This is a genomic window from Lawsonibacter sp. JLR.KK007 (genome assembly GCF_036941135.1).
Lineage (GTDB): Bacteria > Bacillota > Clostridia > Oscillospirales > Oscillospiraceae > Lawsonibacter.
Map to the genome: position 1 here is coordinate 1 of NZ_JAYWSY010000002.1, position 53227 is coordinate 53227.

Below are 53227 nucleotides of genomic sequence, written 5' to 3' on the forward strand. Positions count from 1 at the left end.
TTTTTTTGAGAGGCCGCCCGCTGTCCCCATGCGGATGTAATGGGCGCGGGTTACTACGTTTTTTTTTGCGTGTTGAGCTCCGCAAGGCCGAGGTCCACCTCGTCGGCGTCTGCCTCAATCTCCCGGCCATAGCCGAGGGTCAGGGCGGATGGGATCGCAACCTTGAGGGCGGCGATCTCACTCGGAGCCATTGTCGCCGCGATTGTCTCGGCGTCCGTCATAGGTTCCGGGTCATACCCGAGGCCGCGCCGGACGAGCTCTCCTTGTTCTGCCAGGATTGCGGCGGCCTTGCAAGCGGCGGAAAATCCCTCCCGTGTGTCGCCCTTGATAGCTTCGATCATTTCGCCGGACCCGCCGAAAACTTCTTGAATTTGAAACATAGCCTCCACGGTAAAGGCGAGGTATCGCACCCGGCCCGCAAGGTTGATTTTTACGCTTTTCATAGCGCCCTCCTGTAAATTCTTGTAGGGAGGCGGGTTGTCCCGCCTCCCTGTGTGTTACTCCGTCAGGGTATAGTGAGCCTCCAGCACGTCGGAGGCGGCGAATCCCTCAGCGGTGGCGATCGCCTTAATCGTGGTCTCCTCCGTAATCTCAATGGGGGAGGAATAGGCGGGGGAGGTCTCGGTCGGGTCGGAGCCGTCTGTGGTATAGCGGATCACGGCGTCCGGCGTGGTGGTGGCGAGGGCAACGGTCGCGCCGCTGGCGACCGCACCCGCCGCGGGCGTGGCCGTGGGCGTGGCGGCCCGTTTCTTCCCCTTGAGCTGTTTCTTGATCCAGTCGATCGCCTCGGGCTCCGTCTTAAACTCCTCCGTAAACCTCCAGTCGCCCGTCTCACAAGCGAACACTGTAAAAGTCGTGTTGTTGGTCCCGAATGTGATACTGTCGGTTTTGGTCTGCGCGGTGTCGTTTCCGAGGGCGGCCTTGACGAGGGGATAGAAATAGCCCTTGTAAAGGACCTTTTTCCGCCTCATAAGTTTCTTGAAGTACGCAAGGCCGCCCGCCGGGGGATCGTCCCCGACATTGTAGCGGACCATTTTCCCCTCTACGGTGCAACCGTACACGACGCCCGCGACGGGGTCCTCCATGTCGTCGGTCTCCATAGCGATAGAGCCGGAGGAAAACTCCTCCACGCTCTCGGCGAGGCCGTCGTCGGCAAAGAGCTTGCCGGAGGCGAGGTTTACGGTGAGGTCCGCCTTGACGAGGCGGCCCACCCGGACGGGGTCCTGGTCCTTATAGACCGGGAGCTTGCCCTCCGGCTCCTCCGCCACGGGGTTAAAATAGGGATATTTCGCCCCAAAACTTGCCATAGTAAAACCTCCTAAAATTTATAGGTTTCTGCTGTCGAGAAATTGGTTATAGACCCGCTCTCCGGCGTCTATCGCCTCTTTCTCTTTCTTCTTGTTCGCGGCGTCGATCGCGGGGCGGGCGGCTATGTGCCGCCCCGGGGCCCCGTATTCGTTGATAAAAGCGATCTCGGCGTTTCTTGTGGACCTCCCGCCGCGCTTGCGGGTCCCCTGGGGGTAGATGGTGAGGGAGCGCCCGTCCCGATCCTTTTTGACCTTCCCCTTTTTGACTGACTTCGAGGAAATCCCCAAAGAGTGCGGCCCTGTCCACTGTTTTTCAATCTCCGCCCGCTGGGCCGGGAGAATAACGCCCGCCTCGGCCTCAAGAATCCCCTCAACCACGCTATCCGGTAGGCGAGCCAGGGCGGCGAAATCGTCGGAGAGGGCGTCGAGCCCATTCACGGTGAGGCGTCCCATTCTCTTTCATTCCTCCTCTAAGCCCTCGACGGTTTCACACTCAAAAACATGGTGCTGACCGTCTTTATCCGAGGCGTTGGTATAGGCCGGATAGGTGAAGCCCGCCGAGGCGAGGGCTTTCTTAACGGCCCGCCGCTTTGCGGTAATGTCATAGCCGAGAGGGGCGTATAGATGGACCTGGACGGAGACCCGCTCCTGTTCCGGCTCGTCGTCCCCGTAATTGATCGGGGTTGTGTGGTAATTGAACGTGATGTAAACCGCTTTCTTGCCCTCGTAGGCGTCCGCCTCTGCGGGCGCTATAGGCTCCAGGACGGCCCGCAAGGTTTCATTGATACTCACCCCTCCCCCTCCTTGTCCGGCCCCTCCTGGGCCGTTTCTGGCGGCTCCTGGGCCTCTTTACAGTTTAGCTCGTAGGTCTCGCCGCTTTCGGTGTAGGCCCTCACGACCTCATAGAGGCGGCCCTCGTACTCCACGAGGGTCTCCTCCTGGTAGTCCGCGCCCCGCACCTCCAGGACGAGGGCGATCTTGTCCCCGGCCTGTTTTGCCGTGTAAAACTCGGAGCGCGTGGCGGTCTTTTTGTTGGCGAATACCTCCCGCCGCGTCTTGACCGTTTCCTTGTAGCCGTTCGGTTTTACCCTTTTTTCCTCTCGAATGAGGGCGGCCTCGTCTCTCCAGTACACGGCTACACCTCCCCGCCGACGTAGTCCGAGGACATAGCGAGGGAGACCTTGAGGCGTTCATAGACGGCCCGGAATTTTTCCGCGTCCTCATTGTCGAGGCCAAACTCCGCCTTGATATAGTTCATAACCGCCCGCTTAATGAGTGGGTCCTCCTCGTCCTGGGCCCGCTCGGGGAGGACTCCGCCGAGGGCGAGGTCCTCCCGGGCGGCGCGGATCAGGTCCACGATCTCCCCGTCAAACGCTGTCGACTTCGTTCGTACAGCCTGCCTCCCCGCGGCGAGATACTCCTCCGAGACGTCCGCCGCGGGTTCCCGGGCGGCGGGGCTCCGGCCCGTGCTCTCGCTCATGCTCCGCCTCCTTACGCCCCGGCGCTGGCCTTTTTCTTGATACGGAGGAATCCGTTTTCGGTGATAACATTCCCGCCGATCATAGCCTCGCCCATGACGGCGAGGAGGCCCTCCGCGAACTTATAGTCGCGGGAGACTTCCACGGTGTAGGGCCCGAACAAGTCGAGCTGATAGGCCAGGGGTTTCCCGTATGCCATGCAATAGGAGCCCGCCGCCGAGGTGGTCTTGGAGAGGGCGGGGAGCTCGTCCACAATGCAGAATTTCACCGCGAGGCCGCCGTCCTTGATCGTGCCCGTGGTGGTGCTGTTCTCGGAAAACTCAATTTCGTAAACGGCCTTTTTCTCGCTGGTCCCGCGAATGTCGCCGAACGCGATCAGGTCGTCCTTGTTGAGGAGAAGAACACCGCCGCCCTCGACATTGTTCGCGCCGCCATACTTGAGGGCAATCGTGCGGAGGGTTTTCTCGTCGATCTTGCCGATCTCCACGTCGGAGCCCGCCTCAATGGCCGCGGCTTTGAGAATACCCGTCGGCTCGGGAATGGTGGCCGCGGGGTCCCCGGTGACAATGAGGCCCCCGGTTTTCTTGCGGAGGGCGGTCAAAGCGCCCTCGGAGACCCGCCCCTGGTAGTTGAGGGGGGTCGTGCGCTGGATGTTCCGAGAGACATAGGACAGAGTGGAGATCAAAACGGGGGTAATCTTGGCGATACGGAGGACGGGGTCCGTGGTCGCGGGGGCGGTTCCGTCGTCCTTCTTGGTGGCCGCCGTCTGGCCGCCGCTTACCTCATAGGCCACGGAATCCTCGCCCATACCGTTAGCGTCCACGACGCGGACCATGTCCACGATCCCGGAGACGATATTCTGGCCGGGGTTAATCCCGGAGACGCGGGTCGGCTGGGCAATATTCCCGCTGGTGAGGGTGAGGGAGCGGCAAAGGGCGTCGGTGGTGATCTCCATACGCCCGCCCTCGGCGAAACGCTGGGCGCGGGCCTCCACGTCCTGGAGGGGAATCCCCTGGAGGTCGGCGAGGTAGGCGGCGCGGCTCTCCACGCCCACGGGGAGGCCGCCCCGGGCCTCGCCGCCCCCGGCGATCGGGTTCACGGGGCCGGGGGTAGGATCGCCGGAGCCCCGGTCGCCGTGGCCGCCCTGCTGGCCGTTCCGGCCCTCCAGGCCCGCCCCGCCATTGAGGCGGCGGGTCGCGGCCTCCCGGCGGTCGAGGTCCCGCTCCTCGGCGTCCAGGGCGTCGAGCTCCTTCTCCATGGCGTCCATATCGACGGCCCCCTCCCCGGCCAAAAGCGCCCGAATCTCGGCGCGGCGGGCGGCGATCTCTTTACGTCTTTTCTCAAACATAGTTTTTATTCCTCCTGTTTCTGTGTGGTGTGTGGATAGGTACGGGTCCGCGCTAAAAGCCTCCGCCGCCTCGCGGCTTGCTCCAAAGCCTTGACCTCCTTCGAGTGCTCCACCTCAAAGAAGGATCGGGCGGAGAGGTCCGTTTCCTCATAGGCGGGAATATCCACCGCCGAAACGTCGTATAGCTTGCGGAATTTAGTTATTCTCCGGGTGTGGGTGGCGGCGTCATACTCCGCCTCCTGCACCGCAAAGGAAAAACTCATTTTGTCGATATAGCCGCCGTCGATCTCCTCGTAAAGGTCCCGGCCCGCTACTGTGCCGGAGAGGTCCGCCTCTATGTCCAGGCCCCGGTCCGTGATGTTGAGGGTGAGGGTCTTGTTGCGGAGGCGGGCGACCACCTTCCCGCCGTGATTGTAGTTCATAATCACGTCGGAGAGGTCGCACCCGTCCAGCGCGTGGCGGTCGATCACTTCGTAATACTTGACGCCGTCGCACTCAAAGAGGACGGTCGGGGTATCGAACACGATCGCCGTCCCCCGCACCTTGTAGGCGTCCGACTCCCCCTCCCGGGGGACGAGGGAAAAGCCCTGCAATGCGCGATACTCGCGCCCCTTCTTAATGGGCATTTTAAGCGCCCTCCTTTCCGTCTTTCGGCTCTGTGGGTTCCTGCCCCTCCTCGGGCTCCGGCGTGTCCTGTGGGCCGCCGGAGGGCGGCTCCTGGGGCTCTTTCGGCGTCTCCTCCGCCTTTTGCCCTGTTGTCCCCATTTGGTACTTGTCCGCGATCTCGGCGTTTACCATGTTCAACGTCTGGACCCGGCGCTTTCCCTCGTCGCCGCCGATGGGCGGGAATCCGAAAATATCCAGCACTTGATCCAGCTCCAGGGCCCCGATCTGTGCCAAAAACTGCGCGGCCTCGACCCGCTTGTCCAGGGTCTCAAACTGAATACGATCCATTTCACAAAGGACCTCATTCCCGAAACCCTGTTCCCGCTCCGTAAAAATGGCATCGGTGAGGCCCTGGGCGAGTTGCATATAGAACGGGACGAGCTGGCCCTGATAAAAGGCGTCCATTTCCTCCGGCGTGGCCTTGTTCTGGACGATCGCCTCATTCATCCCGAAATAGTCGTAAATCTCCCGCCGGACAAATTCGAGTTGCCCGGTGGGGATCGGCGTCTCCTTCTGCTGGATGGGGGTATATTTGTGTTTGCTGTCCGTGATAATCACGCCGGAGCCGTTGGCCTCCATGCTGAAATTATCCCGGACAAAGGCGTCCCGCCGAGCCGCGAGGTCCTCTTGCTTTGTGACGGTCGGGGCCTCCAGAATCCCCCGGATCACGGAGACGAGTTTCGCAAATTTGCTCATTCCCTGGTTAAAGGCGTCCGCGGTCTCCAGGGCGGGGAGGAGGGGGCGGTTATCGTCCCCGAAAATATCATTGTCCAGGTAGTGACGGCGGAGGTGGACGAGGTGCTCATAGGGGACCGTGTAGACGTTCCCCGTCGCAAAGGTGAGGCGGGCATACATACCGCCCATATCCTCCACGAGGTCCACCCGGGAGGCGTTGATCGGATAGAGGGCGGTCAGCTTGCCGCCGTCGAACATGGGGAGGATAAAGGCGTTATTATACACAACGAATTGAGCGGCCACGCGGTAATAAAAGGCGTAGGCGGTCATATACGGATTAGGCCGGACCCGGAGAATCCGCTCTAAGCTGTCAGAAACGGTCTCCCGCCGCCCTCCGGCGCGGCGGATGTGCCGGGGCTGTATCTTTGCCGCGTTCCTGGCCCATGCGTCCACGGCGGCGCGGACGGTTCCAATGTCCCACGCCCGCCCATTAAATGGCGTAAAGCTGGAGTCATAGGACGAGAGGAGCCGAAACGCCGGGAGGTTGCTCCCGCTCGTTGGCCGTTTACCGAATACGGACTCAAAAAGTCCGCGAATATTCAAAAATCCCATTGTTTCACCCCACGGCATACATAAAGTCCTCGAAATATTTCACATACATAACCCACGCATTGAGAAGGGAGACCGCGCCGTCGATCCGCCGCTTGTCCGTGATTTTCACGGGCTGGATGTTGTTCAATCCCGATTTTTTAACGGCGGTATTTGTCAGACACCAAACAAGGATCGGGTTCCCGTTATAGTTGACCTGTTTCGCCTCCAGGGCGGCCCCCATTTCCCGCATTGGCTGGCTCCAGGTGTAGGGGCCCTGTGCGACGGCCTCCATGTCAAAGCCGTTCGACTTCATTTCGTCCACCCAATACCCGGCGAGGGCCCGGTCATAGCCGACCTTGATCGCGTCGATCTTCCACTCGTCCCGCATTTGGCAAAACCACGCCGTCACGTCGGAATAGTTGACGCGGTTCCCCGGGCAGATGGTGAGGAGGCCGCGGTCCGCCCATTTCCGATATGGGGCCTCGTTTGTGTTCTTGTCCTCCAGGTGCTCCACCCGTTTTTCCGGGAGGAAATATTGCTGTAGAACGTAGACGATCGGGTCCCCGGCTTTGCGTATGAGAAGGGTCGCACAAGTGAGGTCCGTTGTTGCAGAGAGATCGCACCCGCCGAGGGCGTAGGTGTTATAAACGTCCTGGAGCTCAAAGCGGAGTTCGCTTTGTATCGCCTCAAAGGATAGCCAGACGGCGGCGGATACCTCGCGGATGTTGAAATCCTTACAGAGGACGCCGGGGAGGTCCTCCGGCTTGATCTTTGCCCTCTGGACAAAGGCCGCGAGGGTCTTGTATTGCTTGATGGTCCCGAGGCCCGGGTTTGCCTTTTGCCACTTCGTCGGATCGGTCCACTCGTCCCGGCTGTCCAGCTCGTAGAGGATCGGGAGGAAAGTCGGGTCCTCCTCGACGCCGTCCGCGATCTTACAAGCGAGCTCATACATTTCGTCGAACACGCTCTCCCGGACCATGCCCGCCGTGGTAATCATAACGACAAGGGGCTGGCGGCGGCTGGAGGTGGATTGCTTCATAACCTCGTAGAGGTTCCGGTCCTTGATTGCGTGGAGTTCGTCAATAATGACGGCGTGGGCGTTGAGGCCGTCCAGGGTGTTAGAATCCGAGGCGAGGGCCTCGAAAATGGAGGCCGTGGCCGCAAAATAGAGGTCGTTCCGCCGCTTCTTGAGAACGGCCCGGAGCTCCGGCGATTGCTTGACCATGTTGATAGCCTCGGTGAGGACCTTTTTCGCCTGGTCCTTTTTCGTGGCTACGCTGTAAATCTCCGCCGCGCCCTCATAGTCTGCGATCAGCATATACAAGGCGATCGCGGCGAGGAGGGTCGACTTGCCATTTTTCCGGCCCACGAGGAACATAGTCTCCCGGTAACGCCGGAATCCGGTCTCCTTCTCCAGGAATCCGAAAAGAGCTTGAATATATGCCTTTTGGAAAAGCTCCAGCACGAGCGGGGCCCCGATCACGCCCTGGGATTGCTTGCAAAACCGCTCGGCGAATATAATCGGGCGCTCCCCGATCTCCTCGTCGAAATAATACGGGGAATCCGGGTCCGGCTCCTGTATCTCCCGGGCGAGGCGCTTGTAAACGGCCCGGACGCGGCGGCTTGTGACAACCTTCCCGCTCTCGATTGCCTCCCAATAGGCAAGGATATAATTCATTTTCTACCCGCCCCCGGGGGCTTAGTTGCGAAATTCATAAGCTCCTCCCCGGCCTGTTTTTGGGTCTTTTCCGGGAGGAGGTCGAGGAGGCTTTTCGAGAGGGCAGTAAACGACTTGATCGTGGTATTGTAGCTTTTGAGGGCCGGATTTTCGCGCCGGAGCTTTTGGGTTCCCTGGACAAAATCCTCGATCAGTTCGCCGTTGTTGATCTCCTCCACAAGGCGCTCCAGGGTGACAGTTGTCACGGCCAGTTGATAGATCAAACCGTCGGCAAACTGTTTCTTTTCGGCGGGCAATTCTCGGAAAAGTTTAGCGATTTTTCGCTTTTTTACCTCCGTTTTTTCAGCGGTTGAGAGGCTTTCATAGGAAGTTTTTGGTTTTGCCATAAGATGTATAAACCTCCTCTCCGGCGGGCTGTACCCCCCCCCTTATGTGTGCGCCCGGGGGGTTATAGACGGGGATGGGACGCGGTTCGGAAAAGCCCACCCCCGGGGGTCCGAGGTGGGGGGGAGGCATGAGCGCCGAGGACTCGCCGCGGCTGTTCGCTTTTCTTTTCCCGCTCGACCGCCGCCGAGGCGCTGGCCCCGCGTGGCCGGACGGATGGGCGGCCCGGGGTCGGGATGGGTGGGCGTTTTCTGCTGGGCTTGCTTTCACCTGTGGTTTATTTTCCCTTGCGTTGTGATCCGCTTTTGCTATGACAGTAACTCACGCTTGACAACATTTCCCTCGTCGTCGAACGTGAGCCCGCTGTCTGTTGCCAGCTCCCCGGCGTGGGCGAGGGCGTGGCACTCTCGGCAAAGCAATTCGAGATTGTCCTCGCTGAGCGCAATTTCTGGATTGCTGATATTCTCCGGCGTGAGGTGCTCCTTGTGGTGAACGATCTCCCCGAGGGCCCCGCACCTTACGCATAGGCCCGCGTCCCGGTTGAATACATAGGCCCGAGCCCGCCGCCACTCTTTCGAGAGATAGAACGCTTTCGCAAAGTCCCGCACCGCCGCCGCCCTCCCGTCTTTGCCTGGAGCCGAGGGACCGGGCCCCATGCCCCGGCGCGTGGTCCCGCTCCAGGCGGCTATATGTCCACAAGGTAATTAAACCACGGCCACGGCCCCCGGTGTCCCCGTTCGGGGACGCTCCGAAAATTTATTTTTCCCGGCCACAAAGGCGGTCAAGGGAGACCTCGAAAAAGTCGGCCAGCGCCTCGGCGTCTGTGAGGGTGGGGACACGCTCCCCCCGCTCGTACCTGGAGAGGGCGCTTTTGCTTATTCCGCATAGCTCGGCCAGGACCCGGCGGCTTATCCGGCGGCGTTCCCGGAGCTTGCGGAGCTGGTTCGGAAATTCACTCTTTGCCACGGGGTCCACCTCCTCCACTGTTGCGATCAGTTACCCCCCCCCCGCCGAGGGGCGTCCTGGGGCGATCATACGGTTTTGCCTCCGTGTCTGTACTCCCGCCCGAGGTTGTATTTGTGCTTTGCCATAACCACGGCGTCCACGTCCACTCCGAGGGCGGCCATGAGGTCCAGAGTGCGGAGGAGGACGTCGGCCAGCTCGACGGCGATCCCCTCCGGCTTGCAAGGACCGTCCGCGCCCTCCGCCCCTGGTTGGCCCGCTCTGTCGCATATGGCGTAATACTGACAATCCTCCTCAGCGAGGGCGCACGTCCCATAAACGAGCGGGGCCCCGTTCCGGTATTCCTCCAGGGCCTCGGAGAGTTCGGCATGGATCAGACAAAGCGCCTCGGGGAGCGCGGGCGGCTTGTCCCACCATCCATGAGCGACGGCGTTGTCGTGGACCTCTTTCGCTAACTGGTTGATGTTCATTTTTTGCGATCTCCTTCCTGCTGTGGTTTGGGTTCAAAACTTTACACATTTACAAGGCTTTCGAGGCGGGTTTATTCCCGCTTCTTTTTGGGCCGCTTTCTCGGCGGCGGTTTGAGGACATACTTATAATAAAGGTATCCGTATTTCGTCGCCGTGGCCTCTACGAAAATATAGCCTTTCGGCGGCCTGGGCGGCTTGTCCTCTGTGTAGTTTCGCTTGACGGTGGTCGGTTCCTCATAGTCCGGCTTTTGGAGGGTTTTCCGGGAGCCCTTCCACCTGTGGCCGCCGACCTCCGGCGTCCAGTGATTAAATAAGTAGTTGGCGAGGCCCGTATAGTCCCGCCCCCGGTCTACGCCGTCGTAATAGTTATGTTCCCGGAGGTTTTCGATCCGTAGGACGGAGCCCGAGGTCCATTGTCGGCGGATCAGGTCCTCCGGTATGCCCTCACTTATCATGTGGAAGTGTATCCGGTGAGTGTTTTTGCCCCGGCCCATGTAAAGCATGATTTTAGCGCCTGGGGCGTGGTATATGAGGCGATTATAGAAATTATCCCGGACCCGCCTCGCCTCCTGGAAGGTGTGGACCTCGTGCTCGTCGTCCATGGTTAAGGTGCTATATTTAGATGTAGGCCCGAAATTGTTATTTACGATCCGGGCGTGTTTTCGGCGGGAAATTCCGAGCTTGTGGGCGGCCCGCTCCTCCTCTGTTTTGAAACGGGGCCGCGGCTCCGCCTTGTCCAGGTTTTTTATTCTGTCCGGGACATTGAAAACCACTTGCTCGCATACGGCCCCCGAAAAAATTCGCCTTTTGACTCTTTGCATATCAAAAAACCGCCTTTTCTTTTGGCCTGTGGCTCTTGCCTTTTTAGCCCGGAGGTGGTAATATAATAGTGGTATAGCAATCAGCCCTCCGGGCGGTTGCGCCCCGGACGCTCTCGTCAAGCGTCCGGGGCTCTTTTTTATGCTCTGGAAATGTAGGCTTTCGCCGTGCGGTCCTTCCCCTGGGCGAGGTCGACGCCGATCACATAGCCCCGGGCCCGCTCGGTCGGCGTGGCTCTGGCCGTCTCCGCGGTTTCCGGGCGGCGGTCCATGCACTCGCACCGCTCGCCGTGGTCCAGGTGGTCCCCGCACCTGGGACAAATTTTATAATTCCTCCCCATGTTTTCCCGCTCCTTTCCTGGTCTCGCTCCGCGGTTCCGGGGCGTCGAGATCATAAAATAAAATTTTGTATCCTTCCGGGACGCACGAGCGATCCATAGCCGTTTGTAAAAATAGGCTTATTTCCCTCCACCGTGCGGAGTATATCCTTTTTCTGCTGTCGTCTGCGAGGATCAGTTGGTCGTATTTGTATGCACAAATTCCCGAGCCCGCCGTCCCTGGAGTTATTGCCGTGATCCGCGTCCCGTCCTTTAGGGTCAAAAGCCCCATTTTCAATAAATCGGTTCTTATTTCCTCCTGATTGTCTCTTGCAAACCGTTGAAACGCCGCCTTTGTCTGTTGGGTGTCGTATCCCATGAACGCGATCTCAAGCCTTTTTATCGTTTCCTTCACTGTCTGCCCCTCCATAGCTCCCGGAGCTCCACAATCCAGTCCTCGGCGATCCGTTTCCCGGTGTAGTAGATAAAAGGAATTACGAGGAGGAGGTATTCCCCGCCGTGGGCAGTATAGCCTCGCTCTATCAGGGCGGCCCGCTGTCCCCACGCAAAGGCGGCGGCGGTTGCCAGGAGGACGGCGACCAGCTCGACCGCCGCCGCGGCCCGGTTCTTTCCCTTTTTCACGGCTCCGCCTCCTCCGGCACATACCGCCGTAACCACATTTTCCGGCATTTTTTACAAGCTATTTCCGGTCTGCGGAGAATTTCTCCGCTTTCGATCCCTGTCTCGTAATAGTCCGTATCCTGGGTGTATCTCTTGCAAAGAGAGGCGTTGTCAATGAAACAATGGTATTTTGCCGTTTTTGGTATGTAGGCGTTTGCACTTGCGCCCGTTTCGCTCATTACTGGAAGTTGCCAAACCGGGAGATCGTTCACGTCTCCACCTCCCCGAGACCTAACCGCTCTTTCAATCGGTCAAGTTTTGCGGCCTTATATGTCCTAACCATAGCGCGGCAATTATGGAGGGCAATCATTTGCTCCAGCATAATTTGAACGTCTGCGATCTCCTCCGCAATACTCCCGCGGTTGTCTTTCCCCCTGGCATTTTTGCAAAGTTCTTTTTGTAGTTCTGCCATTTCCTCAAATACCATGAGGGTTTGAGCGTCTGCGCCCCATTTTCGAGGGCGGCTCTATAAATGTCCGCTTCTCTCATTTCTCCGCTACCTCCCCGAGCCTTTCAAAGGTGCAAGCGCAGGCGATCTGCGTCCAGGGAGTGCGCCACAATTTCGCGGCGGCGATCATAGCCTCATAGCGGGAGGCCCCGAGGACCTCGACCGTCTCAAAGCCGGAGCCGGGAGGAGGGGAGACCCTCCAGCGATAGACCCGGCGGCTCACGGTTCCACCTCCGCCGCGGGCTCATACTCCCCGCCCAAAACGCCGACCTCCACGCCGCCGACCTTGATAAATAGGATCGGCCCATACTGCCCCGGCGCTTGCCGGACAACCTCGTACACGCCGCCCACCTCCGGGCGGTTTTCTGGATCGGTCGGGAGCTTCTTTGTAATCTTGATTTTCAAGCGGTTCCCTCCTATCTCCGCCGCGGGTCGTAGTCCTCAAAACGCGGGCACGACCGGAAAATAAACCGATTATTTACCCACCTCTGGAGGAGCTTTATCTCCCGCGGAGCGGTTTCTTTTTCGTACACCATGACATAGGGGTCATATCCGAGATCGCGGAGAAAATAGACCCTCTCTAAATCCTGCTCCTGTGTTGAGTTGAAATTTACAAGGACATAGACGCCGAGTTTTGAATAGTTGAGATCGCACTTTTTACGGAATTTTTCAAAATACGGCCTCAAATTCTGCTCCGGGTTGTCCCACGCGAAATGAATCCGTTTTATTTTTATAGCTGTTACGAGGTCCTCGACGCCCTCGATCAAGCGAATATCGAGCCCTTGGGTGAAGTCCACCCACGCGCCGGAGGCGGCGAGCTCTTGGAGAAGCCGTTCCCGATCCTTACACGCTAAAATGTTAGGGTCGAGGAGCTTAATTTCCCGTTGTCCGTTCCAAAACTCGGAGAGATCGGCGATTTGCCGGGAGGTTGTCCCCTCCTTTTTTCCCACAATGCAGAATCTGCATTGACGGGGACAGCCGCGGGTCAGGAATCCATAAGCCCGCCCCGCCGTGGCCTCTGGATATAGGCCATAGTCCGGGAATATGTGCTCGATCTCCTCCGGTAGGGGCGGGCCGCCGTCTGGATAGAAATAGCCCGTCCCGCCCCGCTCGATCTCGCCGGCGTATATGACGGAGTCCACGTCCGCCGAGCCTGGGAAAACCTTACTCATATAGACCTTGTCGTAATGGTTCATAGGAAACCACAGCTCGACCTTGTCGCCCTTCGCCTTGTGGTATGCGGATATTTTCATAAGCGGGAGGGACGGCCAGTTGTGGCCGTCCACGTCGATTAAGCCAATTCTCACGGCGGCGTCTCCCTCGCCGCCTCCGGCGGCGGCATATCCCCCGGAAGTAACTGGAGGGCGAGAAGGCCGCCTTTTGTTTCTCCGACTTCCCGGAATCCGGCGAGCTTGTAGGTGTACCCCCATGTCTTGAGGCCGTGGACCATTGTCGGGCGCACTTTTCGGCGGTCGATAAAGGTCACGAGGCCGAGGTCTGGCGGCTCTCCGAAATAAGCCCGCGTCGCGGCTACTGCGTCCCGGATCATTTCGGAGGCCACGCCTGCGCCCTCATTCCTAAAGGCCGAGCATACCCACGCGCCCGCCCATGCGTGGCGCACATATTGAGCGAATGGGTAGGACGTTACCCAAAATGCCCTCCCGGTCTCCGTCTCCGTGTAAAGCACAAGGGCGCGGCCCGGTGGCACAAATTGAGGTGTCCCCGGCTTTTGCCTGTTATAGTGTCGGTCCGCCACTTCCCGGGCCCGCGGGTCTGCTTTATAGCTCAATTCCCAAATCACGGCGTCGCTCCCTTCTCAAATACCCCGGCCTCAATTAACCTGGATACGATCCGCTTTATCATTACGGGCGGGACGGACATAGCGCAAACATAGAGGGCCCGGTAATAGGTATTTCTGATAAAGTCGAAATCCTCCGGGAATGTCTGTATATGGATCAGGTCCTCAATGCTTACCCGTGTTTTCTCCTCTCCCCGGTATTGGTCCGTCCTCGCTGTGAGCGTTGGCGGTATATCGTCCTCCCATACGATCCGGGTCGTAAAGCAACGCTCCCGCTCCCCGATCCGCTTATATACGGCGGCGAGGTCTTTGTCCTCCGGTGTCGCCTTTTGCAAGGCCCGAAACGACATACTTTCCCGTCCTACCGCTCCGCCCTCTCCCGACTTGATCTCCCGAAAACGCACCGGCTCATAATAAAATGACATATCGAGATCGACCGGATCGACGCCGAGGTCGTTCCGTATTCCCACGAAAAAACTCTATGTCTCGTTTGTGGGACTCCCATGTTTTCACCCTTGAGGAGCCAATGGTGGACCTTGTACCCCGCTTTCTTGAGGCGCTTGTAAATCTCCTGGACATACCCCCACGCCTCGCCCATAATCAGCCCCTCGACGTTTTCCAGGATCACGCACCGCGGGCGGAGCTTTTCTACCGTCTCAATGAATACAAACGGGAGATCGTCGAGGGTCTGTTCCTTTTGTCCTTCCCGGAATTTTTTCGCTTTCCCCCATGTTTCCGCCCTTTTCCCGGCGACGGAGAATGTGGTACACGGCGGGGAGCCGTCCAGAATGTCCAGCTCAAAAAGCTCCCCGGGAATCTCCTCGGCCGGGAGCCGGTTAAACTCCCGTATGTCCATGAGGTAGTTGTATTTTGGGGCGTGGTTCCTCACATAGACCTCATTCATACGGGGATCAATTTCCACACACCCGAGAACGTCGCACCCGGCGAGCTTGTAGCCCATAGTCGACCCGCCGCCACAAGCGAAACACGAAAATACTTTTAACCCGTTCTTTTCCCTCGGATAGTCTGAAAATCTCCATTTCCAATCCGTCGATTTTTCCGGCTTGAATTGCTCCCCTCCCGGCGTCAAATCAAATATAGAGAGGTTTTCCATGAGATCACTCTCCGGCCTCAAGATCGCAAGAGCGGGTTTCGCTCCTGGATACCTTGATTTTGCCCTTGCTGGTAATGGAGAATTTCGCTTTACACTGGCCCCGGATATTGAGGGACGCCGAGGAAATCGGCCCCCGGGCGATCAGCTCGACCACACGCTCCAGGAGTTCGATCGCGCCGTCCCCGGCGATCGGCTTAAAGCCGAGGTCCTCGGCCCTCTCCCCGAAAAGGCGGTTTACACGGTCCCGGGCGTCCTCGATCTGTTCCGCCGTGCGGCGGGCCGTCCGGGCGCTCGGGCAGGAGCAAACCTCCGTCGCCGTCTCGTCCGCCGCCGCCTGGGACGGATGGGGGCCCACCTCCTGGAGTTGGCCGCAATACTTACACGCCCCCGTCGTGACGGCAAAGGCGACGCCGACCTCCGGCTTTCGGTTCTCCACGGCCTCCGGGCAATCACAAACGCGGGTCGCGGCGGCGTTGGCCGTCCGCTGTGTGGGATAACCGCCGCCCTTTGCGCCCTCCAGGGTAACGCCCCACTCTCGCCCGCAATAGTTACACTTGCCAAAGGTGAAGGAGCCGACCTCCTCGTCCTCCTGGGCGTCAAGCGTGGTTTGTTCGCTTTCCCCGGCGGGCGGCTCCTCCCCGGTCGGACCACCCTCCGCCGCAGTGAGCCCCTCCAGGTATGCGGAGAGGTCCCGCTCCTCCTGGATTAGCCGCGCCTCCTCAATATCGTAATTGTTTGATACCTTCGTTTCGGCGTCGAAATTAGCGATCTCGCCGCGGCGGGAGCGGATCGCCGCGAGCTTTTCCCGGGCGCGGTCTGCTGTGGTAGGTGCCGGGGCTCCGGCGTCCTCCAGGGCGTGGCGGAGTTCCGCCTCCTCTCTTGCAAGCTCCGCCTGTTCGGCGTCCAGGGTGGCGTCCTCCTCCTGGAGGGCGGCGCGGTCGTTCGGGTCCACCTTGTCCCGGCCCTCGAAATTGAGATAGGCCAGCTCCCGGCGGCGGTTGTCAATCCTGATTAACCGATCTTGCACTTCGGCGAGGCGGGCCCGGTCCTGGTTGATCGCGGCGATCATGCGCTCGTGATCCTCCGGGCTCATGTCCCCGGCGTATGTAAAATAGCTGGAGCCCTCCTCCGGGCTGGGCGCGTCGGAGTAGGGGAGCGCCCCGGCCTCTCCGGCCTCCGCCGCGGCCTTTGTGACGGCCTCCAGCGTGATAGACCAAACGGCGACATTTTCGTTATAGATGGGCTCGACCTTGCTCACAACGGCAAAGCGGCGGGCCGCCGACTCCGGCATGGATACGGGGGAGGCCCACTTATAGGCGGTCTGTCCCTCCGCAACGGTGGAATCCGCCGCGAGGATCACGCGGTCCGAGGGCTCCCCGTTCGCCGGGTTCTTGAGGCGGGCCCACGGCTCCCGGAGGAAAACAATGTCCCCGGCGTTGACGGGCGTCGTAAAGGTGGCCCCGCCGTCGTGTGCGTAGATCACGCCCTCCCGGATCAGGTTCCAGCGCCCGGGGGCCGCCTCCTCCATTTTTGCCCCCTCAACATAGGCGGCGGGCGCGGGCTTGATCGGTTTCGTGATGGTGAGGCCGCCGAGCTTTTCAAACTCCCGGGCGTCCTGGGCTGTCATTACAAGAGCTTTCATGGTATAGCAATCTCCTTTCGTTTATATCCACATTAGGGGATCTGGAAAATCCCGCCTCATTCCTTCCGTCCCGACCACGGGGAGGAGGGAATCTTTCATAAATACGGGGACACCCGTCTCGTCGCAATAGGAAACAATCTCCTCCACCCATTCCCGCCGAGGGCGGCGGGCGCTTGCTCCCGGCCCGGTCTCCGCTCCTATGATGGCCCAATCTATCCACGGGACCGCACATTTTACCGGGCGGAGCCGAGGGTCCGCCGAGCCGAGGAGCGGCTCAAAGCTGATAAACCGCTTTCCGTAGAGCGGGAGGTCTGCGATCTTGTGGAGGTCCCGATAGCTCGTCACGGTGACGCCGTACCATATATTTTTGAGGTCCCCGTAGATGTGCCGCCATATCGGGAATAAATTCATGTACGCCTCCGGGCGTTTGGATAACAATAAATACTCATGCTGTGGATTTTTCTCGATCGCGTCCAAGACGGCGGCGGCCCATGTCTGCCTCCAGTCCGCCGGGTCGCTCATAGAGGTGAGGAACACTTTCGCGGGCTTTTTGCTTTTCAGTTGCTCCAGGCGCTCCGGGAAAAACTGCGGCTCCGAAAAATCCGGTACATAGTGAAAACGGGCGTTGATCCTCCGGGCGTAGCAGTACGGGCAACCATAGGAGCACCCGACAACCGGGTTTAAGGTCTTGTCGCACCACTCAATTTTTGTTTGGTTCACCTCTCCGCCTCCTTCCCGCCGATGGTGATAACCAGGACCGGGGCCGGGTCGTCGCTCGGCCATACCTCCGGCCATTCGTCCAGGTCCAGGGCGATGCGCTCGACCATGTTGTCCCCGCATACCTCCACGCAACGGGTAGAGCGGAGCTCCTGGGCTGTTCCTCCGGCCACGCCCTCGCACTCATGCGGGCCCATGCGGTGGACTATAAAGACGCGGTCCCCGTCCTGGAGGACGGCAAGGAGGGCGGCCAGGGTCACGCGATCCCGCCGAGTTTCGGCCATTTCTGGACCGCCTCCTCTCTCAAAGCCTCCGCCGCCGCGGCCCCGAAAAGCTCGAAAACCGTCCGTGAGGTGTTCGCCGCCGAGTGCTCCGCCCGGATATGTTCCGGCGATCCCTCGGGATAGAGGGCGAGGTCCGCCGCCGCGAGGAGGAAATAGCCCCGGAGGGTGGTCAAAATGTTGTTGTCGGTATTCTTCACGGTATAGCAATCTCCTTTTCTTTAGTTTACCGGGGCCCGCTCGCCCCGGCGCTTGATGTTCCTCTCAAAGGTCCGCTGTGCGACCTCGGCGCTATACACCCGCCGACCATACTCGTCTACGGCCCCGGTGTATCCGTTGGGGAGTTCTCTGTAAATCGTCGCCGTGTGATAGCCGATCCTCTCGGCAATCTTTGCCGCCGGGGCTCCTCCGTTGTGGAGCTTCTCAATTTCTGCCCGCTCAGTCGGCCCGAGATAGCGGAGCTTTCGGCCCATGTTCCCCGTCCTCCTTTCCCAAAAGCATAAAAAAATTGAAGTGCGTCGAGCTCTTTCGAGCTTTCGCACTTCAATGGTAAATCAACACCGGGCGAAAAAAGTGAAAAAATATCCTTGACACCCGTCCGATTCAATGCTATAATCCACTTTGCACAAAAAAGCAGGTACGGTTCCCCCGTCCTCACCCCAGGCCAGAGCCAAAGGGTCAACATGGAATAACACCGCCGGAGCATCCGGTGCTGTTTTGTTGTGATGTGGGGGCCATATCGGCAGCCCACATTTTATTTTGTTTGGAGGTGCTTCCCATCGCTAACACAGGTCATCAAACCAATGAAGATATCCGGGATAAAGAAGTACGCCTGATCTCTGAATCCGGCGAGCAGCTGGGCATCATGTCCTCTCAGGAGGCCCTGCGCCTGGCCGAGGAGCGGAGTTTAGATCTGGTGAAAATTTCCCCGAATGCCGTCCCTCCGGTATGCAAGCTCATGGACTACGGCAAGTACCGGTTCGAGCAGACCAAGCGCGAGAAGGAAGCCCGCAAGAATCAGCGGGTGGTGGAGATCAAGGAGATCCGCATGTCTCCCGGCATCGATGTAAACGACTTCAATGTGAAGCTGCGTAATGCTCAGAAATTCCTGGCAGAGGGAAACCGGTGCAAGGTCACCGTCCGCTTCCGCGGGCGGGAGATGGCCCACACCAACATCGGCCAGGAGCTGCTGCTCAAGTTTGCGGAGGAGTGCGGCGAGATCGCCGCAATGGACAAGTCCCCCAAGCTGGAGGGACGGCATATGTCCATTTTCCTCTCCCCCAAGCCTGCCAAGGACAAAAAGTAAGTAAAGGAGTTCAAACTGTTATGGCGAAGAAGATCAAGATCAAGACGCACAGCGGCGCCAAAAAGCGTTTCTCTCTCACCGGCACCGGCAAGGTCAAGCGGGCTATGACCAAGAAGCGTCACCTGCTCAACGGCCACGGCAAGACCACCAAGCTGAAGCGGGCCCTGCGCGGCACCACCATCGCTGACAAGACCAACGAGGCCGCTGTCAAGCGCATGATCCTGTACAAGTAAGACAGAGGGAGGGAACGAAGAATGGCAAGAGTGAAGGGCGCGATGATGACGCGCAAGAGAAGAAATAAGATTCTGAAGATGGCCAAGGGCTACTGGGGTTCCAAGTCCAAGCACTTCAAGATGGCCAACCAGGCCGTGATGAAATCCGGCGTATACGCCTACACCGGCCGCAAGCTGAAGAAGCGCGACTTCCGCCAGCTGTGGATCACCCGCATCAACGCCGGCTGCAAGATGAACGGCATGAATTACTCCACCTTCATGAACGGCCTGAAGAAGGCCGGCATCATCATCAACCGGAAAATGCTGGCTGAGATGGCCGTCAACGACAAGGCCGCTTTTACCCAGCTCACCGACACCGCCAAAAAGGCCCTGGCTTGATTTGTTGTTCAGAGCGTCCCCAACTGGGGGCGCTCTTTTGTATTCCTCCCTTAACTTTCAGGAAAATCTTCCGATAATGAATACAGAACGTTCTAAAAACATTCGACTGGAGGAATCTTATGATTGAGACGCCCATTCGCTTGTTGTCCATGACCTCGACCAGAAGCACTCCTGCCGGACAGACCGTGACCGTCAAAGCGGACGCGCCAGCGCCAAAGACCGATGTGATCGACCTGTCCAAGCCGCCCACGCCGGAGCAGGCGGAACGGCTGCGCAGCGCCGGTATTCTGGGTTATGGCAGCGTCTCTGTGCAGAAAGCTGTCACCAGCACCAAGCTGTCAAGCAATGCCAGTGTAACCACGGTGGCCGGGAACTATCAGCACACATTTTTTGATGTGGTCCACGAGGCCACCTATACCACTTCCTACACTGGACTTGGAGTGTTTTCCGGCAGCTCCTATGCCCGCGCCAGCATCACCACGAAGGCGGTTTACAGCTGGACGGACGGCAGCCAGCTGAAAACCGAGCTGCAGCAGGCCGCATACAGCCTCCATATGAGCGGGGCGCCCGACTGGTATATTCCGGCCCACAAGAATACGGACGGGTCCCTTGCTCTGGCCCAGTTCGGCCCCTGCACCACGACCGCGATCCGCGGATACCACTCCGCCCTCACCATCTCCCAGTCCGGCGGCGGACAAACGCAGGTCTCCCGGTATGAGACCTCAGTCTGTCAGGAAGCGGCCATATTCCCGGACCAGAAACGTCCCGTCGGAGCGGTCGATTACAGAAATGAGAAGTTTGATCGAATCCTCACCAGCGGACTGCTGGACGGTATTGACAAATGCGCACAGGCCCTCCGCAGGTTTGACATGCGGGCCTGACTGCCGCCGAACACGCACCCCGAAAGGGGTGCGTGTTTTGGATGGGACTTGCAAAATCCGCCGGTATCCCTTATGATAGAGTCAAGTAAAACGCGCCGGAGAGGAGGCCCTCATGGAGCTGGTGAAATTTCATGACCTGCGGCTGACTGTCCGGCAGCGGCAGCTGCTCACCGGAGTGGTGGTGGCCCTCACCAGCCAGATCTACCTGTCCCTGTGGGCGGAGGGCTTCCGGGTATCCGCCGCCGCCATCCTCTATCCCGTCCTGCTGGTCACCCTTATGGAGGACCGCCGCGGACCGGACACCGGCCTGGCCACCGGCCTGTGCGTCCTGCTCATCCGGGTGGCCTTCGACCTGCTGGGCGGTATGGCCCTCTCCCACGCCCTGCTCATCGAGTACCCCGGCGGGGTGTTTTATCTGTGCTACGACGCCCTCCTCTGTCTGCTGGTCCGGGAGTGCCAGACCGCCCCGCCCCTGAGGCTGGGACTCGCCCTGTGGCTGTGTGACTTTATCTCCAACCTGCTTAACCTGTGGCTGTCCAGCCACTTTACCAAGCTTCCCGCCGTTCTGCCCCTGGCGGGACTGGCCCTGGTCCGGGCCCTCACCGCCTGCGCCCTCCTCTGGGCGGGACAGGGCTACCGGCAGCTGCTCCTGCGCTCGGAACACGAGCAGCGGTACCGCCGCCTCTTCCTCATGACCGCCAACCTGAAGACCGAGCTGTATTTCCTCAAAAAGGATGCCGAGAACATTGAGGGCGTCATGTCCAACGCCTACCAGCTCTACGAGCGGCTGGAGGGCCGGTCCTCCCCCGAGGGGCTCACCGCCCTGGCGCTCTCCATCGCCCGAGACGTCCACGAGGTGAAAAAGGACAACCTGCGCATCATCCGGGGGCTGGAGGAGGACGTGGCCGAAGCCTACGACCACCAGGCCATGACTCTGTCCGACCTGCTGTACATTCTGGAGGTGTCCAACCGCCAGCTTTTGGGGGAGCACCAGGGGAAGATCCGCCTGGAGTCCCGCTACGACCGGGACCTCCCGGTAGCGGAGCACTACCGGGTGCTGTCCGTGCTGAAAAACCTGGTGGCCAACGCGGTGGAGGCCATCCAGTCCGACAGGGGCCGGGGGACGGTCCGGCTAGACATCACGGCGGAGAAGGGCCTCTTCCACCTCACCGTGGCGGACGACGGCCCCGGCATCCCGCCCCGGGCCATGAAAATGCTGTTTCAGGTGGGCTACTCCACTAAATTCAACGAGGCCACCGGGGATATCAACCGGGGCGTGGGCCTACCCGCCGTCCAGTACATCGTGGACGAGCTGGAGGGTTCCATCCAGGTGGAGTCGGAACCGGGCCAGGGGACCACATTCCATGTGGACCTGCCGCTGAAGGCCGTGACAGGAGGCGATCACCTATGAAGATCTACATTATCGAGGACGACCTCTCCGTCATCGGTGTTCTGGAGGACATCGTGGAGCGCAACGGCCTGGGCAGTCTCTGCGGCGACAGCGGCGACGGCGCGCCCGACCTGGACCGGGTGCTGGCCCTGGACCCGGAGCTGGTCCTCATCGACCTGCTCATGCCCGGCAAGGACGGCATCCAGTTGGTGCGGGAGCTGAAGGAGCGGGGCTGCGGCGCCAAGTTCATCATGATCTCCCAGGTCTCCTCCAAGGAGATGATCGCCAAGGCCTACACTGCCGGGGTGGAATTTTTCATCCAGAAGCCCATCAACCTGATCGAGGTCCGCCAGGTCATCACCAACGTGAAGAGGCAGATCGACAACGAGCGGGCTCTGAAAACCATCCAGAGCGTCTTCACCGGCCGGGAGGCCCCTGCTCCCCGGCCGGACCCGGCGGAGCGCCGCCGGAGGAAGCTGACCCACATTCTCAGCCAGCTGGGCATGGCGGGGGAAAAGGGCTCCAAGGACATCGTCGACCTGTGCATGCTCCTTCTGGAGGAGGGGGACAGCGTTTCCCAGACGGGGGTGTCCACCCTGTGCGCCCGGCTCCCCGGCCCGCCCAAATCCACCGAGCAGCGCATCCGCCGGGCGGTGGAGCGGGGCCTGAGCCACATCGCCAGCCTGGGGCTGGAGGACTATAACAACGAATTTTTCCTCCGCTACGCCACCTGCCTGTTCCCCTTTCACGAGGTCCGGGCGGAGATGGCGTTCCAACAGGGAAAGGGCCTCCGGGGCAAGGCCAGCCTGAAAAAGTTTTTGGACGGCCTCATCATCCTGGTGGAGGAGGATTGACCCCGTCTTTGTGCAATACTCACATTTTTTTACAAATCCCTTTGTGGTTTTAGTAGAATCTCTCCAGGCCCCGTTAGAATTTGAAACTTTTTGACGGTATGGTCATAAAATTTCCTTGGAAATAAGGGCCCGTCCAGCCAGGGCGGTTCCAAACAATCTTGGAGAAAGAAGGAGAGAACCATGTTAGAGATTACCCTGAACATGTACCAGACGGCGGGCATAGCGATGCTTCTGTTCGTGCTGGGCCGCTTCCTCACCAACCGCGTCCAATTTTTGAAGGCCTGCTGTATCCCCGCTCCGGTAGTAGGTGGTCTGATCTTCGCCATCGTCCACCTGCTGCTGTACATGGCTGGTGTGCTGGCCCTGTCCTTTGATGAAAATGTGAAGGACTACTTCATGACCCTGTTCTTCACCAGCGTAGGCTACACCGCCTGCTTCCGCCTGCTGAAAAAGGGCGGCAAGAAGGTATTTACCTTCCTGGCTATCGCTATTGTAATGGTTATCCTTCAGGATATCATCAGTCCTCTGATCGCCGTAGTCTTCCAGCTGGACGTCCGCTACGGCCTAGCCGCCGGCTCCATCCCCATGGTGGGCGGACACGGCACTGCTGGCTCCTACGGTCCTGAACTGGAGAAAATGGGGCTGGCCGGCGCGCAGGTTATGGCGATGGCTGCCGCCACCTTTGGCCTGGTGGCCGGCTCCCTCATGGGCGGCCCTACTGCTCGGAGCATCATCGTCCGCCGGGGTCTTACCTCCGTTGAGAGCGCCGCCGAAGTTGAGGAGATGGACGGCGAGTCCGAGGCCGAGAAGGCCAAGGCTGAGCGGATGGACGCCGACGCCTTCACCAACGCCATTATCCTGCTGATGGTGGCCTCTGGTCTGGGCACTCTGATTACCAATATGTTCAACAACGCCCAGATCGTGTTTATGGGCAAGGAAATCAAGTTCACCTTCCCCACCTACATTGGCGCCATGGTCATCGCCGCCATCATCCGCAACTTCTGCGACGCCAAGCGCATCGTTCTGCCCGCCAAGGCCATCGACATGTGGGGCAACGTGTCTCTGTCCATCTTTCTGGCTATCGCCCTCATGTCTCTGAAGCTGTGGCAGCTGGCCGACCTGGCCGCTCCCATGGTCGTTATGCTGGCCGCCCAGGTGGTGCTGATGTTCCTTTTCGCCCGATTTGTGGTGTTCAACGTGATGGGCCGGGACTATGAGGCCGCCGTTATGACCTCCGCTTTCTGCGGCTTTGGCATGGGCGCGACCCCCAACGCAATGGCCAACATGCAGGCTATCACCAAGCGGTTCGGTCCCGCGCCCCAGGCTTTCTTCATCGTCCCTCTGGTGGGTTCCCTGTTCATCGACTTCTTCAACGGCATTATCATTACCATCTTCCTGAATGTTCTGCCCCTCATCTTCGGCTGAGCTGGTACATAAAAAATCCCGCCCCTCACTGGGGGCGGGACTTTTTCTTCCGCTTGGCCGCCATATAGCGGTCCTCCTCGCTGAAAATGCAGCCGCAGTACTTCTGCATATAGAAGCCGTGTTCCCGGGCGAACTCCTGCCCCGCCTGGAACAGGGGACGGAAGTCCCGGTAGAGGAAGGTCACGCCGTACCTCTCCCCCGCCTCCCGGGCAGCGGCGGCGATGCCCTCGTGGTTCTGGTAGGGGGAGATGAGCAGGGAGGTGGTAAAGCTGTCAAAGCCGTTTTCGGCGGCATATTTCGCCGTCTCCTCCATCCGCACCCGGTAGCAGTAGGAGCACCGGCCGTCGATATTCCCCGCCACGGCGGTGATGAAGGGCCGCAGATCGTAGGTCCCGCCGATGATCAGCTTCATGCCGGCCTCCCTGGAATAGTCCTCCAGGGTGCGCTTCCGGGCCTGGTACTCGGTGTAGGGGTGGATGTTGGGATTGAACCAGAAGCCGGTGACGGAGGTCCCCTCCTCCCGCAGCTGGGCGATGGGCTGGTTGGCACAGGGGGCGCAGCAGATGTGCATCAGAGTGTTCATTGGCAAAAGTCCTCCAGGTCCAGAATGCAGGGGGCCACCCCCCGTTTCATGGCGTAGCGCAGGGTCTGGCAGGTGCCCCCTTTGGGCACGCCGTTGTACACGGCGATCAGACGGCTGGAGCGGTCCACCATGTACTGGTTGCGGCGCATCATGCAGAAGCGGTCATAGCGCCGCTGGACCAGCGTTTCAAAGTCGCACTGGTCCAGAATCTGCTGATACCGATCCCGCTCCCCCTCCGGCCAGCTGTTCGCCTGGGTCTCGCAGGGCCGGGCGCATTCCAGGGTGACGTCCCCGTGCCGCTCCCGCAGCGCCAGCACCGCCTCGGCGCAGTAGAGGTCGCAGCCCCGTGCCATGCCGCTGATAAAGTGGCGGAAGCCCGCCGCGTAGGCGTCCTCCACTGCCTGCGCCAGGCTCCGCTTCAGCCGCGCGCACCGGGGGTCCGCCTCGTCCTCCCCCCAGGGCAGCTTGTCCGGCCGGTGCCCGGTGAAGCAGCAGGTTTTTTCCTTGTTCATCACAGTACGATCAGGTCCTTGGGCGACCGGGTGATGTCCTCACAGCCGCCCTCCTTGAGAATGAGCACGTCCTCGATGCGCACGCCGAACCGTCCGGGGAGGTAGACTCCCGGCTCGGCGGAGATGACGGCCCCCGCCGGCATGGGGCGGGTCTCCTTGGAACTGGCGTTGGGGGACTCGTGGATGTCCACCCCCAGGGAGTGGCCGAAGCTGTGGGAAAAGTAGTCCCCATAGCCCGCCTCCCGGAGGACCCGGCGGGCGGCCTCATCAATCTCCTGGCCGGTGACTCCCGCCCGGGCGGCGTTGATCCCCGCTTTCTGGGCGGCCAGGACGGCGTTGTACACCTCCTCCATCTCCTGGGTGGGGTGGCCCAGGGCCACGGTGCGGGTCATGTCGGAGCAGTAGCCCTCCACCTTGCAGCCAAAGTCCATGGTGATGAACATGCCCGTGTCCACCACCTGGTCGCCGGGGACGGCATGGGGCCGGGAGCCGTTGGTCCCCGCCGCCACGATAGGGTCGAAGGATACCTTATCTCCGCCCCGGCTCATCAGCTCGTAGACCAGCCGGGCGGCGATCTCCCGCTCCGTCATGCCGGGGCGGATGAAGTTGAGGATGGCCCGGAAGGACTCGTCGGTGATCTCCTGGGCCCGGCGCATGAGGGCCAGCTCCCCCTCGTCCTTGGAGGCCCGGAGGCTGTCCAGCAACTTCTGGGCCGGGGTGAGGATGCCGGTCAGCTCCTGGGCGTACCTTCGGTGGCTGTCCACCGTCATGGCCCCGCTCTCAAAGCCGATGTTGTGGAGGCCCTTTTCCTCGATATACTCCTTGGCCAGGGCCAGATGCCCCTTCTCCGGGGTGGCGAGGACCACCTCCGCCCCGGTGATCTGCTCCCGGGCGGCCTCGATGTAGCGGCCGTCGGTGGAGTATCGGGCCCCGTTCCGGGTGACCAGCAGCAGACCCTCCCCGTGGAAGCCCAGGGCGTACCGCTCCCCGGATTCGCTGGTGATGAGCATGGCGTCCAGGCCGTACTCCGGCAGCTGGGCGGCAATTGTTTTGATGTGATCCATGGCAAATGTTCCCTTCCCTAAATTCTTGCTCTAAAACAGCTCTGTAAAGCTCTGATAGATGTGCTTCATGGTCAAGGCATCCTCCGCCTGTGTCCCGGCGGACTCGCAGATGAACGTGGGCGACCACCCCCGGCGGGCAATCTCGGCGGCCAGGGGAGTCCAGCCGGGGCCGTAGCCGCCGTCGTCGTCAAAGGTGCGGTGGCACTTCTCCCCGCCCTTGGGGGTGAACTCGATGTGGGAGAAGTGGCTGTGGAACGACGCGGCCCGTTCCGGACCCAGGACCTCCTCCACCCGGTCCAGCATCCGGGAAAACGCCTCCAGGCCGTCGTCCGCACCCAACGAGCGGGCGTACAGATGGCCGAAGTCGATGCAGGGGACCAGCCGCCCGTCCAGGGTGCACAGCTCCAGCACCTCGTCCAGGTCGCCCAGCTGGTTGATCTTGCCCATGGTCTCGGGACACAGGGTGATATGGGAAAAGCCCTGACTGTCACAGGCGGAAATGACCTTGGTCAGAGATTTTTTCGCGGTTTCCAGCGCCTGGGCCCGTTCGCGCTTCATCAGCGCCCCGGAGTGGATGACCACCCGTCTCGCCCCCATCCAGTCCGCCGCCTGACAGCCGGCGGTAATGTAGCCGATGGTCTTTTGGAGGGCGTCCCGGTCCGGGTTGGCCAGGTTGATGAAGTAGGGGGCGTGGAGGGACAAGGAGATCCCCGCCGCCTGGGCATTTTCCCCGATTTTGACGGCGGTCTCCTTCCCCACGTGGACTCCCTTGCCGCACTGGTACTCATAGCAGTCCAGGCCGAAGTCCGCGATCCATCGGGGGGCGGCCAGGGAGGATTTATGGACCTTGGAAAAGCTCTCGCAGTTGCCCGCCGGGCCGAATTTCGCGCTCATAGAAAGGGCCTCCTTTTCCCCAGCAGGCGGAAGGGCGTCTCCACCGCGTAGCGGAGGTACCGCCCCGGATTGCCCGCCAGACGGATGGGCTTCACCAGCAGGGGGGTCACACCGGCGCGGTTGGCCCCCAGGATGTCGGTAAAGATCTGGTCCCCCACCATAACGGTCTCCTCAGGCGCGGCCCCCATCCGCTCCATGGCCCTCCGGTAGCCCGCCCGTTTCGGCTTGCCCGAGTGGCCCTGATAGGGGATGCCCAGCCGCTCCGCAAACCGTTGGGCCCGGCCCGGCCTGCGGCTGTTGGACAGCAGGAACAGCCGGATGCCCTGGGCCTCCAGCCCCTCCTTCCAGGCGGCCACCGCCGGGGAGGGCTCCGTCACCTGGTAGGGGACCAGGGTATTGTCCAGGTCGGCCAGCACCAGCTTGACGCCCTTTCCAGCCAGGGCCTTGGGAGAGATATCGGTCACCGAGGGATAAACTCCCCGGGGGATGGGTGATAAGGACATGGTTCTATCCTCCTGTCCATTTTCATACCGTGTAGTATATCACAGGTTGAAATTTCGGACAAGGGGGTCGCTCCATGCCACAGGACACCTTTATCATTACCCTGCCGCCCCGGCAGCTGCCCGCCCTCCGGAGCTGGCAGGCCACCCCCGCCCATCTGGCCTACCGCCTCGGGCCGGGCCCCCACCTGTTCCGTGCGGACAGCACCACTCCCAAAGGCGGGTTGATGGTCATCGACGACCGGGACTTCGACGGCCTGGGCCCCACCGGCCCGCTGTGCCAGGAGATCATGCGGGAGTGCCAGGCCAGGGGCTTCTCCGGGGCCATTCTGGACTTTGAAAACCGCCTGCCCCCTCTGGAGCAGACCGCCTCCCAGCTGGATGAGCAGTTCTCCCGCCGGGGCTGGTCCCTGTACGTCACCGAGGGGTACGCCCCCAGCGCGCCCCACGCCCGGGTGATGATCCCCTCCGCCCTGTCGGGCGGGTCCCTCCAGCGGCGGCTGGAGGAGGCGCTGGAGCGCTTCGGCGAGAGCCGGACAGCCCTGGCTCTGGAGAAGGTGGCGGAGGACTTTTTCCTGCCCTCCCCCACCGGCAGCGGCCAGCCCCTCACCGAGCAGGAGCTGGAGGCGCTGAAGCAGCGGCTCTCCCCCTCCATCTTCTTCTCCGGCGACCTGTGCGCCCGCTACTTCACCTACATGAGCCGGGAGAACGGGGCCCATTTCGTCCTGTTTGACGACAGCGACACCCTGCGGCGGAAGGTGGAGGTGGGACGGAAGCTGGGGGTCTGTACCTTCCTGATCCCCTGGGAGACCGCATCCCCCTGCGCCGCCCAGCTGGGCATCCAGCGCAGGCCGGAGCCGCGGCAGCAGGGCCAGCGGAGCCTCCGGCGCTGACCGGGCCAGAAACTCGGACTGCAAGGACCATCCGGCGGGGTGGTCCTTGTTTTCTTGGGCAGAATGAACGTTGACAGACGGCTTTAATTGGATTATGATGTAAGCTGTGTTATTATTGAGACATTCCGCTTATTTTGCCGAAGCGAGGTTTAGAATTTATGACCCACTCCTTTTTCGGCGGGGTATACCCCGCCACGCGAAAAGAGATGACCCGCCGAAAGCCGCTGGCCCGGCTTTCGGTCACCCCCAAGGAGATCATCATCCCCCTGGTGATGTGCGCCGACGGCCCCGCCACCCCCATGGTCGGTCCCGGCGACTCGGTGCTGGTGGGCCAGCCCATCGCCCGCCGGGGCCAGACGGGCGCCGCTGCCTTTGCCAGCGTCTCCGGCCGGGTGGCCGCCATTGAGGACCGCCCCCACCCCTGGGGCAGGCGCTCCCCCGCCATCGTCATCCACAACGATGACCGCAGCGAGCATTACGAGGGCCGCCCCGCCCCTCTGGACCCCCGCCAGCTCACCCTGGAACAGCTGGTGGAGCGGGTGGAGTGGGCCGGCATTGTGGGCATGGGGGGCGGCGCCTTCCCCACCTGGGAAAAGATCGCCCGCTCCGCCGGCAGGGTGGACACCCTGATCGTCAACGTGGCCGAGTGCGAGCCCTACGTCACCGCCGACTACCGCCTGCTGCTGGAGCGCAGCGAACACATCCTCCGGGGTGCCCAGGCCATCGCCCGCTGCCTGCGGTGCGAGCGGGTGGCGGTGGTCACCGAGGGGGACAAGCTCAACGCCGTGGAGGCGGTGGAGCGCCGCCTGCGCCGCTCGGGCAATGGCCGGGTGCAGATTATCCCTGTGCGCACCTGCTACCCCCTGGGGGCGGAAAAGCAGATCATCCAGACCGTCACCGGCCGGGAGGTCCCTCCGGGCGGCACCGCCATCGACGCGGCCTGCGCCGTGTTCAACGTGGCCACTGTCTTCGCCATTCAGGACGCACTCTTCCAGGGCCGTCCCCTCACCCACCGGGCGGTGACCATCACCGGCGGAGCCGTCACCCGGCCCCGGAACCTGTGGGTACCCATCGGCACCCCCCTGCGCCACCTGCTGGAGACCTGCGGCGGGCTGAAGGAGGAGGCCGACCTGATCCTCACCGGCGGGCCCATGATGGGGGTGCCCCTCCCCAACCTGGAGGCCCCGGTGATGAAGGACACCAACAGCCTGGTGTGCCTCACCGAGTGGGAGCACAAGCCCGACGTCCCCGGCGGGGTATGCATCCGCTGCGGCAAGTGCGTGGGGGCCTGCCCCATGCACCTGGCCCCCACCATCATCCGCCGGGCCCTGGAGGACCAAGACCTGGAAAAGCTGTCCAAATTCCATCTGGAGGACTGCAACGCCTGCGGCTGCTGCTCCTTCATCTGTCCCGCCCAGATCCCGCTGGTGGAGACGGTGGCCCAGGCGGCCAATCTGCTGAAGAGAGGGGGGAGCGCGTCATGACTGCCAGCTATGCTCCCAAGCGCATGTCCCCTCAGCTGCGCCAGCCCTCCACCACACGGGCCATGATGCTGGACGTGATGGTGGCCCTCACCCCCGCCCTGGGTATGGCCGTCTTCTTCTTCGGCCCCCGGGCGCTGGTCCTCACCGCCGTGTCCATGGGTTCCTGCGTCCTGTTTGAGGCCCTCTACCGCCTGCTCACCCGGCAGAGGCAGTCCATCGGCGACCTGTCCGCCTGCGTCACCGGGCTGCTGCTGGCCCTGAGCCTGCCCGCCAGCGCTCCCTACTGGGTGCCGGTGATGGGGGCCTGCTTTGCCATCATTGTGGTCAAGCAGTTCTACGGCGGCATGGGCCGCAACTTTATGAACCCCGCCCTGGCCGGGCGGATGCTGGCCGGCACCCTCCCCATGCTGATGACCACCTGGCCCCAGCCCATGCAGAAGCTGTCCCTCACCGCGGTGGACGCGGTGTCCGCCGCCACGCCCATGGCCTACCTCCACGAGGGAGTCCTCCCGCCCCTGGCTCTGGACGTGATGTTTCTGGGCCAGCGGGGCGGCTGTATGGGAGAGGTCTCCGCCTTCATGCTGTTGCTGGGCTTTGTCTATCTGCTGCTGCGCCGGGTCATCTCCCCGCGGGTCCCGCTGGCCTATCTGGGAACGGTGGCCGCCGTCGCCCTGCTGTCCGCGCCGGAGGGGACCTCTCCCCTGGTCTGGACCGCCTATCAGCTGATGGGCGGCGGCCTGCTGATGGGAGCGGTCTTCTTTGCCACCGATCCGGCCACCTCCCCGGTGACCCCCCGTGGGCATGTGATGTTCGGCGTGGGCTGCGGCCTGCTGACGGTGCTGCTCCGCTCCTCCAGCCCCTACCCCGAGGGGGTGGGCTGGGCCATCCTCACCATGAACTGCATGGTCTGGCTGCTGGACCGGCTGGGCCTGCCCCGGCGGTTCGGCATCGGCAACTTTGCCGCCACCAGGGCCAAGCTGGCGGAGATGCGGGCCAGCCTGGCGGAGATCAAATTTGTCCGCCCCAGAGTAAACTTCCAGCTGCCCCATCCCCAGGAGGGCCAGGCCCCCGGCGAGGCCTATCTGGACCTGCTCCGCGCCGCCCTGAAAACGGCTGGGCCCTTCGCGGGGGTCTTCGTGGTCACCTGCGGCGTGATCTTTGGCGTCCACCGCTTTACCGACCTGAACACCGCCCGTGCGGAGATCCAGGCCCAGCACGAGATTCTGGCCCAAGCCATGCCCCAGGCCGTGGTGGGCGCTGAAACCCCCTATCACGCCGCCGGCGCGCTGTCCATCATGGCGGGGTACGATGAGGACGGCCTTCTGCTGGGCTACTGCGTCTCGGTGCAGAGTCAGGGCTTCGGCGGCCCCATCACCATGACGGTGGGGGTGGACCTGAACGGCGTGGTCACTGGCGTGGCCATCGAGAGCCACAGCGAGACCGACCGGGTGGGCACCACCGCCATGACCCCCGCCGCCCTGACCCGGTATATCGGCCGCTCGGGCACCATCCGCACCTCGGGCAGCAACTCGGTGGACGCCGTCAGCGGCGCGACAGCCACCTCCAAAGCCATCACCGCCGGGGTCAACCGGGCGCTGAACATTGTGGCCAATCTGGACACCGCAGGACAAATCGACTATGAAGATACGCAATAAAAGGAGGGCCGCCCGATGAATACCGTACTGGAGCTGGCCGGGGTGGCCCTGGCCGCCCTGCTGTCCGAAAACCTGGTGCTGGTGTCCTGCATGGGCATCGGCACCCACGAAAAATCCTTCCAGGACCCACGGGAGGCCATCCGCACCGGGCTGTGCCTCACCCTGGTGATGGTGCTGGGGGCGCTGGGGGCCTGGCTGCTGAACTTTTTGATCCTGCTCCGCTTCAACCTGGCCTATTTCCAGGTGCTGGCCTTCGCCCTGCTCATCCCGGGGCTGGTGGCGGGGGTGCGCAAGCTGTTTCAAGCCTGCATCCCGGAGCTGTCCCGCCGGGTGGACGGCAACCTGTCCTCCATCTCCACCAACTGCGCCGCCCTGGGCTCCGCCCTGCTCATCTCCCAGCGCAGCTACGGGCTGGACTCCGCCCTGATCTTCGCCCTGTGCGGCGGCATCGGCGCCACCCTGGCCCTGGCCAGCTTCGCCAGCCTCCAGAAGGAAGTGGACCTGAACCGCTGTCCCAAAGCCTTCCGGGGAGTGCCCATCCAGCTGATCACCGCCGGGCTGATGGCCATGGCCCTGCTGGGCTACTACGGACTGTACCTCGGATAACAAAAAGCAGCTTCGCCCAAAGGAGGGCGAAGCTGCTTTTTTGCTCTGCATTACCGGCCGTTCAGTTTGAAGGACGCGCACTCTGTGCCCTCGCACTTGGTGGGGGCGCAGTCACAGCAGCCCACTTTGATGGAGTCCAGGGAGCAGCAGTTCTGCGCGCCGGAGTGATAGGCGCAGGTGTCCACCGAGCAGCGGATGCTGGGGTTGCAGGACCGTTTTTCATGGATGTTCATACAAAACCCTCCTTCCTTTGGATGGGCTTAGTATGGGACATCCCGCCCCGCTCTATTCTCGGGGCGGACTGGTTCTTTTTGCCTTTTTCAAAAAATGGGGCTGGCGGGGATCGATGTCCTCCGGCTGTACGTCCACCACCTGGGGGATAAACCGGCTGGCAAACCGCCCCTGCCCCCGGCTTTTTACATAGAAGAAGCCGATGACCGAAAAGACCACCGCCCCGACAAAGTTGACAAACAGGTCCTTCATGGTATCCAGAAGGCCGATGTCCAGATAGCCGCCCAGGCCCAGAGAGATCTGCTGTCCGCCGGCCGTGACCAGGATGGTGTCCGTGATGCCGTCGATTGCCACCCGGCTGTTCCCCCCGGCAGGGTCCAGCATGACGGAGGAGATACTGTGGACCACCGTATCCTTCTGCATGTCCAGCAGGAACAGCTGGTCCATGCCGCACTCGAAGAACTCCCACAGCACCCCGATGGTCATGGAGAAGCAGAAGGCCACGATGGACATGAACACAGGGGACAGGGACAGGGAAAACTTCTCCGTCCGGTTGAGCATATCCACCAGGGCGAAGCCGATGGCGGCGCACAGAAAGCCGTTGAGGGTGTGGAGGATGGTGTCCCAGCCCTTAAAGGTGGTGTAAAAGGAGCTGATCTCCCCCAGAATCTCCGCCGCGAAGATGAACAGCATGATGATGATCTCCATGGTGTTGGGCAGATCGATCATCAGCGCCCGCTCGAAAACGGTGGGCAGCAGAAACAGGACCAGCGTCAGGCCGCACAGGAACACGCTCTCAAAGTCCCCGTTGAAAAACTGGGCCACCATCACCGCGATGACCAGCAGGCGCAGCGTAAAATAGACCACCGCCACCGTCCGCTTGCGGCGCAGCGCATCGTGGGCCGCAGCGAGGGCGGCCCGAATTCCCTGTTTCTGTTTCGCCATAGGAGACGTCCTTTCTCAAAAAAATCTTAAAGGGTAGTATAACGTTTTCCGCCGCAAAAGTCAAGGCGGACGCCCCAGTCAAGGCCAGGGGGTCAGGCGCATAGACTGGTTCAGGAGGTGAAACTACATGGACTTACGCAGCAGGCAGATCACAGTCGGTGAGCTGCTGGACAATCCCAGATCCCGGGCGGTGTTCCAGCGCCGCTTTGGAAAATTTATGAAGCACCCCATGGTGGGCGCGGCCCGCTCCCTCTCCCTGGCCCAGCTCCAGGAGATGGCGGCGGTCTATCTCCCCCAGAAGACCATCCAGGACACCCTGCGGGAGCTGGAACAGCTTTAAGGCAGTTTGCCCCGCTCCCTGGGGAAAATTGTGCTCCAATTCTCCCTTGTTATGGGTTGTCATTTGCCATGTTTTAGGCTAAAATAGAATATCATTTTCAACTCACAGGAGGAGATGCCATGGACATCATCAGACAGGAGCGCCATGGCGTCTCCTTTTTTGCCTGCACCGATCCCGCCTGGGCTGGAGCGGCCCACGGCTTTTCCACCCGGCTGGGTGGCGTGTCCCCCGCGCCCATGGACAGCCTGAACCTGGGGGCCAACCGGGGGGACGATCCGGCCAATGTCCGGGAAAACTTTTCTCGGTTCTGCGCCGCCATTGGCACGGACCCCAACGCCCTGGTGAAAAACCACCAGATCCACAGCAATCAGGTCCGTTCGGTCACCAAGGCGGACGTGATGGACTGCCCCGAGGCCCCCGGCGTCTACGAGGCGGACGGCCTGATGACTGTGGAACCCGGGGTGTGCCTGACCATCTTCTCCGGGGACTGCATCCCCATCCTGCTCTACGACCCGGTCCGCCGGTGTATTGCCGCCGCCCACGCCGGGTGGCGGGGGACCGCCGCACGGATCGCCGCCTGGACGGCGGCGGCCATGGTCCACAACCACGGCTGTCAGGCCAGACACATCCTGGCCGCCATCGGACCGGGCATCGGTCCATGCTGCTTCGAGACCCACGCCGACGTCCCCGACGGCCTGCGCTCCGGACTGGGGGAGGGGGCGGAGTCCTTCATCCGTCCCCTGGCCAAGGAGGGAAAATTCTCCGTGGATCTGAAGGGGGCCAACGCCAGATGTCTGGAGCAGGCCGGCCTCCGTCGGGAGCACATCGCCATTTGCCCCGCCTGCACCGCCTGTGAGCTGGACACCTTCTGGTCCCACCGGGTCCAGGGAGGACAGCGGGGCAGCATGGCCGCCATGATCCAACTGCTGTGACGAGGATCTGCCTATGAAAAGACTGTTTACCGCCCTTCTGTCTGCCGCGCTGCTGCTGTCCCTCGCCGCCTGCGGCGGCACCGGCTCCTCCGGGAGCGCCAACTCCGGCTCTGCCGCCGCTTCCAGCGCAAGCCTGGAGGAAACGCCCCCCGCCGAGCCCCTCCCCTTCACCCTGGCCTGGTATCCCGAGTTCAGCCTCCACCCCACCCTGGCCGCCAACCGGGCCAACCTGACCCTGGCCCCTCTGCTCTACGAGAGCCTGTTCACGGTGGACGCCGCCTTCCAGGCCCAGCCGGTGCTGTGTCAGAGCTATACCGTCAGCGAGGACAAGCTGGTGTGGACCTTCACCCTCCGCGCCGGGATCACCTTCTCCGACGGCACCCCTCTCACCGCCCAGGAGGCGGCGGACGCCCTCAACCTGGCCCGCTCCGCCGGGAGCCGGTACCAGGAGCGGCTGAGCGACGTGACCGCCGTCACCCCCTCGGAGGCAAACCCCTATCAGTTCACCATCACCCTCCGCAGGGCCAACGGCGCTCTGCCCCTGCGGCTGGACATCCCCATCGCCCTGGGCCGGGAGGACCGCCCCGCCGGAACCGGCCCCTACGTGCTGGCCGAAGACGAGCGCGCCCTCACCGCCCGAAACGGTTGGTGGCAGAGCGAAAAATCCATGCCGGTCTCCACCATCCTTCTGCGGGCCGTCACCAAGAGCGACGAACTGATCTACGCCTTTGACGCGGGGGAAATTTCCCTGGTGGATGTGGACCTGATGGCCACCAACGCCATGGGCTACGGCGGCAACTACCAGACCTGGGACTACTGCACCACCGACTTCCTCTACCTGGGCTTCAACACCCGCAGCGGGATCTTCCGCTCCGCCGACGCCCGCCGGGCCGTTTGGCTGGCGGTGGACCGGGATACCATCGCCACCACTATCTATACCAACCACGCCATCTCCACCCTGCTCCCCGTCCACCCGGCCAGCGAGCTGTACCAGCTGGGGGAGTCGCCGCTCACCTACGATCCGGAGTCTCTGGCTCTCCTGATGGAGGAGCTGCGGCTGACGGACAGCGAACTGGTGTTTGTGGTGAACAGCGAGAATGTGGCAAAATCCTCTGCCGCCCAGCTGATCGTCTACCAGCTGAACGCCGCCGGGTTCCAGGTGGACCTGCGCCAGCTGTCCTTTGAGGACTACACCGCCGCCCTCAAGCAAGGGAACTTCGACCTGTACATGGCCGAGACGGTGTTTACCGCCGATTTTGACCTGGGACCTCTGCTGTCCTCTGGCGGCGCGCTGAATTACGGCGGCTGGTGGACGGAGGGCTCGGACCAGCTGTTTCAGTCCCCGCTGGGGGCCGCAGAGGACAAGGCCGCCTGCGGGGCGGAGCTGTTTGACCTGCTCCACACGCAGGCTCCGATTGTCCCCATCCTGTTTAAGAACGGCTCGGTTCTCACCCAGTGGGGCCAGCTGTCCGATCTGCTCCCCGTGCGGGGAAACGTATTTTACGCGATGGAACATTGGGTTTTAAAATAGAAAATGGAGGAGAAGGACTATGAGTGTTTACCGCTGCTATTCCGAAAAAAAGCCAAAATTTGACGTGGAGAGCACCGCTCTGCTGGATCAGCTGAGGGGACAGCTGGGCATTGACAATCTGGAGGACCTGTCCATCCTCCACCGTTACGACGTGGAAGGCATCTCCCAGGAGGTCTTTGAACGGGCCAAGGGCATCGTCTTCTCCGAACCGCAAGTGGATAACGTCTGCAATGAGGACCTTTCCTTTGCCCGCGTCCCGCATTACATGCTGGCCGTGGAGGCCCTGCCCGGTCAGTTCGACCAGCGGGCGGACTCGGCGGCCCAGTGTATCCAGCTCATGGCCGGGGTGGACCGGCCCCTGGTAGCCAGCGCCACGGTCTACCTTTTCTATACCATCGAGGGTTCCCTGTCCCAGGAGGACCAGGAGAAGATCAAAAAGTACCTCATCAACCCGGTGGAGAGCCGGGAGGCGTCCCTGGACAAGCCGGATACCCTGGTCCGGGAGCACGCCATCCCCGACCGCGTGGGCACGGTGGAGGGCTTTACCGCTATGGACGAACCGGCCCTGTCCGCCCTGCTGGACAAGCTGGGGCTGGCCATGGACATCGACGATTTGAAATTCCTCCAGACCTACTTCCGGGACGAGGAAAAACGGGACCCCACCATCACTGAGGTCCGGGTGGTAGACACCTACTGGTCCGACCACTGCCGCCACACCACCTTCTCCACCCACCTGGACGAAATTCAGATCGATGACCCCGACGTGAAGGCCGCCTACGAGCGGTATCTGGCCGCCCGGGTGGAGGTCTACGGCGAGGAGAAGGCCGCCCAGCGGCCCCAGACCCTGATGGACATCGCCACCATCGGCACAAAAGTCCTGAAAAAGCGGGGCCTGCTCCCCGAGCTGGACGAGAGCGAGGAGATCAACGCCTGCTCCATCCACGTCCCCGCTGAGGTGGACGGCAAAATCCAGGACTGGCTGCTCATGTTCAAGAACGAGACCCACAACCACCCCACCGAGATCGAGCCCTTCGGCGGCGCGGCCACCTGCATCGGCGGCTGCATCCGGGACCCCCTGTCCGGTCGGGTGTACGTCCATCAGGCCATGCGCTTCACCGGCGCGGGGGACCCCCGTACCCCCTTTGACCAGACCCTGGAGGGCAAGCTCCCCCAGCGCAAGCTGTGCCAGACGGCAGCAGCGGGGTACTCCTCCTACGGCAACCAGATCGGCCTTGCCACCGGACACGTGGCCGAGGTCTACCACGAGGGCTATATCGCCAAACGGCTGGAGTGCGGCGCGGTGGTGGGCGCGGCCCCGGCGGAGAATGTGCGCCGGGAGCGGCCCGCGCCGGGGGATGTGGTCATCCTCCTGGGGGGCCGCACCGGACGGGACGGCATCGGCGGGGCCACCGGCTCCTCCAAGAGCCACAACAAGAAATCCCTGACCACCATGGCCTCCGAGGTCCAGAAGGGCAACGCCCCTGAGGAGCGGAAGATCCAGCGGCTGTTCCGGGACGGGGAGGTCACCCGGCTCATCAAGCGGTGCAATGATTTCGGCGCGGGGGGCGTGTCGGTGGCCATCGGCGAGCTGGCCGACGGCCTGGAGATCGACCTGGACGCCGTGCGCAAGAAGTACGACGGCCTGGACGGCACCGAGCTGGCCATCTCCGAGAGCCAGGAGCGTATGGCGGTGGTGGTGGCTCCCGAGGACGCGGACAAATTCATCGCTGCCGCTGAGAAGGAGAACCTGGAAGCCTATCAGGTGGCCGTGGTCACCGAGTCCCCCCGGATGGTGATGCGCTGGAAGGGCCAGAAAATCGCCGACCTGAGCCGGGAATTTCTGAACACCAACGGCGCGGTGAAGCATGCAGCGGTGTCCGTAGATAAAAAGGACCGCTCCGCCTTTGGGCAGGAGCCCTTCAAAACCCTGCGGGAGATGGCCTCCAGTCTCAAATGCGCCTCCCGCCGGGGGCTGACCGAGCGGTTCGACGGCTCCATCGGGGCGGGTTCCGTCCTCATGCCCTTCGGCGGCAAATATCAGTCCACCCCCGCCCAGGCCATGGCGGCCCTGCTGCCCGTCCTGCCGGGGCAGGAGACCGACCAGGCCAGCGTCATGGCCTGGGGCTGCGACCCGGACGCCCTGTCCGTAGACCCCTATGTGGGGGCCTATCAGGCCGTTACCAACTCCATCGCCAAGCTGGTGGCCTCCGGCGCGGACTATAAAAACGTGTACCTCACCTTGCAGGAATTTTTTGAGAAGCTCCGGGACGAACCGGCGCGCTGGGGCAAGCCCTTCGCCGCCCTGCTGGGGGCGCTGGACGCTCAGATGGACTACGCCGCCGCCGCCATTGGCGGGAAGGATTCCATGTCCGGCTCCTTCCTGGACAAGGACGTTCCCCCCACCCTCATTTCCTTTGCGATCGCACCCGTCAAGGCCGGGGAGATCATCACCCCCGAGTTCAAAGAGGCGGGACATCCGGTATATTTGTTCCTGGGCGATGGCACGGCGGAGGGACAGAAGGCCGCCTGGGAGGAATTCCACGCCCTATGTCAGGCCGGTAAGGTGAGAGCCGCCTGGGCGGCGGAAAACGGCGAGGCCGAAGGGGTCATGAAGATGTCGTTCGGCAACCGCGTCGGTTTTACGAATGGCGAAGAAGAGTTGGCCTGGGATCTGCCCAACCCCGGCGCAATCGTAGCAGAGCTTACCGAAGCGGTCCCGGAGAGTCCCCGGGCGATCCAAATCGGAACGACCACCGCTGAGCCCGTTATCAACATCGTACACGACTCCGCGCCGGTCGACGAGCTGCTGGCCCTCAACGAGGGCGTGCTGGAGGAGGTCTACCCCACCAAGGCGGGAACTTCTGAGACGGTCCAGTCCATTTCCTGGGACAAGCGCTCCCCGGCGGTCTGCAAGCACAGGGCGGCCCGCCCCAAGGCGGTGATCCCCGCCTTCCCAGGCACCAACTGCGAGTATGACACCGCCCGCGCCTGCATCCGCGCCGGCATCGACCCGGAGATTGTGGTGGTGCGCAACCTGACCACCGACTTCCTGGCCCAGTCCGCCCAGGCCCTGGAGGATGCCATCCGGGGGGCGCAGATGGTGATCCTCCCCGGCGGCTTCTCCGGCGGCGACGAACCGGAGGGGTCCGGGAAGTTTATCGCCTCCTTCCTCCGCCATCCCGCCCTCAGCGACGCCATTATGGACCTGCTCAAACACCGGGACGGCCTGATGCTGGGCATCTGCAACGGCTTCCAGGCCCTGGTGAAGCTGGGGCTGGTCCCCTTCGGTGAGATCAGGCCCATGGACGGCACTTGCCCCACCCTGACCTACAACCTCATCGGCCGCCACCAGAGCCGGTATGTCACCACCCGGGTCGCCTCGGTCCAGTCCCCCTGGATGCTCAAATGCCAGGTGGGCGACCTGCACGCCATCCCCATCTCCCACGGCGAGGGCCGTTTTGTGGCCCCGTCGGAGGTCATCTCCAGCCTGATTGCCAGCGGTCAGGTGGGCACCCAGTACGTGGACGCCAGCGGCCAGCCCACAATGGACATCCTGTCCAACCCCAACGGCTCGATGGAGGCCATCGAGGGCATCTTCTCCCCCGACGGACGGGTCTTTGGCAAGATGGGACACCTGGAGCGCCGGGGGCCGTATGTGGCAGTCAATATCCCCGGTGAAAAGCACATGCCCCTGTTCGAAAGCGGCGCGGAGTACTTCAAATAAGCCGCCGTGGCCGGGAAAAAATCTCCCGCTTCCCTGGAGCGGAAAAAGCTCCGGGAGAAGCGGGAGCGGGCCAGCGCACTGGCCGCACAGTCCAGCGTCAAGGCGGACAAAAAACAGGCCTGGTGGTGCCAGAAAAAGAGAGGGGCAACCTATGACCACCTGCCCTCCAGCCAGCGGAAGAAGGCGAAGCAGGCGGAGCAGGAGATCGCGGGCAGTTCGGTTCGGTCTCCGGGAGTAAAAAGCCAGGCTATCGCCACTGTCATCAGTGGACTGGTGTCATTTGGTCTGATTATCTACTACTATCGACAGCTCCATTACTGGTTTCTGGCGGGTCCTGATACCCTCTATCAGCAGTATGGCTTCTCCAGCCAGATCGTCGCCTGCCTTGTGCTGATCCTGGATATCTGTCTTTTCAATACGGTGCTGGATACAGCGTTCTCCGCAATCCGGGACTGGTTCCGGTCAGAGAAGGATGTTCACAGCATTTTGGGGGAGCTGAAGGGGTATCTGCTCTTTACCATCGCCGCTCTGGTGCTCCTTCACTCCCTGGTGCTGGCCTCCTGTCTCAGCCGGACGGAGGCCACCCCCGCCGGCGTGTCCACCTATGTCCTGGGTATCCGGACCAGCTGGCACTCCTATCAGGAGCTGGAGGAATCGGACCGCTACCGCACCTCAGTCACCACTCGCACCGGACATTTGATCCGCTACACCCGGAACTATACGCTGCGCTTTCAGGACGGCTATGAGATCGACCTCACCGACCTGGACAAGTACTGCATGGGCCGGAAGCAGTACAATGAGCTTTACCGCCTTGTGGCCCCCTATTTTCGGGATTAAAATTGCCCCCTCCGGGCCTGCGCCTGGAGGGGGAAAAAGAAAAAAGAAATTTTTCCAAAAAACAGTTGACAACCAGGAGGAAATCCGCTATACTATTCCTTGCCCTGTTCGAGGGGCGTGACACGGCGGCATAGCTCAGTTGGCTAGAGCACTCGGTTCATACCCGGGGTGTCACTGGTTCAAATCCAGTTGCCGCTACCAAAAATTACGGACAAACTGTCCGTTTCCATATTTGAAAACGGCCCGGTGGTCAAGCGGTTAAGACTCCGCCCTTTCACGGCGGCAACACGGGTTCGAGTCCCGTCCGGGTCACCACCTTTCTCAGCCGTTTCCATATGGAGGCATAGCTCAGCCGGTAGAGCGCTCGCCTCACACGCGAGAGGTCACAGATTCGAGTTCTGTTGTCTCCACCAAAAATCCCCTAAAGCCTTGCGGCTCTAGGGGATTTAATTTTTCCGATATTTTTGCTATTGATCGTAACGTGTTAGTAACGCAAAAGCTTGTTGATTTTCCGCCGCAAACCGCCTGCCCCGCAGCCAGCTGCTGGCCTACGGCGAGTACCGGGTCCTCCAGCAGGTGTTGCCCAGCGGCACTCCCCTGGTGGTAAGGAGGAAGCACTTAATGAACTACGAAACCATCAAGAAGAGCTACGACCGAAAGCTCTGGAGCGCCGCCATGGTGCGGACTGCTGTGAAGAAGGGCGTTATCACGCCGGAGCAGTTCCAGCAGATCACGGGGGATGCTTACGCCTGATCTGCTTGACACTCCCCACGGCTAAAGCCAGGGGTTTTACGGCGCACTTGATAGCGAGACAGCGGAAACGAAAAATCTCCATGAACAGGAAAACCGGGGATTACTCCCCGGCTCCGCCCTTTTTCATAAAGTCCGCCACACGGCCCAACAGGTCCAGCAATTCCTCTTTGGTGTAGGACTGTTTTCCGCTGGCCTGGACGGTCTGGCTCAACTCATCCAGTGTGTGCAAAATGACTTCTTGAATCTCTTTCTCTTTAAGCATCCTTGTTCTCCTCCTCCACGTATTCCATGATGTCCCCCGGCTGGCAACCTAGGGCCGCACAAAGTGCAGAAATGGAATCTGTTGTGACATTTTTTCCCTCACGCAATTTTTGAAGTGTGGTTTCGGTGATAATGTGTTCCTTTCGTATTTTGTAGGTAGTCAGGCCCTTTTCTTTCATAAGCGCAAATAGCTTATCGTATTTCATAGACAACTGTGCTGCTCCTCCTTCCATGTGATAGTATACCACTCTATATGCTACTTATCAAGTGTATATATTATACGGCTTTAAAGCAGCATGTTTGTGTAATGTGTCAACGGGAATGCTGCTCAAAAGTGGTACGATGAATTTACCCCTCAGACAGAGGGGACAGAAGTGTGCGCTGTTACATAAGGGGGTTGGCCCACCGTGATTGCCCCGACGCGAGACTTAATAGGAATGCAATCGGTATAATCACTATGCTGAAAACCAACGTGATCAAAAAGCTGAGCAACGCGGTGGTGGTGAGCTGAATGACCGGTCCCATTGCCTTCCCGCCGGGCTGTATGGTATAATGGCAAAAAGGGAGGGGATTTCATGTCTGGATGGGAAAAGGTTCGAAAGGCACTGTTTGGAGATCCAAACGCAAAGCAGATGCGCCTGGCGGCCCAACACCAGATCGGTCTTCCGGGGCTTGCTTTTGACGAGTTCGTTATAGCAGAGATCCAGCCGGAACAGAAGCAACTGCTCATTACCCAGTCCGGCGGCAAAAAGGATACCTTCATCCTGCGCCTGTCTCAAATCCATAAAATAGCACTTTTGGATGTAGAGCTGGATGTTGTCAAAGCGAATTCCCCCATTGCCCACGGTATGCTGTGGGGACTGGTGGGGGGGGAGAAACAGCGATATCCTGGCTGCGATGACCTGGCGGCCCACCCGGACAGAACAGGAGATGCGCCGGGGGCTGATCTGGATCGAATACGATAATGCCAGAGCCTCATATAACGACCCGGGGATCGTCCTGTACCCCATAGGCAGCGACGTCGGAGAGAGATTCGCGGAAGCGCTCTGTTTCTTTGCGGGAATAGACGGGCCAACTATCTTAAAGCCTGAAGAGGGGCCAACCACAACATATCTTTAAGCCGTCAATCACCCCACGCCTAAAGGCAGGGGTATCTGCGGCCAGGATTCGATGATAAAATATTGCAACCTCCCCTGAATTGGCAGGGCGAGAAGAGCCATTAAAGCTGTAAACGCAGTAAAAGCACTGCGCTTACAGCCCTTTAATTTTTTAGAAGGGATCGATCTCATGCCAAATGTAGAAGAAGTTGCAAGACTCAGGGTAAGCATCACCGGCGCGACCGAAGCACAGATCCAGCGGCTGGAGGAGCAGATCAATGCCCTGGAGGAACAGATGCTGAAAAAGGTCACAGCGGAAGGAAATTCTACCACTGGCACCTACCGGCCCTTCGGCCTGGATTGCTCCGGGTTTGCCGATTGGGTATTTTACAATATCTCAGGCGGCAGTTACATCCTGGGCCACGGCGGGGGCGCTCATGCACAGCATATCTACTGCACCCCTATCACCTGGGCTGAGGCCCAGCCCGGCGACCTGGTTTTCTATCCTGGTGATACCCATGTCGGCATCGTCGGCGGATGGGATGAAAGCGGCAATATTCAGATTATCCACTGTTCGGGCAGCCACAACAACGTGGTCATTACCGGGAAAGCCGGTTTTGCCACCATAGGCAGGCCAATGTACTACAGCTCATAAAATGAAATCTCACGGTGAGACACGAATCTTGTCCAGAATCGAATCCCACCGTGTGAATTATTTGATCCAGAAATTGCAGTAAAATTACCTTCTAATTGCAAATATCCGCTGAACAGCTTTTATAAACTGTTTGACTTACTACTGAGCAAACTGAAAAATATCTGGATAGAGTGTCTGGACTGCTTCAAACCATTCAATGTAAATATCCAAATTACCATAAGGCCCTATTTCGAGTTGGTCAACAGTATATGAAGTTTCAGAGGACATCGTAACAGGGAATTGTAATACATATTTTCCATATTCTAAATCAACTGGAAAATACATTCCAGCATAAGCTGAATCTTCATCATATGCCTTTAGAAACAGCAGATAACTTTCACCAATATTCATTGGGAGGTAGCCATCTTGTGTCCAAAGTACAGACCCTGAATCGGTAGTATAGCACTCCTCAGTAATCAGAATGTTATCTCCCTCAGAAACATAGCCAGACAAGACTTGTGATACTGTACCAGAGGTCTTAGTATATCCAGAGGCTACATTTCCATCTGAGTATTTGTTTAGCACATTTTCTTGGCTTTCAGGGGTAAATACAACAATTAAATCGCTAATTTCCGGAAGGTCATCTGCGGATTCAGTTAAAGAGAATCGACTTGCAATCACTCGATTAATCTCTACATTATTTGTTTTTGCACATCCAACCATCAAAACGTTTAAAGCTAAAAGAACTACAATAAAAGGTATGTATTTCTTCATATTCATGCCCCCCATTTCGCAATTAGATTGTTTTTATCATGTCGTGTTACAAATCCAGTCTCGCAGTTGCTTGAATTTGTCTGCATGATTGCAGGTTCTCTACAGCCAACAGCTGTTGGATGGCACAATAACAGTGCATGACCTAATTCATGAGCCACAACCATATACCTGTTTCTATCTGATTCAGAAGAAAGTCTAGGAAACACTCTCCGCCATGTGCAGTATGTCCGTATAGCTGAATAAGCCGCTGATATCAAACTGAATATTTTGCTCTGCGTCAATCCAGACAATTGTATTGAAGTGTCCAGGAATTTTAGCTTCACCAAACACCCCCTTCATATGATTGACTTCAATATCATATATATTCGAGTTTTCTGTTTCAAAGGCACTGGCTGCCCCCTGAGCCATGTAGATATAAGTAAAGTCAATGAAATCCCCGGCCTCATTTTCATAGGTCACAGTCGTCAATTCAGGGAATTCAATGCGTTCGGTCTCTACAAATCCCTCCGGCAACTCTACAATCTCAAATTGCGGCATTTCGCCAGAAATATTTTCTCCTGCAAAACGATATATCATATAGGTGTCGTACCACTCCGTGACCCACCGCACAAAGGCGGCCCGTGCTGTCGGGCTGCTGACCATGACAGTTCCAAACCCCAGGGAGATAATGAGCAAGACTACAGCTACTCTTTGAGCAATAGTCTTCCATACTGGCCTGGCCTTCCTGCGCGCCCACCCTAACGGGTCTTTCAACATCAGCTTCATTTGACGTTGGTGACGAGCTGACGGCTGAAAAACAAGAGTACAATCCCGTTCCATGGCCTCGCATTCCAATTTTATGGAATCAATCAGGGCACGTTTTATCAGGGCGTCTAATTCCTGATCTGTCATGTATGTAACCCCTCCTTCTCCACCAGTTTTCTCAATAGCTCACGTCCCCGACTGGCTCGTGAGCTTACCGCCGTTTCAGAAATACCCAGTTGTTTAGCTATCTCCTTGTCAGTGTATCCAATCAAAATCTTCATTTCCAGTACGGTACGGTATTTCTCTGGTAAGTTTCCGAACAATTTTACTAGCTCATTATACCCTGTCGTATGGTCGGCACTTTTTTCAACCCCGTTCCACTCCTCCAGCGGTACGGTCTTACTCCTTTTTCGCAGAATCATAAGAGCTTCGTTCCTCACTATAGAAATGATCCAGAAGGGCAATTCCTCACAAGAAATTGAAAAAAATTTTTCAAAGTGCCGAATTATTTGAAGAAAAGCATTTTGGACGGCATCCTCTGCATCGTGTTGACTTCCCAATATACGCAAGGCGATCATTTCCATCTTTTTGTGGTACTGCTCATATACAGCAACGAATTTCCGCTTATCGTCCTCACTCTCTAAAGCGGCAAGGAAAAATGCCAACATAGTATCACCTGCCTGTGCGACAATTATTTTTTTATCATAGCATAACTGTATTATGATTGTCCAGCTATTGCAAACGTTGTAACATAAACACAGAGCAAATATATTTGGTTAAAAACAAATCTCACGGTGAGACATGAATCTTATCAAAAAATTTAAAATTCTACTCCCAATTTTCATCCGTGTTTAGGATGTATAATCTTTGAACCATGAATGGTTACTGGGTAGGGCAGTACCGATAAAGTACAATAAGATGCGCAAATTGAATGCATACACCGGACCAGCAGCTCCATCTGCACGGAATTTTAGCCCCACCCTGCCGGAAGGGAGCCCCACTCCACGAAAGTAAAGAAAGGGACCTGTATAATTGGCGTAGCACAGGAAACTGTGACTATATCAATTGGAGGTCCCACCATGCCAAACTATCTGGAGATCTTGAGACTGGATAGCCTCAACCACAGCCAACGAACAATCGAATCAACGGTACATTGTTCGCGGCACACCGTCCGCAGCGTTCTGCAAGCAGCAAAGGAGAAGCAAATCGCGTGGCCGCTGGATGATGACATCACCAACGCAGAGCTGGAGGAGATTCTGTTCCCTGGTAAGTATAAGAGCGGGTGCCGGTATGTGGAGCCGGACTATCCGTACATTCACCGGGAGCTGGCGAAGCCTGGGGTGACCATGGCGCTTTTGTGGGAGGAATACTGCCGGAAGTGCCATGAGGCTGGGGAAACGCCGTACATGAGCACGCAGTTTGGGGACAAGTACCGGAGGTGGGCGCGGGTGACGAAGGCCACCATGCGCATCCAGCACAAGCCGGGAGACGCCATGCAGGTGGACTGGGCGGGCGATACCCTTCCGGTATATGATCTGGTAACCGGTAAACAGAGCCCGGCGTACTTGTTCATGGCCGTGCTGCCGTGCAGCTGCTACACCTATGCGGAGGTCTGTGAGGACATGAAGACAGAGAACTGGCTGTCCTGCCACGTCCATGCCTTCCAGTATTTTGGCGGTGTGACACGGCTGCTGATTCCGGACAACTGCAAGACAGCCACTACGGCTAACACCCGATACGAGACTGTGCTCAACCGCAGCTACCAGGAGCTGGCCGAATACTACGGCACGGCAATCGTTCCGGCTCGCGTCCGCAAGCCCCAGGACAAGAGCGCAGCGGAAGCATCTGTGCGTTTTGCCCAGACATGGATCATTGCGGCGCTGCGTGAGCGGAAGTTCTTCTCCATCCGCGAGATGAACGAGGCCATAGCGGAAAAGCTGGAGGAACTGAACAACCGCCCGTTCCAGCGGATGGCGGGCACACGCCGCAGCGCCTGGCTGGAGGAAGAGAAACCGTACATGCTGCCATTGCCTGCTGTGCCCTTTGAAGCGGCTGTCTGGTCCGTTGCCAAGGTCCCCAACGATTATCTGGTATCTGACGGCAGGAACAAGTACTCTGTGCCGTACAACCTGATTGGCGAAAAAGTGGATATTCGTGTGACAAAGACTGCGGTGGAGGTATTCTACCATGGCAGTCGTGTCGCCAGCCACCGCCGCTTGCAGACGATCCAGCGCGAGCCGCTGGTAAAGCTGGAGCATATGCCGCTGGCGCACCAGAAGTATCTGACATATAACGCCGGCGATTTCAGCCGCTGGGCCATGTCTGTGGGACCCATGACGGAGAAGGTGATCCAACACTTCCTGACCTCCGGGACAGCCCCGGAGCAGGGCTACAAAGCCTGTGCCAGCCTGACAAAGCTGGGAGAGCGCTATGGCAGAGAGCGTCTGGAAAACGCCTGTGGGCGGATCCTTGCGTACAGCGCAGCGCCCTCTGTCCGCAACATTAGCAGCCTCTTGAAAAACGGCCAGGACCGGCCCGCGAAAGCAGCCCCGCAGGACAAGCCCAACGATTCCAACCGCTTCGGCATTACACGCGGAGCCTCCTATTTCCGGAAGGGAGGCGAGGGCTGATGGTACTCCAGGCAACCATTGACATGCTGGTTGGAATGAAGATGACCGCCATGGCGGCGGAGCTGTCCAGCCAATTACAGGACTCCTCATTCAATGAACTCGGCTTTGAGGACCGGCTGGGGCTGCTGGTGACTGCCGAGTGGAACCGCCGCCAGACCAACACGGTGAAGCGGCTCATTCACAACGCCCACTTCGCCGCCCCGTTCGCTGCGGTGGAAGAGATTTCGTACTACGAGGACAGAAAGCTGGACAAGGCTCAGATGCTGCGCTTCTCCACCTGCAAATTTGTGGACGAGGGCCACCACATCATCCTCAAAGGCGCTTCCGGCAACGGCAAGACATACATTGCCTGCGCCTTGGGCAACGCCGCCTGCCGCCGGTTCAAGAAGGTCCGCTATGTCCGTATGCCGGAGCTCCTCGACGAGCTGAGCATTGCCCGCAGCGGCGGCGAATTGAAGAAGTGTCTGGCCTCCTACAAGAAGGTGGATCTACTCATTCTGGACGAGTGGCTCATCCGGCCGCTCTCCCCCCAGGAGTCCTATGACCTGCTGGAAATCGTGGAGGCCCGCTGCCAGCGCTCCATGATTTTCTGCACCCAGTACCAGTCTGAGGGCTGGTATACACGCATTGATCCCAATCCTGACTCCGGCAGCCCCGTTTCCGAGGCAATCATGGACCGCATCATCCACAACGCCTATGAGGTCCTGGTTGAAGGCCGCGTCTCCATGCGGGAACGTAATGGCCTGAAGTCTTCCCGCGCCAAAGGCGCTGAGCAGGATGCCTGACTGCCCCTTCAATCCCTCCGATTCCCCCTGTGACCTTGAATTGGATTTGATGATCCTGCGTGAAGCGGAACGGGAATCCTTGGAAATCTTCTATGCCATGCGGGAGGAATTACACTTTTACCTGAATCGCACTCAATTACTGGAGACTGTTTTGACTGCCAACGGTATCCCCATCCCCGACTGCGATCACTGATCCCTGGCTCTGCCCGCCGCCTCGGCTGGCAGGGCCTTTCCTCTAAAACTGCTCGTGGAATAGTGGGGCTCCTTTCCGGCAGGGTGGGGCTAATACTCCGTGCAGACGGGGCTCTCGGTCCGGTATATGCATTGAAAAGAGGATAAAAAGAGACATGGTTTACAGGCCTCTGGTAGAATGAAGTTAGGACACACCATTCTACCAGAAGGCTGCAAACCTTGTCTTTTTTATTTGCGCAACTTATTGTACCACAAAAATTATAACAGCGGAAGCCCCTATTTTACGGGGTTTTCCGCTGTTTGTGTTACTATTATGTTATAGTTGAATCGTTGAACGGGCACTTTAGTTCAACAGTTCAACCGTGGCGGAAAGTTCGTCCAAAGTCTTGTGGTTGTAAACCCGGTTGCCTGTGTCCTTGGAAACGTGACCCATAAGAAGATCGATGCAACGGCGGTTTCCACCGGCGCTGTCCAGACGGCTTTCAAAAGTATGGCGGCATTCATGCGGGGTGTGGTTCAGATTCAGCCGTTCCATGATCTCCGACCAAAACACCCGGTATTGGGTTTGGGAAACAGCCTTGCCGTTATAGCTGATCAATCGGGGGCCACCTTCTGCCAACCGCTTTTCTACAAAGGGCCTGATCCGGTGGTGGATGGGGACAACCCGTCCCTTCCCGGCCTTGGTTTTAGTGCCGCCTTTCATCGTTCCAGCTTCAAGGTCTATATCTTCCGGGCAGAGTGCCAGCAATTCAGAAATCCGCCACCCGGAATAAATGAAGATCAGCACTGTGTCAACCCACGGTTCCCCGGCGTGATCCCAAAGGATGTTTACTTCATCGTCTGTAAACGGAATGCGGCTCGTGGGCGGGATGGGATCAGAGGTCAACAGATCAGAATAGCACTTTGAAATTATATCCAGTTCCAAGGCGAACCGATCCAAGTGCCCCCACAAATTCTTGATACTCGCTTGCGTAGAATAACCCTTCCCACAATCATCAATCGTCTTTTGCATTTCAAAGGCTTTGATTTGGCGATAGGGTTTGTATACAAGGTACTTGCAGTATTTGAACGCCGCCATAAGTGAAGCCTGATTGGATTTTCCCAGCTTGGGAACCTTCATTTCCTTCCAAAGATCAAACAGCCCTTGAAGGGTTAGTTTGGCCTTGTCCACGTCCCAGGGATCGTGGTTATATTGGGCCAGTAAAGCAAGCCCTTCTTCCCGTGTGGCGGTGTAGCCCACAATTTCAATGATGGGATGGCCCTTTTCATTCCAACCAATGGTTTTCTTGATGATGTACGGGCGGCGGCGTTTCCCGGACAATTTGGAAACGGAGCCGTAACCTGATGGAAGCCGCATAATTTTCACCTGTCCCTTCAAAAATAGTTGCGTTGAACCAAGGGCAGGTGTTATAATGTACCTGTCCACCCTTGATTCTTTGGATAGAGGTCTTGCGGTGGTTGCTTTCGGAATCCCTGGTATTGCAGTACCGGGGATTCTTTTATTTTGCCCTCTGCGGGCCGTTCTACGGCGTTTTGTGCCGTTGATGGCCCTCTACTATAACCCCCGCTATATGGCCCCCTGTGGGCCTGTGGCGGGGGTTATTTCTTTTGTTGTTCCAGAACCTTTTTGTAAAACCGGCCTTCTATGGCTTCTTTGGCCCCGATTTGCAGCTCTTCAAATTCTGCGTTTGTAAATATGGCGGCGTGCCCATCTTTGGAAAGGATAATTTCCCATTCATCTGAAATTTTCACGGTATGTCCTAAATCGTCCACCGGTTCATCATGCCATTTTGTCGCACGCTCTGAAACAGTAAAACCCATTTCTTCCAGATATTTGTTTATCGCCTTGTACTGAGCATATGCGTCACCGGCTGTTGGGTGTTTTTGGTCAAATTCTTCTAACCATGAATTGTCCGACAAATCTCGCAAATGAACACCAAGAGCCTTGGCAATTTTGATTAAGGTTTCCTGTTTAGGATGACGCAGATCATTTTCCCATTGGGCAACCGTCTGATAGGAAATCCCTAATTCTTCTCCAAGGGCCTTTTGTGTCATTCCCGCCTGTTTTCGGGCGGCTTTTATTCGTTGTCCGGTAGTCATAGCCTATTCACCTCCACAATCAGAATACAACATCTTTTGCAAAAGGTCAAGCAATTATTTTTGCAAAAGACAAAATAATTGCTTGATTTTTACTTTTGACTGTGGTAATATATGAGCACAAGCAAAAGTAAAAGCAGAAAGGAGCCGTCACCAATGTATATCGTGGAATGGTGTGACCATGAAGGCAACCAGCAACAGCGGGAATTTGACAACCTGGAAGATGCCCAGTTGGAAGCCGCATACTTGGAAACAAAATATGATTACGTTGCGATTATCGCAGAAATGGAGGTTTAACCATGACAAAAAAGGAACTTTGCAGGATTTCCCACCTTCTGTTCATCCTGGACACGTATCTTTTTCAGGAACCGGGCCGGGAAGATTTATGCCGGGAGATCGCAGAACTTCAAAAAGCCATAGGCGAGGCTTTGAAGGATATCCCCACCTGATGATGGCCCGTTGGTTCCGGGCCGAAACAGCGCCCCGGCGCTGTCGTGGGAAACCACAAAGCACCTTGAAAATTAACATACTGACAAGAAAGCGAGGTTAAACCATGCGTATTGATCGTGTGAAGTTTGCGGCGGCTCTTGCCCGTGCTGATCTGAACGTGAAGCAGTTGGCGGAGTGTTCCGGTGTGTCTCGTGTAACCGTCACCGCCGTCAAGAACGGCAAAAGCTGTTCCCAGGCCACGGCGGACAAGCTGGCCCGTGTGTTGGGCCGTGACATTATCCAGGATGCCACTGCAATGGCGGATAATGCCAACTAACCAGGGATTCCGGAAGCGAAATTGGCAAAAAAAAAAAGAAGGTGATTAAACCTTGCAATTCTCCAAAGAAATGGGCCTGATTCTCTTTGAAGGCTACTATGAGGGCGGCGGCACCGGCAAAGACGGCAAGCCCAGCCCCAAAGTCAGATTAGGGATACGCAAGCCCAGGCCCTATGAGGTTGCCAAGAGGGAATATCAGTGGCTTCTTGGTAAAATCAAACCGGCTATTGTCATGACTGACTATGACAGTGATGAAACCTTTGAATGTCGGTTGAAGATGGCCCAGGCCCTGGATCAGCATTGTATAGCTATCAAAGGAGCGCACAAAGGTGGACATATCTATTGGGCCAACCGTACCCAGGCGGTGACTACCAGCAACACCAAAATGAAAACCGTCCTGACCCTTTCCCCAGTTGATTACAAGTGCGGGGTGAAAGCAGTCAAAAGCACCGGCGAGATCAAACCGGCTGACACCTACGGGGCCTTGCAGAATGACGATGGCACATTCCGGGAAGTTCTGTATTTCAACCCTGGCCCTGATAATAACCTGGATGAACTGCCCTTCTATGACCGGCCTATGCAATCCGGCGAAAAGCACCAATTCTTGGGAATGAAAGACGGGGACGGGCGGCAAGATGGCCTATTCACCTACATGATCCCCATGAAAGGGGCCGGGTTCGCCTATGAGCAGTACGAAGAAGCCGCTGACCTGATAAACCGCTTTGTATTTGCGGCACCGCTGACCCGTGAATTTGACAACGCAAAGCGCCGGGAAGCGTGGGACAATCTGCCCACCGATGATGAAGGAAAAAAGCCCGTCAACCCGCAAACCTTCAAGCGGTTTCTGACCATGAAAGAGATTCGACTGAAATACAATGAAATGTTGAACATTGTTGAATTTCTCAACATTCCAAAGGAGTTTAGCGCCGTGAACGATTTTCAAAATGTCATGCCGACCTTGCTTCTGTATGCGTATCGGGAGTATACCGGCAATAAGTCCATAACCAAACAGCAGATCACTGACCTGATCGCCCTGGTTGCGGATGAAAACAGTTATAACCCCGTCAGGGACTATTTGCAGGGCCTTACATGGGATGGGGTTGACCGTTTCCCCAAACTGTATGAGCATTTGCACGTTATCGGCCCATTTGATCAGATGCTTATTCGGAAGTGGTTCATTCAGACAGCGGCAATGCCTTTCAACAACCTGAAGGACAAAAAGCCGTTTTCGGCGGAAGGGGTTCTGATTTTCCAGGGAGATGAAGGCATTGGCAAAACCCGTTTCTTTGGTTCCCTGGTGTCTAATCCGCTGTGGTTCAAGAGCCTTGATAAACCTATGTCCACCAAAAACAAGGACACGCTGATTGATACCCTTAGTGCCTGGATTACAGAGGTTGGAGAGATTGACCGCACCTTCAAGGAAAACCGTTCTGACCTCAAAAATTTTATGACCGCCACGAAAGACACCATTCGCAGACCTTACGCAAGGGAGCCGGTAACAAAGGCCCGGATTACCTCATTTTGTGGGACTACAAACAAGGTTCAATTCCTGACAGAAGAAACAGGTTCCCGCCGCTGGTGGGTGGTTCACATTCCTCAAAAGATTGACCTTGCGGCGCTGTGGCGGGACGTGGACAAACATCAGCTTTGGGCGCAAGCCTATCAGATGTTCCAGGATGATCCGTTGTCTTTCCGTCTGACCGGGGAAGAAGTTGCTACCCTCAAAGGCCGTAACGATAATATGACAGAACTTCTTCCGGCTGAAGATGAATTGCGGTTACGGTTCGATTTTGAAGCCCCTGAATCTGAATGGGCATGGGTACAACCCGCCGCCCTGAAGGCCATTCCCGAATATGACGTTGAAAAATACCCCGCCGCCGTAATCGGGGCCGCAATAGCGAAAATTGCGGAAAATGTTCC

General features: G+C 59.0%; 70 protein-coding genes and 3 tRNA genes (1 of these 73 cut by a window edge). 29 read left to right on the plus strand and 44 right to left on the minus strand.

All coding sequences use genetic code 11. The features are described 5' to 3' along the window. Positions 1-53: 53 nt before the first annotated feature. From VV088_RS09570 to VV088_RS09715, 30 genes are all read right to left on the minus strand, one after another. Complete coding sequence (locus tag VV088_RS09570) at positions 54-443, minus strand: hypothetical protein (RefSeq protein ID WP_325224795.1); 390 nt, start codon at positions 441-443, stop codon at positions 54-56. 54 nt (positions 444-497) lie between these two features. Continuing rightward, positions 498-1307: a chitobiase/beta-hexosaminidase C-terminal domain-containing protein gene (locus VV088_RS09575; RefSeq protein ID WP_334600445.1), complete on the minus strand. Its 810-nt coding sequence runs from the start codon at positions 1305-1307 to the stop codon at positions 498-500. Between the two features lie 18 nt (positions 1308-1325). Then, positions 1326-1760: a hypothetical protein gene (locus tag VV088_RS09580; protein WP_334598862.1), complete on the minus strand. Its 435-nt coding sequence runs from the start codon at positions 1758-1760 to the stop codon at positions 1326-1328. Positions 1761-1766: 6 nt separating this feature from the next. Beyond that, entirely contained in the window at positions 1767-2099 is a 333-nt protein-coding gene (locus tag VV088_RS09585) for a hypothetical protein (RefSeq protein WP_334598863.1), read from the minus strand. After that, positions 2096-2440, minus strand: coding sequence for a phage head closure protein (locus VV088_RS09590; RefSeq protein WP_334598864.1), 345 nt, complete (start codon positions 2438-2440; stop codon positions 2096-2098). Before VV088_RS09590 ends, VV088_RS09585 begins: the two co-directional genes overlap by 4 nt. Positions 2441-2442: 2 nt before the next feature. Continuing rightward, on the minus strand, positions 2443-2787 hold the full coding sequence (locus VV088_RS09595; RefSeq protein WP_334598865.1) for a phage head-tail connector protein: 345 nt from the start codon (positions 2785-2787) through the stop codon (positions 2443-2445). A gap of 11 nt (positions 2788-2798) precedes the next feature. Beyond that, positions 2799-4133 carry a phage major capsid protein gene (locus VV088_RS09600; protein ID WP_334598867.1) on the minus strand — a complete coding sequence of 445 codons (1335 nt, stop codon included), beginning with the start codon at positions 4131-4133 and terminating at the stop codon, positions 2799-2801. Between the two features lie 5 nt (positions 4134-4138). Next, a complete protein-coding gene (locus VV088_RS09605) occupies positions 4139-4759 on the minus strand; it encodes an HK97 family phage prohead protease (RefSeq protein WP_334598868.1) in 621 nt (206 codons plus the stop codon). Position 4760: 1 nt separating this feature from the next. Beyond that, on the minus strand, positions 4761-6086 hold the full coding sequence (locus VV088_RS09610) for a phage portal protein (RefSeq protein ID WP_334598869.1): 1326 nt from the start codon (positions 6084-6086) through the stop codon (positions 4761-4763). A gap of 4 nt (positions 6087-6090) precedes the next feature. Continuing rightward, a complete protein-coding gene (locus tag VV088_RS09615; protein WP_334598871.1) occupies positions 6091-7743 on the minus strand; it encodes a terminase large subunit in 1653 nt (550 codons plus the stop codon). Continuing rightward, positions 7740-8129, minus strand: a complete 390-nt coding sequence (locus VV088_RS09620; protein ID WP_334598872.1) for a hypothetical protein — start codon at positions 8127-8129, stop codon at positions 7740-7742. The genes VV088_RS09615 and VV088_RS09620 overlap by 4 nt, the downstream gene beginning before the upstream one ends. Positions 8130-8435: 306 nt before the next feature. Next, positions 8436-8735: an HNH endonuclease gene (locus tag VV088_RS09625; protein WP_334598874.1), complete on the minus strand. Its 300-nt coding sequence runs from the start codon at positions 8733-8735 to the stop codon at positions 8436-8438. A gap of 148 nt (positions 8736-8883) precedes the next feature. Then, a complete protein-coding gene (locus VV088_RS09630) occupies positions 8884-9093 on the minus strand; it encodes a helix-turn-helix domain-containing protein (RefSeq protein ID WP_334598875.1) in 210 nt (69 codons plus the stop codon). Between the two features lie 65 nt (positions 9094-9158). After that, complete coding sequence (locus VV088_RS09635) at positions 9159-9560, minus strand: hypothetical protein (RefSeq protein WP_334598876.1); 402 nt, start codon at positions 9558-9560, stop codon at positions 9159-9161. 71 nt (positions 9561-9631) lie between these two features. After that, positions 9632-10381: a hypothetical protein gene (locus VV088_RS09640; protein ID WP_334598877.1), complete on the minus strand. Its 750-nt coding sequence runs from the start codon at positions 10379-10381 to the stop codon at positions 9632-9634. Positions 10382-10518: 137 nt separating this feature from the next. Then, positions 10519-10719, minus strand: a complete 201-nt coding sequence (locus tag VV088_RS09645; RefSeq protein ID WP_334598879.1) for a hypothetical protein — start codon at positions 10717-10719, stop codon at positions 10519-10521. Then, positions 10703-11110, minus strand: a complete 408-nt coding sequence (locus VV088_RS09650) for a hypothetical protein (protein ID WP_334598880.1) — start codon at positions 11108-11110, stop codon at positions 10703-10705. The genes VV088_RS09645 and VV088_RS09650 overlap by 17 nt, the downstream gene beginning before the upstream one ends. Next, positions 11107-11337: a hypothetical protein gene (locus VV088_RS09655; protein ID WP_334598884.1), complete on the minus strand. Its 231-nt coding sequence runs from the start codon at positions 11335-11337 to the stop codon at positions 11107-11109. The genes VV088_RS09650 and VV088_RS09655 overlap by 4 nt, the downstream gene beginning before the upstream one ends. Further along, complete coding sequence (locus VV088_RS09660; RefSeq protein ID WP_334598886.1) at positions 11334-11588, minus strand: hypothetical protein; 255 nt, start codon at positions 11586-11588, stop codon at positions 11334-11336. The genes VV088_RS09655 and VV088_RS09660 overlap by 4 nt, the downstream gene beginning before the upstream one ends. Positions 11589-11861: 273 nt before the next feature. Beyond that, positions 11862-12047, minus strand: a complete 186-nt coding sequence (locus VV088_RS09665) for a hypothetical protein (RefSeq protein WP_334598887.1) — start codon at positions 12045-12047, stop codon at positions 11862-11864. After that, positions 12044-12229, minus strand: a complete 186-nt coding sequence (locus VV088_RS09670; protein WP_334598888.1) for a hypothetical protein — start codon at positions 12227-12229, stop codon at positions 12044-12046. The genes VV088_RS09665 and VV088_RS09670 overlap by 4 nt, the downstream gene beginning before the upstream one ends. A gap of 11 nt (positions 12230-12240) precedes the next feature. After that, entirely contained in the window at positions 12241-13020 is a 780-nt protein-coding gene (locus tag VV088_RS09675) for a radical SAM protein (RefSeq protein ID WP_334598889.1), read from the minus strand. 107 nt (positions 13021-13127) lie between these two features. After that, positions 13128-13373 (minus strand): hypothetical protein, encoded by a 246-nt coding sequence (locus tag VV088_RS09680; protein WP_334598890.1) that lies wholly within the window; start codon positions 13371-13373, stop codon positions 13128-13130. Between the two features lie 248 nt (positions 13374-13621). Continuing rightward, entirely contained in the window at positions 13622-13972 is a 351-nt protein-coding gene (locus VV088_RS09685; RefSeq protein ID WP_334598892.1) for a hypothetical protein, read from the minus strand. A gap of 11 nt (positions 13973-13983) precedes the next feature. Next, positions 13984-14736, minus strand: a complete 753-nt coding sequence (locus VV088_RS09690; protein ID WP_334598893.1) for a DNA cytosine methyltransferase — start codon at positions 14734-14736, stop codon at positions 13984-13986. 4 nt (positions 14737-14740) lie between these two features. After that, positions 14741-16378, minus strand: a complete 1638-nt coding sequence (locus VV088_RS09695; RefSeq protein ID WP_334600484.1) for a hypothetical protein — start codon at positions 16376-16378, stop codon at positions 14741-14743. Positions 16379-16399: 21 nt separating this feature from the next. Beyond that, positions 16400-17098, minus strand: a complete 699-nt coding sequence (locus VV088_RS09700) for a DUF5131 family protein (protein WP_334598895.1) — start codon at positions 17096-17098, stop codon at positions 16400-16402. Next, positions 17095-17379: a hypothetical protein gene (locus VV088_RS09705; protein WP_334598896.1), complete on the minus strand. Its 285-nt coding sequence runs from the start codon at positions 17377-17379 to the stop codon at positions 17095-17097. The genes VV088_RS09700 and VV088_RS09705 overlap by 4 nt, the downstream gene beginning before the upstream one ends. Continuing rightward, a complete protein-coding gene (locus VV088_RS09710) occupies positions 17352-17576 on the minus strand; it encodes a hypothetical protein (RefSeq protein ID WP_334598897.1) in 225 nt (74 codons plus the stop codon). The genes VV088_RS09705 and VV088_RS09710 overlap by 28 nt, the downstream gene beginning before the upstream one ends. Before the next feature lie 21 nt (positions 17577-17597). Next, positions 17598-17849: a helix-turn-helix domain-containing protein gene (locus VV088_RS09715; RefSeq protein ID WP_334598898.1), complete on the minus strand. Its 252-nt coding sequence runs from the start codon at positions 17847-17849 to the stop codon at positions 17598-17600. Between the two features lie 296 nt (positions 17850-18145). On the opposite strand from VV088_RS09715, the gene infC reads away from it, so the two are divergent. From infC to gltS, 7 genes are all read left to right on the plus strand, one after another. After that, positions 18146-18682 (plus strand): translation initiation factor IF-3, encoded by a 537-nt coding sequence (gene infC / locus VV088_RS09720; RefSeq protein WP_442913175.1) that lies wholly within the window; start codon positions 18146-18148, stop codon positions 18680-18682. A gap of 20 nt (positions 18683-18702) precedes the next feature. Next, positions 18703-18915: a 50S ribosomal protein L35 gene (rpmI, locus tag VV088_RS09725; protein WP_251318643.1), complete on the plus strand. Its 213-nt coding sequence runs from the start codon at positions 18703-18705 to the stop codon at positions 18913-18915. 21 nt (positions 18916-18936) lie between these two features. Then, complete coding sequence (rplT, locus tag VV088_RS09730; protein ID WP_160571561.1) at positions 18937-19293, plus strand: 50S ribosomal protein L20; 357 nt, start codon at positions 18937-18939, stop codon at positions 19291-19293. 119 nt (positions 19294-19412) lie between these two features. Next, positions 19413-20174, plus strand: coding sequence for a hypothetical protein (locus tag VV088_RS09735; RefSeq protein ID WP_334600486.1), 762 nt, complete (start codon positions 19413-19415; stop codon positions 20172-20174). A 112-nt stretch (positions 20175-20286) separates the two neighbouring features. Then, entirely contained in the window at positions 20287-21585 is a 1299-nt protein-coding gene (locus VV088_RS09740; RefSeq protein ID WP_334600487.1) for a sensor histidine kinase, read from the plus strand. After that, positions 21582-22418: a DNA-binding domain-containing protein gene (locus VV088_RS09745; protein WP_334600488.1), complete on the plus strand. Its 837-nt coding sequence runs from the start codon at positions 21582-21584 to the stop codon at positions 22416-22418. The genes VV088_RS09740 and VV088_RS09745 overlap by 4 nt, the downstream gene beginning before the upstream one ends. Before the next feature lie 180 nt (positions 22419-22598). Beyond that, on the plus strand, positions 22599-23843 hold the full coding sequence (gene gltS / locus VV088_RS09750) for a sodium/glutamate symporter (protein ID WP_334600489.1): 1245 nt from the start codon (positions 22599-22601) through the stop codon (positions 23841-23843). 25 nt (positions 23844-23868) lie between these two features. On the opposite strand, the gene VV088_RS09755 is transcribed toward gltS, so the two are convergent. From VV088_RS09755 to VV088_RS09775, 5 genes are read right to left on the minus strand one after another with little or no spacing between them, the layout of a single operon-like run. Next, complete coding sequence (locus VV088_RS09755) at positions 23869-24426, minus strand: epoxyqueuosine reductase QueH (protein ID WP_334600490.1); 558 nt, start codon at positions 24424-24426, stop codon at positions 23869-23871. Then, positions 24423-24938, minus strand: a complete 516-nt coding sequence (locus VV088_RS09760) for an SLOG family protein (RefSeq protein WP_334602058.1) — start codon at positions 24936-24938, stop codon at positions 24423-24425. The genes VV088_RS09755 and VV088_RS09760 overlap by 4 nt, the downstream gene beginning before the upstream one ends. Further along, positions 24938-26002: a M24 family metallopeptidase gene (locus VV088_RS09765; protein WP_334600491.1), complete on the minus strand. Its 1065-nt coding sequence runs from the start codon at positions 26000-26002 to the stop codon at positions 24938-24940. Before VV088_RS09765 ends, VV088_RS09760 begins: the two co-directional genes overlap by 1 nt. Before the next feature lie 30 nt (positions 26003-26032). Further along, complete coding sequence (locus tag VV088_RS09770) at positions 26033-26896, minus strand: TIM barrel protein (RefSeq protein WP_334600492.1); 864 nt, start codon at positions 26894-26896, stop codon at positions 26033-26035. Beyond that, the gene (locus tag VV088_RS09775) at positions 26893-27399 is read right to left on the minus strand and encodes a YqeG family HAD IIIA-type phosphatase (protein ID WP_334600494.1); all 507 of its coding nucleotides are present in this window, start codon (positions 27397-27399) and stop codon (positions 26893-26895) included. The genes VV088_RS09770 and VV088_RS09775 overlap by 4 nt, the downstream gene beginning before the upstream one ends. 74 nt (positions 27400-27473) lie before the next feature. Between VV088_RS09775 and VV088_RS09780 the strand changes: the two genes are divergently transcribed. The 4 genes from VV088_RS09780 (at position 27474) to VV088_RS09795 (ending at position 32034) form a co-directional block, all read left to right on the plus strand. Continuing rightward, positions 27474-28289 (plus strand): hypothetical protein, encoded by an 816-nt coding sequence (locus tag VV088_RS09780; protein WP_334600495.1) that lies wholly within the window; start codon positions 27474-27476, stop codon positions 28287-28289. A 158-nt stretch (positions 28290-28447) separates the two neighbouring features. After that, positions 28448-29773: an electron transport complex subunit RsxC gene (rsxC, locus tag VV088_RS09785; RefSeq protein WP_334600496.1), complete on the plus strand. Its 1326-nt coding sequence runs from the start codon at positions 28448-28450 to the stop codon at positions 29771-29773. After that, complete coding sequence (locus VV088_RS09790; RefSeq protein ID WP_334600497.1) at positions 29770-31428, plus strand: RnfABCDGE type electron transport complex subunit D; 1659 nt, start codon at positions 29770-29772, stop codon at positions 31426-31428. The genes rsxC and VV088_RS09790 overlap by 4 nt, the downstream gene beginning before the upstream one ends. A gap of 15 nt (positions 31429-31443) precedes the next feature. After that, a complete protein-coding gene (locus tag VV088_RS09795; RefSeq protein WP_334600498.1) occupies positions 31444-32034 on the plus strand; it encodes an Rnf-Nqr domain containing protein in 591 nt (196 codons plus the stop codon). Between the two features lie 50 nt (positions 32035-32084). Here the strand turns inward: VV088_RS09795 and VV088_RS09800 are convergent, their stop codons facing one another. Both VV088_RS09800 and VV088_RS09805 read right to left on the minus strand, forming a co-directional pair. Then, positions 32085-32267, minus strand: a complete 183-nt coding sequence (locus VV088_RS09800) for a DUF1540 domain-containing protein (protein WP_334600499.1) — start codon at positions 32265-32267, stop codon at positions 32085-32087. Between the two features lie 52 nt (positions 32268-32319). Next, positions 32320-33210: a hypothetical protein gene (locus VV088_RS09805; protein ID WP_334600500.1), complete on the minus strand. Its 891-nt coding sequence runs from the start codon at positions 33208-33210 to the stop codon at positions 32320-32322. A gap of 127 nt (positions 33211-33337) precedes the next feature. Here VV088_RS09805 and VV088_RS09810 point away from each other — a divergent pair, with 127 nt between their 5' ends. The 9 genes from VV088_RS09810 to VV088_RS09850 all read left to right on the plus strand — a co-directional run bounded on the left by VV088_RS09810 (position 33338) and on the right by VV088_RS09850 (position 41327). Continuing rightward, a complete protein-coding gene (locus tag VV088_RS09810) occupies positions 33338-33550 on the plus strand; it encodes a hypothetical protein (protein WP_334600501.1) in 213 nt (70 codons plus the stop codon). Between the two features lie 119 nt (positions 33551-33669). Then, positions 33670-34482 carry a peptidoglycan editing factor PgeF gene (gene pgeF / locus VV088_RS09815; protein ID WP_334600502.1) on the plus strand — a complete coding sequence of 271 codons (813 nt, stop codon included), beginning with the start codon at positions 33670-33672 and terminating at the stop codon, positions 34480-34482. Positions 34483-34495: 13 nt separating this feature from the next. Continuing rightward, positions 34496-36013 (plus strand): ABC transporter substrate-binding protein, encoded by a 1518-nt coding sequence (locus VV088_RS09820; RefSeq protein WP_334600503.1) that lies wholly within the window; start codon positions 34496-34498, stop codon positions 36011-36013. Positions 36014-36032: 19 nt separating this feature from the next. After that, a complete protein-coding gene (locus VV088_RS09825; RefSeq protein WP_334600504.1) occupies positions 36033-39737 on the plus strand; it encodes a phosphoribosylformylglycinamidine synthase in 3705 nt (1234 codons plus the stop codon). A 6-nt stretch (positions 39738-39743) separates the two neighbouring features. Continuing rightward, positions 39744-40574 carry a hypothetical protein gene (locus tag VV088_RS09830; protein WP_334600506.1) on the plus strand — a complete coding sequence of 277 codons (831 nt, stop codon included), beginning with the start codon at positions 39744-39746 and terminating at the stop codon, positions 40572-40574. A gap of 124 nt (positions 40575-40698) precedes the next feature. Then, a tRNA-Met gene (locus tag VV088_RS09835) sits at positions 40699-40775 on the plus strand. Positions 40776-40814: 39 nt separating this feature from the next. After that, positions 40815-40889, plus strand: a tRNA-Glu gene (locus VV088_RS09840). Positions 40890-40911: 22 nt separating this feature from the next. Beyond that, positions 40912-40987, plus strand: a tRNA-Val gene (locus VV088_RS09845). A 208-nt stretch (positions 40988-41195) separates the two neighbouring features. Then, complete coding sequence (locus VV088_RS09850; RefSeq protein WP_334600507.1) at positions 41196-41327, plus strand: XkdX family protein; 132 nt, start codon at positions 41196-41198, stop codon at positions 41325-41327. Positions 41328-41427: 100 nt separating this feature from the next. Here VV088_RS09850 and VV088_RS09855 read toward each other — a convergent pair whose 3' ends face one another. Both VV088_RS09855 and VV088_RS09860 read right to left on the minus strand, forming a co-directional pair. Continuing rightward, positions 41428-41589 carry a hypothetical protein gene (locus VV088_RS09855; RefSeq protein ID WP_334600508.1) on the minus strand — a complete coding sequence of 54 codons (162 nt, stop codon included), beginning with the start codon at positions 41587-41589 and terminating at the stop codon, positions 41428-41430. Next, a complete protein-coding gene (locus VV088_RS09860; RefSeq protein ID WP_334600509.1) occupies positions 41582-41794 on the minus strand; it encodes a helix-turn-helix domain-containing protein in 213 nt (70 codons plus the stop codon). The genes VV088_RS09855 and VV088_RS09860 overlap by 8 nt, the downstream gene beginning before the upstream one ends. A 369-nt stretch (positions 41795-42163) precedes the next feature. Between VV088_RS09860 and VV088_RS09865 the strand changes: the two genes are divergently transcribed. Together VV088_RS09865 and VV088_RS09870 are read left to right on the plus strand one after the other, a co-directional pair. Next, on the plus strand, positions 42164-42553 hold the full coding sequence (locus VV088_RS09865; protein WP_334600510.1) for a hypothetical protein: 390 nt from the start codon (positions 42164-42166) through the stop codon (positions 42551-42553). 322 nt (positions 42554-42875) lie between these two features. Next, on the plus strand, positions 42876-43340 hold the full coding sequence (locus VV088_RS09870; RefSeq protein ID WP_334600511.1) for a C40 family peptidase: 465 nt from the start codon (positions 42876-42878) through the stop codon (positions 43338-43340). 138 nt (positions 43341-43478) lie between these two features. Here the strand turns inward: VV088_RS09870 and VV088_RS09875 are convergent, their stop codons facing one another. From VV088_RS09875 to VV088_RS09885, 3 genes are all read right to left on the minus strand, one after another. Continuing rightward, on the minus strand, positions 43479-44093 hold the full coding sequence (locus VV088_RS09875; protein ID WP_334600512.1) for a hypothetical protein: 615 nt from the start codon (positions 44091-44093) through the stop codon (positions 43479-43481). A 195-nt stretch (positions 44094-44288) separates the two neighbouring features. Continuing rightward, complete coding sequence (locus VV088_RS09880; RefSeq protein WP_334600513.1) at positions 44289-44984, minus strand: DUF4367 domain-containing protein; 696 nt, start codon at positions 44982-44984, stop codon at positions 44289-44291. Then, complete coding sequence (locus VV088_RS09885) at positions 44981-45505, minus strand: RNA polymerase sigma factor (protein ID WP_334600514.1); 525 nt, start codon at positions 45503-45505, stop codon at positions 44981-44983. Before VV088_RS09885 ends, VV088_RS09880 begins: the two co-directional genes overlap by 4 nt. A gap of 411 nt (positions 45506-45916) precedes the next feature. Here VV088_RS09885 and istA point away from each other — a divergent pair, with 411 nt between their 5' ends. Genes istA through VV088_RS09900 form a run of 3 tightly spaced genes read left to right on the plus strand, consistent with a single transcriptional unit; the run spans position 45917 to position 48445 of the window. Continuing rightward, on the plus strand, positions 45917-47467 hold the full coding sequence (istA, locus tag VV088_RS09890) for an IS21 family transposase (protein ID WP_161845261.1): 1551 nt from the start codon (positions 45917-45919) through the stop codon (positions 47465-47467). Continuing rightward, the gene (locus VV088_RS09895; RefSeq protein ID WP_334598923.1) at positions 47467-48252 is read left to right on the plus strand and encodes an ATP-binding protein; all 786 of its coding nucleotides are present in this window, start codon (positions 47467-47469) and stop codon (positions 48250-48252) included. The genes istA and VV088_RS09895 overlap by 1 nt, the downstream gene beginning before the upstream one ends. Continuing rightward, on the plus strand, positions 48245-48445 hold the full coding sequence (locus VV088_RS09900; RefSeq protein ID WP_334598924.1) for a hypothetical protein: 201 nt from the start codon (positions 48245-48247) through the stop codon (positions 48443-48445). Before VV088_RS09895 ends, VV088_RS09900 begins: the two co-directional genes overlap by 8 nt. A 342-nt stretch (positions 48446-48787) precedes the next feature. On the opposite strand, the gene VV088_RS09905 is transcribed toward VV088_RS09900, so the two are convergent. Together VV088_RS09905 and VV088_RS09910 are read right to left on the minus strand one after the other, a co-directional pair. Then, the gene (locus VV088_RS09905) at positions 48788-49801 is read right to left on the minus strand and encodes a tyrosine-type recombinase/integrase (RefSeq protein WP_334602059.1); all 1014 of its coding nucleotides are present in this window, start codon (positions 49799-49801) and stop codon (positions 48788-48790) included. Between the two features lie 242 nt (positions 49802-50043). Beyond that, positions 50044-50544: a helix-turn-helix domain-containing protein gene (locus tag VV088_RS09910; RefSeq protein WP_334600515.1), complete on the minus strand. Its 501-nt coding sequence runs from the start codon at positions 50542-50544 to the stop codon at positions 50044-50046. A 153-nt stretch (positions 50545-50697) separates the two neighbouring features. On the opposite strand from VV088_RS09910, the gene VV088_RS09915 reads away from it, so the two are divergent. From VV088_RS09915 to VV088_RS09930, 4 genes are all read left to right on the plus strand, one after another. Next, positions 50698-50838, plus strand: a complete 141-nt coding sequence (locus VV088_RS09915; RefSeq protein ID WP_334600516.1) for a hypothetical protein — start codon at positions 50698-50700, stop codon at positions 50836-50838. A gap of 2 nt (positions 50839-50840) precedes the next feature. Beyond that, positions 50841-50990, plus strand: coding sequence for a hypothetical protein (locus VV088_RS09920; protein ID WP_334600517.1), 150 nt, complete (start codon positions 50841-50843; stop codon positions 50988-50990). Between the two features lie 104 nt (positions 50991-51094). After that, entirely contained in the window at positions 51095-51307 is a 213-nt protein-coding gene (locus VV088_RS09925; RefSeq protein WP_334600519.1) for a helix-turn-helix transcriptional regulator, read from the plus strand. Positions 51308-51359: 52 nt separating this feature from the next. Then, positions 51360-53227: the 5' portion of a VapE domain-containing protein gene (locus tag VV088_RS09930; protein ID WP_334600520.1), read on the plus strand. The gene runs 91 nt beyond the window's last position; 1868 of the gene's 1959 nt are visible here — the first part of the coding sequence; its start codon is at positions 51360-51362; its stop codon lies off the right edge, out of view.

Coding starts and splice junctions, on each gene's coding strand:
- VV088_RS09570 (WP_325224795.1), bottom strand. CDS start 443: ATGAAAAGCGTAAAAATCAACCTTGCGGGCCGGGTGCGATACCTCGCC.
- VV088_RS09575 (WP_334600445.1), bottom strand. CDS start 1,307: ATGGCAAGTTTTGGGGCGAAATATCCCTATTTTAACCCCGTGGCGGAG.
- VV088_RS09580 (WP_334598862.1), bottom strand. CDS start 1,760: ATGGGACGCCTCACCGTGAATGGGCTCGACGCCCTCTCCGACGATTTC.
- VV088_RS09595 (WP_334598865.1), bottom strand. CDS start 2,787: ATGAGCGAGAGCACGGGCCGGAGCCCCGCCGCCCGGGAACCCGCGGCG.
- VV088_RS09600 (WP_334598867.1), bottom strand. CDS start 4,133: ATGTTTGAGAAAAGACGTAAAGAGATCGCCGCCCGCCGCGCCGAGATT.
- VV088_RS09605 (WP_334598868.1), bottom strand. CDS start 4,759: ATGCCCATTAAGAAGGGGCGCGAGTATCGCGCATTGCAGGGCTTTTCC.
- VV088_RS09610 (WP_334598869.1), bottom strand. CDS start 6,086: ATGGGATTTTTGAATATTCGCGGACTTTTTGAGTCCGTATTCGGTAAA.
- VV088_RS09615 (WP_334598871.1), bottom strand. CDS start 7,743: ATGAATTATATCCTTGCCTATTGGGAGGCAATCGAGAGCGGGAAGGTT.
- VV088_RS09620 (WP_334598872.1), bottom strand. CDS start 8,129: ATGGCAAAACCAAAAACTTCCTATGAAAGCCTCTCAACCGCTGAAAAA.
- VV088_RS09635 (WP_334598876.1), bottom strand. CDS start 9,560: ATGAACATCAACCAGTTAGCGAAAGAGGTCCACGACAACGCCGTCGCT.
- VV088_RS09640 (WP_334598877.1), bottom strand. CDS start 10,381: ATGCAAAGAGTCAAAAGGCGAATTTTTTCGGGGGCCGTATGCGAGCAA.
- VV088_RS09645 (WP_334598879.1), bottom strand. CDS start 10,719: ATGGGGAGGAATTATAAAATTTGTCCCAGGTGCGGGGACCACCTGGAC.
- VV088_RS09675 (WP_334598889.1), bottom strand. CDS start 13,020: ATGAACCATTACGACAAGGTCTATATGAGTAAGGTTTTCCCAGGCTCG.
- VV088_RS09680 (WP_334598890.1), bottom strand. CDS start 13,373: ATGATCCGGGACGCAGTAGCCGCGACGCGGGCTTATTTCGGAGAGCCG.
- VV088_RS09685 (WP_334598892.1), bottom strand. CDS start 13,972: ATGTCGTTTCGGGCCTTGCAAAAGGCGACACCGGAGGACAAAGACCTC.
- VV088_RS09690 (WP_334598893.1), bottom strand. CDS start 14,736: ATGGAAAACCTCTCTATATTTGATTTGACGCCGGGAGGGGAGCAATTC.
- VV088_RS09695 (WP_334600484.1), bottom strand. CDS start 16,378: ATGAAAGCTCTTGTAATGACAGCCCAGGACGCCCGGGAGTTTGAAAAG.
- VV088_RS09705 (WP_334598896.1), bottom strand. CDS start 17,379: ATGGCCGAAACTCGGCGGGATCGCGTGACCCTGGCCGCCCTCCTTGCC.
- VV088_RS09715 (WP_334598898.1), bottom strand. CDS start 17,849: ATGGGCCGAAAGCTCCGCTATCTCGGGCCGACTGAGCGGGCAGAAATT.
- rpmI (WP_251318643.1), top strand. CDS start 18,703: ATGGCGAAGAAGATCAAGATCAAGACGCACAGCGGCGCCAAAAAGCGT.
- rplT (WP_160571561.1), top strand. CDS start 18,937: ATGGCAAGAGTGAAGGGCGCGATGATGACGCGCAAGAGAAGAAATAAG.
- VV088_RS09735 (WP_334600486.1), top strand. CDS start 19,413: ATGATTGAGACGCCCATTCGCTTGTTGTCCATGACCTCGACCAGAAGC.
- VV088_RS09740 (WP_334600487.1), top strand. CDS start 20,287: ATGGAGCTGGTGAAATTTCATGACCTGCGGCTGACTGTCCGGCAGCGG.
- VV088_RS09745 (WP_334600488.1), top strand. CDS start 21,582: ATGAAGATCTACATTATCGAGGACGACCTCTCCGTCATCGGTGTTCTG.
- gltS (WP_334600489.1), top strand. CDS start 22,599: ATGTTAGAGATTACCCTGAACATGTACCAGACGGCGGGCATAGCGATG.
- VV088_RS09755 (WP_334600490.1), bottom strand. CDS start 24,426: ATGAACACTCTGATGCACATCTGCTGCGCCCCCTGTGCCAACCAGCCC.
- VV088_RS09760 (WP_334602058.1), bottom strand. CDS start 24,938: ATGAACAAGGAAAAAACCTGCTGCTTCACCGGGCACCGGCCGGACAAG.
- VV088_RS09765 (WP_334600491.1), bottom strand. CDS start 26,002: ATGGATCACATCAAAACAATTGCCGCCCAGCTGCCGGAGTACGGCCTG.
- VV088_RS09770 (WP_334600492.1), bottom strand. CDS start 26,896: ATGAGCGCGAAATTCGGCCCGGCGGGCAACTGCGAGAGCTTTTCCAAG.
- VV088_RS09775 (WP_334600494.1), bottom strand. CDS start 27,399: ATGTCCTTATCACCCATCCCCCGGGGAGTTTATCCCTCGGTGACCGAT.
- VV088_RS09780 (WP_334600495.1), top strand. CDS start 27,474: ATGCCACAGGACACCTTTATCATTACCCTGCCGCCCCGGCAGCTGCCC.
- rsxC (WP_334600496.1), top strand. CDS start 28,448: ATGACCCACTCCTTTTTCGGCGGGGTATACCCCGCCACGCGAAAAGAG.
- VV088_RS09790 (WP_334600497.1), top strand. CDS start 29,770: ATGACTGCCAGCTATGCTCCCAAGCGCATGTCCCCTCAGCTGCGCCAG.
- VV088_RS09795 (WP_334600498.1), top strand. CDS start 31,444: ATGAATACCGTACTGGAGCTGGCCGGGGTGGCCCTGGCCGCCCTGCTG.
- VV088_RS09800 (WP_334600499.1), bottom strand. CDS start 32,267: ATGAACATCCATGAAAAACGGTCCTGCAACCCCAGCATCCGCTGCTCG.
- VV088_RS09805 (WP_334600500.1), bottom strand. CDS start 33,210: ATGGCGAAACAGAAACAGGGAATTCGGGCCGCCCTCGCTGCGGCCCAC.
- VV088_RS09810 (WP_334600501.1), top strand. CDS start 33,338: ATGGACTTACGCAGCAGGCAGATCACAGTCGGTGAGCTGCTGGACAAT.
- pgeF (WP_334600502.1), top strand. CDS start 33,670: ATGGACATCATCAGACAGGAGCGCCATGGCGTCTCCTTTTTTGCCTGC.
- VV088_RS09820 (WP_334600503.1), top strand. CDS start 34,496: ATGAAAAGACTGTTTACCGCCCTTCTGTCTGCCGCGCTGCTGCTGTCC.
- VV088_RS09825 (WP_334600504.1), top strand. CDS start 36,033: ATGAGTGTTTACCGCTGCTATTCCGAAAAAAAGCCAAAATTTGACGTG.
- VV088_RS09850 (WP_334600507.1), top strand. CDS start 41,196: ATGAACTACGAAACCATCAAGAAGAGCTACGACCGAAAGCTCTGGAGC.
- VV088_RS09855 (WP_334600508.1), bottom strand. CDS start 41,589: ATGCTTAAAGAGAAAGAGATTCAAGAAGTCATTTTGCACACACTGGAT.
- VV088_RS09860 (WP_334600509.1), bottom strand. CDS start 41,794: ATGAAATACGATAAGCTATTTGCGCTTATGAAAGAAAAGGGCCTGACT.
- VV088_RS09865 (WP_334600510.1), top strand. CDS start 42,164: ATGTCTGGATGGGAAAAGGTTCGAAAGGCACTGTTTGGAGATCCAAAC.
- VV088_RS09870 (WP_334600511.1), top strand. CDS start 42,876: ATGCCAAATGTAGAAGAAGTTGCAAGACTCAGGGTAAGCATCACCGGC.
- VV088_RS09875 (WP_334600512.1), bottom strand. CDS start 44,093: ATGAAGAAATACATACCTTTTATTGTAGTTCTTTTAGCTTTAAACGTT.
- VV088_RS09880 (WP_334600513.1), bottom strand. CDS start 44,984: ATGACAGATCAGGAATTAGACGCCCTGATAAAACGTGCCCTGATTGAT.
- VV088_RS09885 (WP_334600514.1), bottom strand. CDS start 45,505: ATGTTGGCATTTTTCCTTGCCGCTTTAGAGAGTGAGGACGATAAGCGG.
- istA (WP_161845261.1), top strand. CDS start 45,917: ATGCCAAACTATCTGGAGATCTTGAGACTGGATAGCCTCAACCACAGC.
- VV088_RS09895 (WP_334598923.1), top strand. CDS start 47,467: ATGGTACTCCAGGCAACCATTGACATGCTGGTTGGAATGAAGATGACC.
- VV088_RS09900 (WP_334598924.1), top strand. CDS start 48,245: ATGCCTGACTGCCCCTTCAATCCCTCCGATTCCCCCTGTGACCTTGAA.
- VV088_RS09905 (WP_334602059.1), bottom strand. CDS start 49,801: ATGCGGCTTCCATCAGGTTACGGCTCCGTTTCCAAATTGTCCGGGAAA.
- VV088_RS09910 (WP_334600515.1), bottom strand. CDS start 50,544: ATGACTACCGGACAACGAATAAAAGCCGCCCGAAAACAGGCGGGAATG.
- VV088_RS09915 (WP_334600516.1), top strand. CDS start 50,698: ATGTATATCGTGGAATGGTGTGACCATGAAGGCAACCAGCAACAGCGG.
- VV088_RS09920 (WP_334600517.1), top strand. CDS start 50,841: ATGACAAAAAAGGAACTTTGCAGGATTTCCCACCTTCTGTTCATCCTG.
- VV088_RS09925 (WP_334600519.1), top strand. CDS start 51,095: ATGCGTATTGATCGTGTGAAGTTTGCGGCGGCTCTTGCCCGTGCTGAT.